50 protein-coding genes and 1 riboswitch (2 of these 51 cut by a window edge) are annotated in these 57,671 nt (G+C 39.8%); of the genes, 41 read left to right on the top strand and 9 right to left on the bottom strand.

The annotated features are described in order from the left end of the window. From A5N88_RS15180 to dltD, 11 genes are all read left to right on the top strand, one after another. Nucleotides 1-699, top strand: partial view of a Cof-type HAD-IIB family hydrolase gene (locus tag A5N88_RS15180; RefSeq protein WP_066267569.1) — the 3' portion only. It extends 84 nt beyond the left edge of the window; the window shows 699 of its 783 coding nt (coding positions 85-783); its start codon lies off the left edge, out of view; it ends in the stop codon at nucleotides 697-699. 439 nt (nucleotides 700-1,138) lie between these two features. After that, complete coding sequence (locus tag A5N88_RS15175) at nucleotides 1,139-2,029, top strand: NAD(P)/FAD-dependent oxidoreductase (RefSeq protein ID WP_066267567.1); 891 nt, start codon at nucleotides 1,139-1,141, stop codon at nucleotides 2,027-2,029. A gap of 426 nt (nucleotides 2,030-2,455) precedes the next feature. Then, the gene (locus A5N88_RS15170) at nucleotides 2,456-3,802 is read left to right on the top strand and encodes a cytochrome ubiquinol oxidase subunit I (protein ID WP_066267562.1); all 1,347 of its coding nucleotides are present in this window, start codon (nucleotides 2,456-2,458) and stop codon (nucleotides 3,800-3,802) included. Nucleotides 3,803-3,815: 13 nt separating this feature from the next. Continuing rightward, the gene (locus A5N88_RS15165) at nucleotides 3,816-4,853 is read left to right on the top strand and encodes a cytochrome d ubiquinol oxidase subunit II (RefSeq protein WP_157090690.1); all 1,038 of its coding nucleotides are present in this window, start codon (nucleotides 3,816-3,818) and stop codon (nucleotides 4,851-4,853) included. Between the two features lie 218 nt (nucleotides 4,854-5,071). Continuing rightward, the gene (locus tag A5N88_RS15160) at nucleotides 5,072-7,342 is read left to right on the top strand and encodes a UvrD-helicase domain-containing protein (protein ID WP_066267560.1); all 2,271 of its coding nucleotides are present in this window, start codon (nucleotides 5,072-5,074) and stop codon (nucleotides 7,340-7,342) included. A 155-nt stretch (nucleotides 7,343-7,497) separates the two neighbouring features. Next, the gene (msrB, locus tag A5N88_RS15155; RefSeq protein WP_066267558.1) at nucleotides 7,498-8,478 is read left to right on the top strand and encodes a peptide-methionine (R)-S-oxide reductase MsrB; all 981 of its coding nucleotides are present in this window, start codon (nucleotides 7,498-7,500) and stop codon (nucleotides 8,476-8,478) included. Nucleotides 8,479-9,050: 572 nt separating this feature from the next. Beyond that, entirely contained in the window at nucleotides 9,051-9,209 is a 159-nt protein-coding gene (locus tag A5N88_RS24435; RefSeq protein ID WP_083953169.1) for a teichoic acid D-Ala incorporation-associated protein DltX, read from the top strand. Nucleotides 9,210-9,230: 21 nt separating this feature from the next. Beyond that, a complete protein-coding gene (gene dltA / locus A5N88_RS15150; protein WP_066267555.1) occupies nucleotides 9,231-10,751 on the top strand; it encodes a D-alanine--poly(phosphoribitol) ligase subunit DltA in 1,521 nt (506 codons plus the stop codon). Further along, nucleotides 10,748-11,920, top strand: a complete 1,173-nt coding sequence (dltB, locus tag A5N88_RS15145; protein ID WP_066267554.1) for a D-alanyl-lipoteichoic acid biosynthesis protein DltB — start codon at nucleotides 10,748-10,750, stop codon at nucleotides 11,918-11,920. Before dltA ends, dltB begins: the two co-directional genes overlap by 4 nt. Before the next feature lie 15 nt (nucleotides 11,921-11,935). Then, on the top strand, nucleotides 11,936-12,169 hold the full coding sequence (gene dltC, locus A5N88_RS15140) for a D-alanine--poly(phosphoribitol) ligase subunit DltC (RefSeq protein WP_066267552.1): 234 nt from the start codon (nucleotides 11,936-11,938) through the stop codon (nucleotides 12,167-12,169). Further along, complete coding sequence (gene dltD / locus A5N88_RS15135; RefSeq protein ID WP_066267550.1) at nucleotides 12,166-13,347, top strand: D-alanyl-lipoteichoic acid biosynthesis protein DltD; 1,182 nt, start codon at nucleotides 12,166-12,168, stop codon at nucleotides 13,345-13,347. The genes dltC and dltD overlap by 4 nt, the downstream gene beginning before the upstream one ends. A 453-nt stretch (nucleotides 13,348-13,800) precedes the next feature. Here the strand turns inward: dltD and A5N88_RS15130 are convergent, their stop codons facing one another. After that, on the bottom strand, nucleotides 13,801-14,670 hold the full coding sequence (locus A5N88_RS15130; protein ID WP_066267548.1) for an NAD(P)-dependent oxidoreductase: 870 nt from the start codon (nucleotides 14,668-14,670) through the stop codon (nucleotides 13,801-13,803). Between the two features lie 344 nt (nucleotides 14,671-15,014). On the opposite strand from A5N88_RS15130, the gene A5N88_RS15125 reads away from it, so the two are divergent. Then, on the top strand, nucleotides 15,015-16,160 hold the full coding sequence (locus tag A5N88_RS15125; RefSeq protein ID WP_066267546.1) for an HAD family hydrolase: 1,146 nt from the start codon (nucleotides 15,015-15,017) through the stop codon (nucleotides 16,158-16,160). 210 nt (nucleotides 16,161-16,370) lie between these two features. On the opposite strand, the gene serA is transcribed toward A5N88_RS15125, so the two are convergent. Both serA and A5N88_RS15115 read right to left on the bottom strand, forming a co-directional pair. Beyond that, nucleotides 16,371-17,993: a phosphoglycerate dehydrogenase gene (serA, locus tag A5N88_RS15120; protein WP_066267544.1), complete on the bottom strand. Its 1,623-nt coding sequence runs from the start codon at nucleotides 17,991-17,993 to the stop codon at nucleotides 16,371-16,373. Continuing rightward, the gene (locus tag A5N88_RS15115) at nucleotides 17,986-19,143 is read right to left on the bottom strand and encodes a pyridoxal-phosphate-dependent aminotransferase family protein (RefSeq protein WP_066267543.1); all 1,158 of its coding nucleotides are present in this window, start codon (nucleotides 19,141-19,143) and stop codon (nucleotides 17,986-17,988) included. The genes serA and A5N88_RS15115 overlap by 8 nt, the downstream gene beginning before the upstream one ends. A gap of 479 nt (nucleotides 19,144-19,622) precedes the next feature. Then, nucleotides 19,623-19,733, top strand: a riboswitch (SAM riboswitch). A 197-nt stretch (nucleotides 19,734-19,930) separates the two neighbouring features. On the opposite strand from A5N88_RS15115, the gene A5N88_RS15110 reads away from it, so the two are divergent. The 11 genes from A5N88_RS15110 to phnE (A5N88_RS15065) all read left to right on the top strand — a co-directional run bounded on the left by A5N88_RS15110 (nucleotide 19,931) and on the right by phnE (A5N88_RS15065) (nucleotide 30,729). Then, the gene (locus A5N88_RS15110) at nucleotides 19,931-20,968 is read left to right on the top strand and encodes an LLM class flavin-dependent oxidoreductase (protein ID WP_066267542.1); all 1,038 of its coding nucleotides are present in this window, start codon (nucleotides 19,931-19,933) and stop codon (nucleotides 20,966-20,968) included. A 31-nt stretch (nucleotides 20,969-20,999) separates the two neighbouring features. Next, nucleotides 21,000-21,950 carry an ATP-grasp domain-containing protein gene (locus A5N88_RS15105; RefSeq protein ID WP_066267541.1) on the top strand — a complete coding sequence of 317 codons (951 nt, stop codon included), beginning with the start codon at nucleotides 21,000-21,002 and terminating at the stop codon, nucleotides 21,948-21,950. Nucleotides 21,951-22,955: 1,005 nt separating this feature from the next. After that, nucleotides 22,956-23,696, top strand: a complete 741-nt coding sequence (locus tag A5N88_RS15100) for a threonine/serine exporter family protein (protein ID WP_066267539.1) — start codon at nucleotides 22,956-22,958, stop codon at nucleotides 23,694-23,696. Nucleotides 23,697-23,957: 261 nt separating this feature from the next. Continuing rightward, the gene (locus A5N88_RS15095) at nucleotides 23,958-24,416 is read left to right on the top strand and encodes a threonine/serine exporter family protein (protein WP_066267537.1); all 459 of its coding nucleotides are present in this window, start codon (nucleotides 23,958-23,960) and stop codon (nucleotides 24,414-24,416) included. Between the two features lie 347 nt (nucleotides 24,417-24,763). Next, nucleotides 24,764-24,961: a hypothetical protein gene (locus A5N88_RS15090; RefSeq protein ID WP_066267535.1), complete on the top strand. Its 198-nt coding sequence runs from the start codon at nucleotides 24,764-24,766 to the stop codon at nucleotides 24,959-24,961. Between the two features lie 183 nt (nucleotides 24,962-25,144). Next, nucleotides 25,145-26,992 (top strand): asparagine synthase (glutamine-hydrolyzing), encoded by a 1,848-nt coding sequence (asnB, locus tag A5N88_RS15085; protein ID WP_066267533.1) that lies wholly within the window; start codon nucleotides 25,145-25,147, stop codon nucleotides 26,990-26,992. Nucleotides 26,993-27,339: 347 nt separating this feature from the next. Then, nucleotides 27,340-27,474 (top strand): protein YpzF, encoded by a 135-nt coding sequence (gene ypzF, locus A5N88_RS26180; RefSeq protein WP_260525562.1) that lies wholly within the window; start codon nucleotides 27,340-27,342, stop codon nucleotides 27,472-27,474. Nucleotides 27,475-27,556: 82 nt separating this feature from the next. Continuing rightward, nucleotides 27,557-28,069, top strand: coding sequence for a CBO0543 family protein (locus A5N88_RS15080; RefSeq protein ID WP_066267531.1), 513 nt, complete (start codon nucleotides 27,557-27,559; stop codon nucleotides 28,067-28,069). A gap of 304 nt (nucleotides 28,070-28,373) precedes the next feature. Further along, complete coding sequence (gene phnC, locus A5N88_RS15075) at nucleotides 28,374-29,144, top strand: phosphonate ABC transporter ATP-binding protein (RefSeq protein WP_066267529.1); 771 nt, start codon at nucleotides 28,374-28,376, stop codon at nucleotides 29,142-29,144. After that, on the top strand, nucleotides 29,141-29,923 hold the full coding sequence (gene phnE, locus A5N88_RS15070) for a phosphonate ABC transporter, permease protein PhnE (protein ID WP_066267527.1): 783 nt from the start codon (nucleotides 29,141-29,143) through the stop codon (nucleotides 29,921-29,923). Before phnC ends, phnE (A5N88_RS15070) begins: the two co-directional genes overlap by 4 nt. Then, nucleotides 29,920-30,729, top strand: coding sequence for a phosphonate ABC transporter, permease protein PhnE (gene phnE / locus A5N88_RS15065; protein WP_066267525.1), 810 nt, complete (start codon nucleotides 29,920-29,922; stop codon nucleotides 30,727-30,729). Before phnE (A5N88_RS15070) ends, phnE (A5N88_RS15065) begins: the two co-directional genes overlap by 4 nt. A gap of 270 nt (nucleotides 30,730-30,999) precedes the next feature. Here the strand turns inward: phnE (A5N88_RS15065) and A5N88_RS15060 are convergent, their stop codons facing one another. Further along, the gene (locus A5N88_RS15060; protein WP_066267523.1) at nucleotides 31,000-31,923 is read right to left on the bottom strand and encodes a phosphate/phosphite/phosphonate ABC transporter substrate-binding protein; all 924 of its coding nucleotides are present in this window, start codon (nucleotides 31,921-31,923) and stop codon (nucleotides 31,000-31,002) included. Between the two features lie 216 nt (nucleotides 31,924-32,139). On the opposite strand from A5N88_RS15060, the gene A5N88_RS15055 reads away from it, so the two are divergent. After that, nucleotides 32,140-33,714: a bifunctional metallophosphatase/5'-nucleotidase gene (locus tag A5N88_RS15055; RefSeq protein WP_066267522.1), complete on the top strand. Its 1,575-nt coding sequence runs from the start codon at nucleotides 32,140-32,142 to the stop codon at nucleotides 33,712-33,714. A 222-nt stretch (nucleotides 33,715-33,936) separates the two neighbouring features. Next, nucleotides 33,937-34,416, top strand: coding sequence for a Cys-tRNA(Pro) deacylase (gene ybaK / locus A5N88_RS15050; protein ID WP_066267520.1), 480 nt, complete (start codon nucleotides 33,937-33,939; stop codon nucleotides 34,414-34,416). A 78-nt stretch (nucleotides 34,417-34,494) separates the two neighbouring features. Here ybaK and scpC read toward each other — a convergent pair whose 3' ends face one another. Together scpC and A5N88_RS15040 are read right to left on the bottom strand one after the other, a co-directional pair. Further along, the gene (gene scpC, locus A5N88_RS15045) at nucleotides 34,495-36,018 is read right to left on the bottom strand and encodes a succinyl-CoA:acetate CoA-transferase ScpC (RefSeq protein ID WP_066267518.1); all 1,524 of its coding nucleotides are present in this window, start codon (nucleotides 36,016-36,018) and stop codon (nucleotides 34,495-34,497) included. A gap of 332 nt (nucleotides 36,019-36,350) precedes the next feature. Further along, on the bottom strand, nucleotides 36,351-37,001 hold the full coding sequence (locus tag A5N88_RS15040) for a LytTR family DNA-binding domain-containing protein (protein ID WP_066267515.1): 651 nt from the start codon (nucleotides 36,999-37,001) through the stop codon (nucleotides 36,351-36,353). 203 nt (nucleotides 37,002-37,204) lie between these two features. On the opposite strand from A5N88_RS15040, the gene A5N88_RS25580 reads away from it, so the two are divergent. From A5N88_RS25580 to A5N88_RS14980, 13 genes are all read left to right on the top strand, one after another. After that, nucleotides 37,205-37,378, top strand: coding sequence for an SE1832 family protein (locus tag A5N88_RS25580; RefSeq protein WP_198160295.1), 174 nt, complete (start codon nucleotides 37,205-37,207; stop codon nucleotides 37,376-37,378). Nucleotides 37,379-37,577: 199 nt separating this feature from the next. Beyond that, the gene (locus A5N88_RS15035) at nucleotides 37,578-38,426 is read left to right on the top strand and encodes a MurR/RpiR family transcriptional regulator (protein ID WP_066267513.1); all 849 of its coding nucleotides are present in this window, start codon (nucleotides 37,578-37,580) and stop codon (nucleotides 38,424-38,426) included. Between the two features lie 191 nt (nucleotides 38,427-38,617). Further along, nucleotides 38,618-39,505, top strand: coding sequence for an N-acetylmuramic acid 6-phosphate etherase (gene murQ / locus A5N88_RS15030; protein ID WP_066267511.1), 888 nt, complete (start codon nucleotides 38,618-38,620; stop codon nucleotides 39,503-39,505). A gap of 41 nt (nucleotides 39,506-39,546) precedes the next feature. Beyond that, entirely contained in the window at nucleotides 39,547-40,929 is a 1,383-nt protein-coding gene (locus A5N88_RS15025) for a PTS transporter subunit EIIC (RefSeq protein WP_066267509.1), read from the top strand. Nucleotides 40,930-41,031: 102 nt separating this feature from the next. Beyond that, nucleotides 41,032-42,120 (top strand): DUF871 domain-containing protein, encoded by a 1,089-nt coding sequence (locus tag A5N88_RS15020; RefSeq protein ID WP_066267505.1) that lies wholly within the window; start codon nucleotides 41,032-41,034, stop codon nucleotides 42,118-42,120. A 34-nt stretch (nucleotides 42,121-42,154) separates the two neighbouring features. Next, nucleotides 42,155-42,583, top strand: coding sequence for a hypothetical protein (locus A5N88_RS15015; protein WP_066267503.1), 429 nt, complete (start codon nucleotides 42,155-42,157; stop codon nucleotides 42,581-42,583). Between the two features lie 150 nt (nucleotides 42,584-42,733). After that, complete coding sequence (locus tag A5N88_RS15010; protein ID WP_066267501.1) at nucleotides 42,734-43,927, top strand: glycine C-acetyltransferase; 1,194 nt, start codon at nucleotides 42,734-42,736, stop codon at nucleotides 43,925-43,927. 154 nt (nucleotides 43,928-44,081) lie between these two features. Next, nucleotides 44,082-45,050, top strand: a complete 969-nt coding sequence (locus A5N88_RS15005) for an L-threonine 3-dehydrogenase (RefSeq protein WP_066267499.1) — start codon at nucleotides 44,082-44,084, stop codon at nucleotides 45,048-45,050. Between the two features lie 232 nt (nucleotides 45,051-45,282). Beyond that, nucleotides 45,283-46,566: an ATP-binding protein gene (locus A5N88_RS15000; protein ID WP_232317583.1), complete on the top strand. Its 1,284-nt coding sequence runs from the start codon at nucleotides 45,283-45,285 to the stop codon at nucleotides 46,564-46,566. Between the two features lie 227 nt (nucleotides 46,567-46,793). Continuing rightward, the gene (recQ, locus tag A5N88_RS14995) at nucleotides 46,794-48,941 is read left to right on the top strand and encodes a DNA helicase RecQ (protein WP_066267498.1); all 2,148 of its coding nucleotides are present in this window, start codon (nucleotides 46,794-46,796) and stop codon (nucleotides 48,939-48,941) included. A gap of 437 nt (nucleotides 48,942-49,378) precedes the next feature. Continuing rightward, nucleotides 49,379-50,251, top strand: coding sequence for an ABC transporter permease subunit (locus tag A5N88_RS14990; protein WP_066267497.1), 873 nt, complete (start codon nucleotides 49,379-49,381; stop codon nucleotides 50,249-50,251). Then, nucleotides 50,248-51,255 (top strand): ABC transporter permease, encoded by a 1,008-nt coding sequence (locus tag A5N88_RS14985; RefSeq protein ID WP_066267496.1) that lies wholly within the window; start codon nucleotides 50,248-50,250, stop codon nucleotides 51,253-51,255. The genes A5N88_RS14990 and A5N88_RS14985 overlap by 4 nt, the downstream gene beginning before the upstream one ends. A gap of 121 nt (nucleotides 51,256-51,376) precedes the next feature. Then, nucleotides 51,377-52,261: a Cof-type HAD-IIB family hydrolase gene (locus A5N88_RS14980; RefSeq protein ID WP_066267494.1), complete on the top strand. Its 885-nt coding sequence runs from the start codon at nucleotides 51,377-51,379 to the stop codon at nucleotides 52,259-52,261. A gap of 119 nt (nucleotides 52,262-52,380) precedes the next feature. On the opposite strand, the gene bshB2 is transcribed toward A5N88_RS14980, so the two are convergent. The 3 genes from bshB2 to pdxK all read right to left on the bottom strand — a co-directional run bounded on the left by bshB2 (nucleotide 52,381) and on the right by pdxK (nucleotide 54,505). Beyond that, the gene (gene bshB2, locus A5N88_RS14975) at nucleotides 52,381-53,064 is read right to left on the bottom strand and encodes a bacillithiol biosynthesis deacetylase BshB2 (RefSeq protein ID WP_066267490.1); all 684 of its coding nucleotides are present in this window, start codon (nucleotides 53,062-53,064) and stop codon (nucleotides 52,381-52,383) included. A 15-nt stretch (nucleotides 53,065-53,079) separates the two neighbouring features. After that, nucleotides 53,080-53,427 carry a YojF family protein gene (locus A5N88_RS14970; RefSeq protein ID WP_066267489.1) on the bottom strand — a complete coding sequence of 116 codons (348 nt, stop codon included), beginning with the start codon at nucleotides 53,425-53,427 and terminating at the stop codon, nucleotides 53,080-53,082. 262 nt (nucleotides 53,428-53,689) lie between these two features. Beyond that, nucleotides 53,690-54,505, bottom strand: a complete 816-nt coding sequence (gene pdxK, locus A5N88_RS14965) for a pyridoxine/pyridoxal/pyridoxamine kinase (protein ID WP_066267487.1) — start codon at nucleotides 54,503-54,505, stop codon at nucleotides 53,690-53,692. 1,007 nt (nucleotides 54,506-55,512) lie between these two features. Between pdxK and rsgA the strand changes: the two genes are divergently transcribed. The 3 genes from rsgA to mobA all read left to right on the top strand — a co-directional run. Then, complete coding sequence (gene rsgA, locus A5N88_RS14960; RefSeq protein WP_198160293.1) at nucleotides 55,513-56,577, top strand: ribosome small subunit-dependent GTPase A; 1,065 nt, start codon at nucleotides 55,513-55,515, stop codon at nucleotides 56,575-56,577. 448 nt (nucleotides 56,578-57,025) lie between these two features. Then, nucleotides 57,026-57,409 (top strand): VOC family protein, encoded by a 384-nt coding sequence (locus tag A5N88_RS14955; RefSeq protein WP_066267486.1) that lies wholly within the window; start codon nucleotides 57,026-57,028, stop codon nucleotides 57,407-57,409. A gap of 56 nt (nucleotides 57,410-57,465) precedes the next feature. Further along, nucleotides 57,466-57,671 carry the 5' portion of a molybdenum cofactor guanylyltransferase gene (gene mobA / locus A5N88_RS14950; RefSeq protein ID WP_083953167.1) on the top strand. Its footprint extends 397 nt past the window's final position, so the window shows 206 of its 603 coding nt (coding positions 1-206); the start codon lies at nucleotides 57,466-57,468; the stop codon falls past the right edge of the window.

The following is a 57,671-nucleotide window of genomic DNA, read 5'->3' as shown; positions in this document are numbered from 1 at the left end:
ATAGAGAAGTTAAAAAATAAAAATATCCATGTAGTTCTTGCAACTGGAAGAGCACCTTACTTTTCAGAGACCGTTATACAGGAGTCAGGGGCTGAATCAATGGTATTCTTTAATGGTTCATTTGTTAGCCATAATGGGGAATTGATTTATCAGAGTCCAATTGAAAAGAAAGTGCTGGAAAAACTTCATTATCTAACTAACCATCATAAACACCCTCTTACATATTTAGGCCCAACAGCATTTAAAGCAACAGATTTAACTCATCCATTTGTTCTAGAAGCGTTCATGCGCGATCCATGGAAACCTGAGCTGGCCCCAGCTTCATACTGGATGGAAGAGGATATTTACCAGGTGTTTTTACATTGTGATGTAAATGAAGAGTCCTTCTATCAATCAGAAGTTCCAGAGTTGGACTTCAGAAGATGGAGTTCCGTTGGTGCTAGAACATGCGACGTTAATCTATCTTCTTCCACAAAAGCAGTGGGTATAACCAAGCTGCTTGAAAAACTGGGAATCGCGCCGGATGAAGCTGTTGCGTTTGGAGACGGGCTAAACGACATTGAGATGCTTTCGCTTGTAGGAATGGGAGTTGCTATGGGATCAGCACGTGATGAAGTAAAGCAGGCTGCTAACATGGTTACATTATCTGCTGAAGAGGATGGTGTTAGAAAAGGGTTAGAAAAACTGTTATTAATTTAGGCTGTTTTCTCAGGGATTATTGCTTTAAGTACAAAAAATAAATCCGTATTTTATCCGTTCTGGCGGCATCTTTTCGTAAGTAATTCACAGGTTTACTACAGAGCCTGTGCCCTGTGAATTTCATCATTTTTTGTTAAATAGCAACTAAGTTTACGAAAAGAGCCTTAATTGAATTTAAGGAATGACATTATAGCTGGTTACCATTTCTTTTTCATTTGAAGTAAATTCTCAAGCTTATTTTAGATTTCATGCAGGGAATGGAATTTAAATGTATCAAAATGAGAACTTACTGGATAGATGCCGAAAGCTTTTCGGTAAAAAAATGGCACCGTTCCTGAATATTCTCTTATGCTAAGTATAAAAGCAATATACGTTTAGTGTTTTGAGTATTATGGTATGTAACGTATATCTGAGTTTTACACGGGAAAGGGGAAGGATTATGCTTTTCGACTGCGTCATAGTTGGGGGAGGAATCGCGGGTCTTCAGGCTGGTATACAATTAGGAAGATACAAGCATAGAATTTTAATAATTGATTCGAATAATGGACGGTCGAGTATTTGCCATGGATATCACAATATATTAGGCTACCCGGATGGAGTGAGCGGAGTAGAATTAAGGGGTGCCGGTAAAAAGCAGTGCGAGGCTTTAGGAGTAGTATTAGTAGAGGATACAGTTGTTTCAGCTAAGAAAATAGAGAATTATTTTATTTTAACAGGGCAGCAAGGTCAAACGTATTCAGGGAAAACGCTGCTCTTTGCAACTGGAGTTATGGACCGTATACCAGACTTTCCTTCATTATATCCCTGCCTTGGGATTAGTGTTTATGTATGTCCAGATTGTGATGGGTACGAAATTAAAAATAAGTCTACCATTGTAATTGGTTCAGGTAATGTGGGGGCCAACATGGCGTTAATTCTTAGTTATTGGACCGATAAGCTCATTTTTGTAAATCACGAGGAAAAGCCGGTTTCAGAAGAGAAGAAAAGACTGTTGGATGAGAAAAAAATCCGGTATTACAGTGGAGAAATAGCAGAAGTATTAGCAGAAGGATCGAACTTTCAAGGAGTCAGGCTTAAAAACGGGAAAATGATTTTGTCCAGCCGTGCCTTTATTGCCATGGGAGGAAATGAGGTGAGATCCGCTGTGGCTGCCCAGTTGGGAGTGGAGCTTCACCAAAACAAACATATATTGGTTGATCCAAGGACTAAGAAAACCAATATAGAAAATGTTTGGGCGGCAGGGGATATAGCTGCTCATTCAGAGCAGGTAACCATTGCAATGGGGGACGGCTCTCAAGCAGGGATTTGGATTCATAAAAGCTTAATGTAAATTGTAATAGTGATGAGAAGGGAGCCTGCCGTTTGGCAGGTTATTTTTGTTGGATAATAAAGTAAAAATTTATTATCCAATTTAGTCTTGTCTAGCTTCAGCGCCTATCGGCTAGTGGATCTACATCTCGTCCCTACGATAAGGAAACATCAGCTCGTGAACTGTCTTGCAGTGTTTCCATTACCTCAGTTGAAGACTTTGGATATGCATGCTGATGAATAAGGTGTTCACACATTTTATGTGTGATAAAGCGTGGCCCTCGGCGCCTTTTGCTTAAATCTACCCTTAAAAAATTAGGTCTATAGATATTGTTAAAAAGATAATTTATTACATCCTTCATTAAAAAAACCTAAATAAGGAATAATTTTCTGTCTCTAAAGCAAAATAAGTTCATAAGATAAAGGCTTACTGATGAAGGGTGGTTTCATGCAGGATTATGTTATTGCACGTTCCTTATTTGGAACAACTATGGGGTTTCACATTATTTTTGCGACTATGGGGGTAGGAATTCCTCTTATGATTTTAGTTGCAGAATTAATGTATCAGAAAACGAAGGATCGAGATTACGCCATTATGGCAAACCGCTGGACAAAGGGGCTTGCTGTAATATTGGGTGTATCGATTCCAACCGGAACCATTGCAGGTGTGCAGCTTTCCCTTTTATGGCCAGGTTTTATGGAAGTGGTAGGCAAAGTAATTGCTTTGCCATTTCAAATTGAAATTTATGCCTTCTTTGTGGAAGCGCTGTTTATGTCTATTTATGTGTATGCTGCTGACAGGATAAAGCCATGGATGAGAATAGTCAGTATTATTTCTGTTGTTATTGGGGCAATGGCATCTGCTGTTCTTATTACAAATGTGCACTCATTTGAGGGGACACCAAGGGGCTTTCAAATGAAAAATGGGGAAATTGTAAATGTACACCCCTGGAAAGCATTTTTCAATCCCGGATTTGGGATTACAGCAACCCATGTTGCCATTTCGGCTTTTATGACAGGTGCTTTTATTATAGCCACCATAGCTGCTTATAAAATGCTGAAAGAAAAATCACAGTCTCAGGTTTATCAATTTCATAAGAAAGCTCTTATGCTTGGGCTTGCGATTGGCGGAATATTTTCATTGGTAACAGCATTAAGCGGCCATGAAGCAGCCCAAATGCTATACAAATATCAGCCTGAAAAACTCGCAGCGGCAGAAGGATTATTTGAAACCCAGTCCCATGCACCACTGGCCGTTGGGGGTTATACAGATGCCAAAACCCAGGAGGTCAAGTGGGCAATCGAAATTCCTTGGGGATTGAGTTTTCTAGCTGGAAACAGTTTTAATACGGTTGTAAAGGGCCTGAACGAATGGCCAAAGGATTTATGGCCGCCATTATTTATCCACACCCTGTTTAATGGAATGGTAGGAGTGGGCATGCTGACTATACTTTTGGCTATTTTAGGCTTTTTCTGGAACAAGGTATTAAAAAAACAGGTATTCCCGAAAGTTCTCATGTGGTTATTTGTATTATCCGGCCCTCTTTCCATTATGGGCACGGAGTTTGGCTGGATTTTTGCATGTACAGGCAGGCAGCCATGGGTTATTTACCATGTTATGAAAACGAAGGATGCTGTAACAGGCTCTCAGCAGCTTGGCATTCTGTTCATTCTCTTTAGTTTGATTTATTGTATCTTAGCGATCTCGGTTGTATTAGTCTTGCGGTACTATTTTAAACGCCATCCTGTAAAAGATGATCTACTTCCAGGAAACAAACAGGATGTAAACGTATAAGAGGGGGATTACCTTGTTTGAAGATGAAGTGATTGCAATCACCCTCATATGGGGGTTTGTCTTTATCTATGCGGTGATGGCTACAATGGACTTTGGAGCAGGGTTTTGGTCGATGATATATATTAATCGAGAGCAAACCAAGGCGACGAATATTGCCAACCGGTACCTTTCACCAACCTGGGAGGTAACTAATGTTTTTATCGTGGCGATTGTGGTAGCAATTGTCAGTCTTTTTCCGAAAGCTACCTATACGCTTGGAACCGTTCTTTTAATCCCGGGCAGCATTATTTTGCTGTTGTTATCACTCCGAAGTGCCTTTCTAGTTTTTTCTCATGTAGCGGATGAATATGTGAAGCTTCTGACATATGTATCGGGTATTTGCGGGATTTTGATCCCAGGCCTTCTCATTAGTGTCCTCCCGATTACCCATGGGAATTTCATTAAAGTGGTCAACGGTGTACAGCAGCTGCAGATGGGAAAATTATTTACAAGCCCTAATGAATACGCCTTTATAGGCTTTGCAATCAGCAGTACGTTGTTTTTGTCATCTTTGCTTTTGGCTGATTTCTCAAAGGTGGCGGAGGAGTGGGAGGCTTATAAGGTATATCGGAAAGGAGCAATCATTACTGGACCGATCCTTTTAATCATGTCCCTATTAATTATGGTTACATTACAGAAAGAGGCTCCGTGGCTTTATAATAATATGCTCTCTCACATACAGTGGCTAATTATTTCGGTTGCTATGTTTGCGCTTGCAGGAGCTGCGCTAGTTTTCCCTAACCGAAATGCACCTATAAGCGGAAAACCAAGATTAGCCGTTATCGCTATCACGATCCAATACTTTTTGGCAAGCTACGTTTATGGGCGTGCCCATTTGCCGTATATTGTTTACCCAAGTGTGACCATTCGATCCGGATTTACAAATCAAAGTAACTTCCATGCTGTTTTTGCTATGTATATTGTAGGCTTTATCATTCTTTTCCCAGGATTCTTTTATTTCTGGAGACTTTTCATGAAGGATAAAAGCTATATCCGGCATAAACGGACATAATAAGTATTCTGGCAGTGGTCTTAAGACTGCTGCTTTTTTGCGTTAAAGCAAGAAAGGGGTCTGACCCCTTTAAAGAAACTAATAGCTTGATTACCACTGATTCTTGTTAAGCGAAAGGATGCTTTCCGGATGATTCTCTTGTCCGCTTTTACTTAAGTCTTTTCCGATATTAGTGTAGAATAGAGGGATATTATGTTTCAGGGTTAAGGGGTTTTACAATGATTAAAAATGAGGAAAAACATTATTTCAGGCTGCCTGCCCAAGCCCAAACACTTGAATTGCCATTTGCGGAAATTGCAGAAACTGTAACGAGTGTGGAGCTAGTAAGGGATGGGGAAGATGATGCTTTTTATTTTCGCAGCTTAGAGGAGCAGGGAATTTTATTAAACCGCGGCCAAATAGATGCAGTTAGGACGATTCAGGGTCCTGTCCTCATTATTGCAGGTGCAGGTTCAGGTAAAACAACTGTTTTGGTAAGCCGGACGGGTTACTTGCTTCAGGTAGCGGGTATTCCTCCGCAAAAAATTTTGCTTATGACCTTTACAAAAAAAGCAGCGGAAGAGATGAAAGAACGGATTGCGGCAATACCCGGGATAAAGCTGAGGGAAGCAAGAAGCGTTGAAACCCGCACCTTTCATTCTTTCTTTTTACAAATTTTAAGACACCAGGGTTACTCACAAGAGATGATTACAAATGAAAAACATAAACAGATTGTATTGAAGAAGAAAATGAAGGAGCTTGGGATGGATGATGCCTATCAGCCGGAAACCATTCTTTCGCTGCTCTCCTTTATAAAGATGGAGGGGAAGGGAGTTGAAGACCTCCCCAGCAAAACAAATGCTGATAAGGAATTAAAACAGCTTTGCAGCTACTATGAAAGCTGGAAGAAAGAAAATCATAAAATGGATTTTGATGACGTCCTCACCGAAGCCTATAGGCTGTTAACCGAGGATGAGGGGTTATTAAAGGTTTTGCAACAGCGTTTTCAATATATCATGGTAGATGAATACCAAGATACAAATATTCTTCAATCAAAGCTCATTAAGCTATTGGCTCTCCCGGAAAATCACTTGTGTGTAGTGGGGGATGACGACCAGACGATTTATGCCTTTCAAGGGGCGAGTCAAGAAATCATTTTACAGTTTGATCAAGAATATAAACAGGCAAAGACCGTCTTTTTAACCGTTAACTATCGGTCTGTATCCCCTATAGTCGGGCTGGGTAACGCGGTCATACAGCATAATGGGAAAAGGAAGCCTAAGGTTCTCCAATCCACTAAAAAAAGCTCGATTACCCCTTTTTATTCAAGGCCGTGGTCCACTGACGATGAAGCAAAATGGATTGTTGAAACCATACAGCAAAAGGTAAAAGAAGGTCTGTATCAGTATCGGGATTTTGCGATTTTACATAGGACAGCTAATAATAGCCGGGCCATATTTGAACAGCTAGCAATGGAAGAGGTTCCTTTCCTCGACACGGGAACAGGAGAAAGCTTTTTTTATGAGCAAAGCATCATACGAACCGTCATAGCTTACTTAAGGCTGTCAAAAGATTCTTTGGATTTATTTTCTCTGGAAGCAATTCTGCCAACGTTATACATTTCAAGAGACCGCGGAATTGAATGGGTTGAAAGGAAGCAGAAACATCAAATAAAAGAGCAGCCCTTTGACCATCTTTTATCCTATCCCGGATTAAAGCCTTTCCAGATTAAATCGATTGAAAGCAGGGGAAAGCTAATAAAAGAGTTGAGCCATTTAAAACCTATGGAGGCCGTTCGTAAAATTAGAGGGTTTTTTGACCAATACCTTGAAATGAATGAACGTCATACTGCAACTACTCAAAAGGAATTTTCCAAGGAGCAGCTGGATGAATTGGAGACATCGGCCAGCCGTTTTGATACAATCGATGATTTTTTCTATTTTATCGGTGTAATGAAAAAAAGGCATGAACAGATGAAAATGATTAAACAAGACCCTGGTGCAAATGTTATAACGCTTATGACCATTCATAAAGCAAAGGGGCTTGAGTTTCCCGTTGTATTCTTTATTGGCGCCTCTGAAGGGATTCTGCCGCATGTAACGGCTATAGAAATGGGCAAATATGAAGATCAAAAGGTTAAAATCGCAGCAGATGAAAGATTAAAGCTTTTAGAAGAGGAGCGAAGGCTTGCTTACGTGGCCATCACCCGTGCTAAAGAAGAGCTTTACATAAGCTCGCCCGCTTTTTACCGTGGAAAGAAAACGGATGTTTCAAGATTTATTCATGAAGCCTTCCAAAGGGTAAAGGAAAAACCGAAAGATAATGGAAGGACTGTGAGAAAGGGAAAATCTACTCCCGCTGAGGTGAAAGGAAAAGTTCCCGCTTGGATTTGCACATCTGAAGATTGTATTGCCTGGCAGCGTATATCTGGAGATAAAAGTTCCCTGGAAACAGAAAAAAAGTGTCCAATATGTGGGGATTTAATGAAAAAGGGAGAAAAGCTGATTTAAGTTAAAGGATTTGTCAGGCTTAATCTTAATATTGATTCAATATTTCAGGGTACGGATAAGCAAGAGAAAAATAGCAAAGGCATGCTGACCATCTGCTAAAAGAGCGAAATAAGCAGTCAACATTAAAAGAACCTTAAAGAAAGGGTGATACATGCATGTCTGAAAAAGGATGGCTTATGGAGAAAGCGGCTTTTGCCGGAGGCTGTTTTTGGTGTATGGTGTCTCCTTTTGATGAAATGGAGGGTGTTATAAGTCTTGTTTCCGGATATTTAGGAGGCGATACTGAATTTCCTTCATATAAGGAGGTTCTTTCAGGGAAAACAGGCCACTATGAAGCGGTTGAAATTACTTTCGATCCTAAGATTATTCCATACAGTCGTCTTCTTGAATTATTCTGGCAGCAGATCGACCCCACCGATGAGGGAGGGCAGTTCCAGGATAGAGGCTCTATGTACCGAACGGCCATATTTTACTATAATGAAAATCAAAGGAGAGAGGCAGAGGCCTCTAAGGAAGCTCTTTCTCAGTCTTCCAAATTTCAAAAGCCGATTGTTACAGAAATAATACCAGCTACTCCTTTTTATCCTGCTGAAGAATATCATCAAAATTTTTATAAGAAAAATGCCTTTCGATATGCCCTTCATCAACAGGGATCTGGCCGGTTGGAATTCCTAAAAAAGCACTGGCCAAAGGATAAATCTCATCTAAGAGAGTCATTAACGAATATGCAATATTTTGTCACGCAGGAGAATGGAACAGAGCCTCCTTTTGATAATCGGTATTGGAATTACGATGAGGAAGGAATTTACGTCGATATTGTTTCAGGCGAGCCTCTCTTTAGTTCAAGGGATAAGTACGACAGCGGCTGCGGCTGGCCGAGTTTTACAAAGCCAATTCTCTCAGGTTATATAACCGAACAGTATGATTTAAGCCACAGAATGACACGTACGGAGGTACGAAGCAAACAAGCCGATTCTCACTTGGGACATGTATTTCAGGATGGCCCGACTGAAAATGGACTAAGGTATTGTATTAATTCTGCTGCGTTGCGTTTTGTTCCTAAAACTGACATGGAAAAAGAAGGATATGGGGATTTTCTATTACTATTTCGAATGCCCAAAAACCATCATTTTTAGAGGGGAAATTATAGTATATTTTTTTAGAATGATGAGTTATATTTAAGCGTGTATGGTTTTTGGGATGATATAAGAGAGTAAAGCTTAGTTGATTTTGGTGCATTGGAGCGGAAATCCATAGGCAAAATGAATAGAACCTTTAAGTGAAAAAAATAGTGGTTAGAAATGGAAAATGGGATCTCTGTTCTTTTAATCCATTTTTAATCTTTTTTTCATGGTATCCTTTGTTTTAACCTCTATCATGGTTTCAGGCTAGGTAATTTATATAGTAATTCATCATTCATATACAATTCTTTGTGTGAATGAATTGCTATAATTTTTTTCCTTTTTTTTGAAAAAACGAAACCATTTTGAAGGGATATCGTATATAATTATACGTATTGTGATTAAAAATGGCTCGTCCATTTAGTTATAAAGTAGTTCTTCTAATTCTTGATGATTTATCAAGAATTTACATGGTCTAATTTTAGTCAAGTAATGAATAATAAAACAAAATACAAAAAATCATTGAACTACTATACACAAAGAACGGTCTATTAATAAAAACTAATTGAGGGAGAGTTAGTAAGTCTATGGTTGAGAATAATTTGTCCACTACAGGCAAAAAGAAAGCTACTGCATCTGGATTTGCACTTCGTACGATATACTATTTAGCAATTCTGATTACGTTAGCGTTAATATACGGCTTACAGGGTATGAACGCAGCTCCATTCATTTACGCCGAGTTTTAAACAGAAGGAGGAAAAGCAAAAGTGAAACTGCTTAAGACGATACAGCAAATTTCTCAAAAATATCCTGAGAGGGATGCTTTTGTAAATGGCGAAGTAGTATTATCATATGGAGACTTATGGGAGAAGTCGAATCGATTGGCTTCATACATTGGAAGTCTGCAATTAGAACCAAAGTCGCCAATAATGGTGTACGGCCATATGGATCCTGAAATGCTAATTTCTTTTCTTGCCAGCGTTAAATCAGGTCATCCTTATATTCCGGTTGATATATCAATTCCTGCAGACAGAGTTTCAAGTATTATGGAACGCTCACAGTCGGGGTTGATGATTTCAACAGTTGAAAAAGTGCCGGAATCACTAAACGAGGGTACGCAGCTTATTCTGAGTGAACATTTGCAGCATATACTTGGCAGCAGTGAACAAACAAATGAAAATGAAGAAGCATGGGTAAGTGAAGAAGATAATTTTTATATCATTTACACTTCAGGAAGCACAGGCAATCCAAAAGGTGTTCAAATCAACGTTAACAATCTTGAGAGCTTTGTAAATTGGATGCTGAAAGACTTCTCTATTCAAGAAAATCGCCGCTTTTTAAACCAGGCGCCGTTTTCTTTTGATTTGTCTGTGATGGATCTTTATCCGTCATTGTGTTCTGGCGGAACTTTAATTGTAGCAACAAAGGATTTAATTGCCCAGCCAAAACGACTATTCGAAGCGCTGGAAAAGGGGAATATTCAGGTTTGGACATCCACTCCTTCATTTGCACAAATGTGCTTAATGGATCCATCCTTCAATGATCAAATGATCCCGGCTATGGAAGTATTTCTTTTTTGCGGAGAAGTGTTATCGACACAGACAGCCCGCCAGTTAAAAGAGCGTTTTCCAAAGGCCAAAGTCTTTAACTCCTATGGACCTACAGAAGCAACAGTAGCAGTAACCGCTCTTGAGGTAACAGATGAGATACTAGAGGCACATCATGCATTGCCGATTGGCTATATTAAAGACGATTGTCAATTACTAGTGGTGGATGAAGAAGGACAGCCTGTTAATGAGGGCGAAAAAGGAGAATTAATTATTGTTGGCCCTAGCGTAAGTAAAGGGTATTTGGGAGAAAAGGCTCTAACAGAAAAATCATTCTTTGTGCATAATGGGCAAAGAGCTTACAAAACAGGTGATGCAGGTTATATTAAAGAAGGTTTAGCTTATTATCAGGGAAGGCTAGATTTTCAGGTTAAAGTGCATGGGTATCGAATGGAGTTAGAGGAAATCGAGTTCCATATCCAAAAATCACAATATGTAGAAGCATGTGTAGTAGTACCATTTTATAAAGACGATAAAGTTGACTATTTATCTGCTTTCATTGTTCCGGCGAGTCATTCTTTTGAGAAAGATTACCAGTTGACAAGTGCAATTAAGAAGGAATTAGGAGATCTTATCCCGGCATATATGGTTCCTAGAAAATTTGTCTATTGCAAGAGCCTGCCAATGACTCCAAATGGGAAAGTGGATAGAAAGCAATTAGTTAACGGAGTATTAGCATGACACCCTATGAAACATTTCTGTTTTTCTTTATTGTCTTAATTCTGTTAGCTCCTACTATAATACTTGGTTTATTCGGTAAGAGCTCTCGAATTTATAACATGCTTATTACCTTGATTTTTCTGGCTATAATCTTTTATCACAAGAACAACTATCTTGAAATTACATCCCTGATTATATTCACTATTTGGCAGGTAACTCTAATTAAAATTTATTGGAATTACAGGCAAAAGGATAACCGGACATCTGTATTTGTTGTTTTTACAGCGGCAACGATTCTCCCGTTATTCCTTGTTAAGCTTTTTCCGGTCTTAGGAATAACAAATCTTTTTGGATTTTTAGGCGTATCCTATGTTTCGTTTAGAGCGATTCAAATGATTATTGAAACAAGAGATGGGTTAATAAAATCCAATATTTCAGTGATTGATCTTTTGTATTTCATGCTGTTTTTCCCGACTATATCCTCGGGACCGATTGACCGTTATCGAAGGTTTGAAAAGGATCACAGGTCCGTACCAACATCGGAAGAATATAAGGAATTACTGTATTTAGCTATAAATAAGATTTTTCTTGGATTTTTGTATAAGTTCATTATTGCTTATTTGATTCACCGCAATATCTTAACATACTACGATACCCATAGCGTCCATCATACCCATCCGATTGAGGCGCGCATTATCTATATGTATGCTTACAGCATGTACCTGTTCTTTGACTTTGCAGGCTACAGTAACTTTGCTATAGCAGTAAGTTACCTTATGGGTATTCGTTCACCGGAAAACTTTAATCTTCCATTTATCAGCCGGAATATTAAAGACTTCTGGAATCGCTGGCACATGACGCTTTCGTTTTGGTTCAGAGATTATATCTACATGCGTTTTGTTTTGTGGATGACGAAAAAGAGATGGATTAAGAACCGGTATACCGTTTCTAATATGGGATATACCCTTCTATTCCTAACGATGGGTTTCTGGCACGGCTTTGCTTTGCAATATATCATTTATGGTTTGTACCATGCAGCGTTAATGTGCGGGTTTGACTACTTTGATCGATTGAATAAAAAGCATAAATTCTGGCCTAAGAACCGAGTAACCCATGTTATATCGATTATTATCACGTTCCATTTTATTTGTTTTGGTTTCTATATCTTTTCAGGACAATTATTTCGCTAAAGGAGAAATGCTACTATGGAAAAACAAGATGTTATTCAACTAATTGCTGAAGTTTGCCAGGACGATGTCGTAAAGGAAGAGCCTAATATAGACTTATTTGATTCTGGCTTATTGGATTCATTTGGAACAATTAATTTGCTTGTTGAGATTGATGATCGCTTCGGGATTAATATTCCTATTACGGAATTTAACCGTGAGGAGTGGAACACACCGAATCATATTGCAGAGAAGCTAGCTGAATTGAAATGAAAAAATATTCGTTTGGCCCGCTTTTACTAGCACTTCTTTTATTTTTAGTGTTTATATTTATGCCGAATAGCTGGATTGGCAGCTTAATTACAGACAAAAAAGTAACAGCTTCTGCAACAGCTTTAAACCCGTTAATGTTCCAAGGAAAGTACCTGCAAGAAAGAGCCATTGAAAGCAACAAGTATTACCCAATCTACGGGTCATCTGAGTTATCAAGGATGGATCCTTTTCATCCTTCTGATTATTTTGCCGTAAACAATAAGGGGTTTACACCTTTTTTGGTCGGCAGAGGAGGCACCCAGTCACTTGTTAATTTTCTAAGCCTTTCACAAAATGCTGATAAATTGAGAGGAAAGAAGATTGTGTTCATTGTATCTCCACAGTGGTTTCATACAAGTGGAACGGATGAGGCACACTTTGCACCCAATTACTCAATCCTTCAAGGTTATGAATTAGCATTTAACAAAAGCTTAAGCTCCGACGTAAAGAAAAGGGCAATGAAAAGGTTGTTGAAATTTAAAGAAGTAAAGAATGACTTTATGCTGTCTACTCTTTACCGTGCACAAGTTAATGGCTCAAATACGGATAAGATGAAGGCTGATTTGGTCAGACCTGCTGCCTATTTGTATAAAGCACTGCTTGAAAAGAAGGATTTATATTATTCGTTATATCCATCAAAGCAGCCTACCCGTGTAATTAGGCCGTCATTAGTGAAAAATAAATCCTGGAAACAATTAGAAAAAGCAGCAGCGAAATATGCTAAGCCAAGAACAGGAAGAAATAACCCTTATTTTATAGATAATAACATCTATAAACATTCGGTAAAGCCTGTATTAAAGAAATATAAGAACATTAATAAGCATTATAGCTATGTAAAGTCTGTGGAATATGGAGACTTTCAATTAGTGCTTGATATGTTGAAGCAGGCAGGGGCAAAACCTATTTTTGTCAGTATTCCGGTGAATGGGCGCTGGTATGATTACACTGGTTTCCCTAGAAAAAACCTGAATGCTTATTATAAAAAAATCAATGCACAGATTAAACGGGAAGGCTTCCCAGTTCTTGATTTAACCAAGCACGCGTATGAACCTTATTTCTTTAAGGACAGCATGCACATCTCCTATAAAGGATGGGTATATGTTGATAAGGCCATGCAGGAGCAGTGGGCTAAGAAATAAGCAGTTATACTTGCAAATTTTAGTTAATTGTATACTATCGTTTGTTTCTTAAAAAAAACTTAAAAGGTTTTAGAAAACAAATATGGATTTAAAAAGAGGGTGACTCAAAAGGCGTTATAAGCGGCCTTTTGAGTCACCTCTTTTTTATTTGAACAGAAAAAGGAAAAGGACTTGTGGTGTCTTTGTTAAAAATTTATTTGAGCAGAAAAGAACATCCAGGAGAAATAGCGTTTTAGCATATCTAGTAAGACCCAAGGCTTGTTTGGATTCAACATTGATTAGAGTAGAAAGAAAAGAATCCTGCAAGTTAAGCAATTTCTTGGGGGTATCCCGAAAAGTATGCTGCGATGTGGTTCCATTACTGCCCACGGCAAGCAAGTATACGGAGTGAAAATCAACAAGCAAAAAAAGTGGCTGTCGCCAAGGTCACTTGATATGATTGCACCATTTGGGTTATTCTGTTTTACTATTTGAAAGAAACGAATAAATGGCTGAAAAGTCTTTTTTGCTTAAACCCTGCTGTTTTGCAAGCGCATATACTTCCTTGGTGACATTGGCAACAGGCATTGCCAAGTTTTTTTCAAATGCAGAAATGGAGACAAGCTGGAGATCTTTTTGGATATGCTCCAAAGGAAATTCAGGATCAAATTGATTGGACAAAATCTTATCCTTTTTCAGCTTTAAGCTGGGTGCTGCTGTTGGACCGTTCAAAATGGTTTCCATTACCATTTCTTTTTCAAGTCCCAGGGCTTCACCTAAAGAAACGGCTTCTGAAAAGACAGCCATGTTTTGAGCGAGCATCAGGTTGATAATGATCTTCATAGAAGAGCCTTTTCCATTTTCACCAAGGTGCTGAATAGATTTTCCCATGGCATTTAAATAAGGCTTTACTTCTTCTAAATCTTCTTCATTTCCCCCCACAAGGAAGACAAGTTCTCCAAGCTCTGCAGGCTTTAATGAACCGGTTACTGGAGCATCTAGGAAGCGGAGGCCGCGTGTGAATGCTTCTTGTGCCATTTTTCTTGAAAAAGACGGGTTAACGGTGCTAGAGTCCACCCAAAGAGCTCCTTCTCTCATACCAGACAGGAACCCTTCTTCTCCTGTCGCCAATTTTTCTACAATCTCCGGATTTGCAAGCATAGTAAAAACAATATCCGCTTTTTGAGCCAGTTCTTTAGGGGAGTCAGCCCACTTTGCCCCTTTTTCCAACAGCTCATTTGCCTTGTCCCTTGTACGATTATAAACGATAAGGTCAAAGCCTTTATCTAATAGATTAGAGGCCATTCTGCTGCCCATAATACCTAAACCAATAAAACCTATCATGCTAATACACCTCATTTGATTATATTTATTAAGATAATTAATATTTATTAAGATAATTACTAGATTACCCCATTTTAATAGAAATTACACTGAAATTGCTTATGGCACAATGTTCTTTTCAATTGACAGCTGTTCTTCATAAAAGGATATCCTGCTTCAGTGCTTTTTGAATGCAGACATGATGCCGCAGAGCCATACAACTCATATGATCCTTATAGCACAGCAATCTATGCCAATATAACCTTATAAAATCGAATTGAAGGGAAATAGGAGGAGATGCGCTGTTTAATAAAGAATACTATTGTAAAGCAGGAAATAATAGATGCAGGCAGGTGATGGAAAGAATGTATGAAACGATTCTTTTTGACGTGGATGGTGTTTTTTTAAGTGAAGATCGATATTTTGATGCTTCTGCTTTAACCATATGGGAGCTGCTTTACAGTGAAAATTATTTAGGGCTTTCACAAGAGGAATTCAATACATCGTATGATGACGAAGCAATCAGAGGGATTAGAGAATGTATTTTTAAGAAAGACCAGATTTTAAAAGAATATAAATCACGTGGACTTAATGCCAATTGGGATATGATCTATATAACTTTTTCCTATCACTTGGTAGAATTAATGGCTCAAATAAAAGATAAAGAGACAAATAAGATAGAAAAATGGCTGGAAAATGAGATTGACTATACTACATTGGAAGAAATGAAACAGGTATTTGCTGTGCATTCCTGTAAACCTAATTATGACGCTGTTTTGCATCGTGTGAAAAACTTAAAGGAAATAGGAAAAGCGCTCATACTGGAGATTAATAAGCAGGCTGAAGAAGAACTTGGAGTAAAAACGTCTATTTTCAAATCTAAAAGTAAGCTCTGGAGTATATGTGAGCATATTTCACAGGAGTGGTATGTCGGAGATGAATGGGTCCTAACTTCTACCGGAAGGCCTGCTGTTCAAACAGGAAAACAAGGATTTTTAAACGATGAGAAGACGTTGGGGTCACCTGAAGACATTCAAAACTTGCTTCGTTTTGTTAGAGAATCGGGTATTAATGTCGGGATTGGAACAGGAAGACCACAATTAGAGACCTTAAAACCGTTTCAGCATCTGAATTGGATTGAATTTTTTGATACAAATCATATTGTGACCGCAGATGAAGTGCTATTTGCTGAAAAAGAATTTCCTGAAAGTCCATCACTATCAAAGCCGCATCCTTTTTCGTATTTATTTGCATGGGCTGGGAAGGATACTGCTTTAGAGAGTATTCTAAAGTGGGGGCTGCCGGTCCAAAATGGAGAAAAAATCTTAGTTGTAGGTGATTCACTTGCCGACCTTTTTGCGGCAAGGAAAATGGGGTGCCGTTTCGCCGCCGTACTGACGGGTTTATCAGGAAAAAGCGCTAGAGCAGAGTTTGAAATGCATCAAGCTGATTATATACTTGACTCAATTCTGGATTTAAAAGAGCTTCTTACTGCAAGGCTCTTTTCGTAAATTAGTGCATTTTTACATAAGCTTTGTTAAAGGACTCTGTTGTTCTTTACTATAAAATGAGCTAAAAACGACCTAAAAGCAAAAAACTGTACCAGGAAGCTTTATACCTGGTACAGTTTTTTATGAGAGGATAAGTGAAAGTATCTAGCTTTTCTAATGTAGTTTTTGTCTAGCTCCAGCGCCTATCGGCTAGCGTATTTGTTAGTAGGATTAAACCTTTACCCAGCTGGGTTTATTAAAGAAGGAGTAGCCCGTAGACAATCCCAATAGCTTTACATCTTTAATGGCCGCAGTTTCTTTTAAGGCAGCTAAAACTCCGTCATCCGCAGCTTTATCAAGTGTAAGAACCATGATGGCTTCACCGCCAATTTCAGATCTTCCCACCTGCATGGTGCCAATATTAATTTGATGATCCCCAATAACAGAACCAACTCTTCCGATTACTCCAGGGATATCATGATGTTTAATATAGAGTAGGTTTTGCTCTGGTCTAACGTCAATCTGGTATTCATTAATCTTTACGATACGTGAACCAATGCCGTCCAATAAGGTACCGCCGATACTTACACTCCGCTGACGGTTGCTTAATTTGAGCTCAATATAGTTAGTAAAGCCAATTTTTGATGCATTTCGCTGAACGGCAAAGCTAAGTCCGTTTTCTTTTAATAAATGATGAGCATTCACTAAATTAACGGTATCGCTTAGATGATAGGAAAGAATACCTTTAATCATTGTCCTGGAGAGAACTTCAGTATCATTATCAGCAATCTCACCGTGATAGAAGACTTCAATTTTTTCAGGAGCTTCTTTAAAAAACTGAATGGCAATTTGCGCAATTTGTTCAGAAAGCTGAAGATAGGGTTTCATCGTTTGCTGATTCTCAAGTGAGATGTCAGGCATATTTATGGCATTGCGAATGGAGTCATATTCAAGTATGTCAATGACCTCCTGGCTGATTTCCTTTGCAACTTTTTCCTGAGCTTCTTTAGTAGAAGCGCCAAGATGAGGAGTGACAATGAGATTGGGATGCTTAAGCTCAGGTCCGGGCGGTTCCTGCACAAAAACATCTAATGCCGCGCCTGCGACAATACCGCTTTCCAGCCCTTCAAGCAGAGCTTCCTCATTTACAATTCCGCCGCGGGCACAATTTATAATCCGCACGCCCCTTTTTACTTTTTCCAGATAACTCCTGTCTATTAAAGAATTCGTCTCCTTGGTTAATGGGGTATGGATGGTAATAAAATCAGAATGAAAGGCAATCTCATCAAGAGTGGCTTTCTTAATACCCAAATTTTTTGCCCGATCTTCTGTTAAAAATGGATCGTATCCCAGAACGGTCATCTGGAAAGCCTTCGCGCGTTTTGCTACTTCTATTCCAATTTTACCCATCCCAATAATTCCAATGGTCTTATCAAACAGCTCCACACCTTGAAACTTGCTGCGCTCCCACCTATTAACCTGCATCGATGAATAGGCCTGGGGAATTTTGCGGGCAAGAGCCAGCATCATCGCAAAGGTATGCTCTGCTGCAGCGATTGTGTTTGCTCCAGGAGAATTGACTACAATAATGCCTTTTCTTGTTGCTGCGGCTACATCAATATTATCAACACCTACTCCAGCTCTTGCAATTAAACGAAGTCGCTGCGTGTTTTCTAAAAGCTCTTCTGTTACGGTAATCCGGCTGCGAATAATGAGAACATCATATTGATTGATGATGTTCTTTAACTCCTCAGGATCAATTTGAGGGATCTTATCTATTAAAAATTGGGGATGCTCTTCGAGGGCTCTTAGGCCCTTATCACTTATTGAATCAGCAACAAGTACTCTATACATGCTGGAACCACTCCTCCTTAGCCTTTGATGTAGCTTTGCCAAACAGATTTTCATTTCGAATTTGGCTGATAACCATCTCAAGTCCGCTTAACACCTTCAGGATATCATCCGGTGTGCAATAACCCATATGGCCGATTCTCAGAATGTGCCCCTTCAGTTTCTTTTGACCGCCTGCAATAATAATCGATTGCTCTTCTTTTAGCTGTTTTTTAATTTGATTTACAATGTCTTGCTCTGGTTTAAACGAAGTAACCGTTGGAGATGCGTGGGCATCTGACACAAAAAGCGGCAGAGAAAGAGCTTTAAGTCCTTTTCTAACCATATTTTTCATAAGAAGATGCCGTTGAATGACTTGATCCATACCCTCTTCTTCAATCATGCTGCAAACTTCCTCCGCCCCGAATAAAAGAGAAACGGGAGGAGTAAAAGGCGTTGTTTTTTGTGTGTCATAGGATGCAAGATAGCGGTTTAAGTCGAGGTAAAAACGACGGGTTTTACAGTTTTTTGCAGCTTCCCTTGCCCGATTATTCAAGGCTATGAATGCAAGTCCGGGAGGAAGCATGAAGGCTTTTTGTGAGCCGGATACCAGAATGTCAATGTGCCAGTCCTTCATATCGGCAGGTACTGCCCCAATACAGCTGACCCCATCCACAATGAATAAAGCATCTGTATGTCTGCTTATGACTTCCCCAAGCTCTTTAATAGGATTTATGACCGCTGTGGATGTTTCACAGTATGTAGCAAAGACTGCTTTAATTTTTCCGTTAACTGTCTGAAGGAATTGTTCCAGCTTTTCGGGCTGGCAAGCCGTTCCCCACTCGATTTGAAGTTTATGAACTCTGGCACCGTATGATTCACAGATGCTAGAAAACCGCTCGCCAAAAGCCCCAGTTTCAATGACTACTACATCATCATGTTCTTGCACAGTATTTACGACTGCACATTCTAAAGCGAGAGTGCCGCTTCCGGAGAGTGTGATAACTGGATTCTCGCTGCCAAAGATGGGGGATAAACGTTTAGAAACAGACTCCAGCAAGAGGCTGAAGGATTCACTCCTATGCGCAATCATTGATTGATTCATGGCTGTTTTCACACGTTCTGGAATAGGGGTTGGCCCGGGAGTAAATAAATATTGACGGTCCATCAGCATAATAAACATCCTTTCAAATAGAATTGTATCAAGCCTTGAAAAGCATAATTTGATACTCTCAGGCAAAGTAGAACAGGACATTCAATGAGGAAGGTGCATAGATGATTTTGTCTGTTTAGAACATTCTAACAACGTGCTTTAGTGATGTAAAGTGTCAAAACGATAGCAACTTCCGCTCAAAAGTAGAAAAAACAGGGATGTAAGCGTGTACTAAATAGAAAAATAAAAATAAATGAAACATTAAAAAATGAGGAAATATAACATTTGACTAATTCATGCTAGTATATTAGGATTAATGTGAAAATAAACATAATTAAATCTCATAAATTGTTGTTTTCGAACAATGGACATTTTTTTATTAAGGCAGTCACCGTGTCACCCTTTCGTCAATATTCAAATTTGCCATACCGAATCTGGTTCTTTATCTATTTTTCAAGCATAAATTGCAACAAAGTTTACGAATTAAGTCTAACTAAATAATCTTATCAAGAGTGGCGGAGGGAATGGCCCTGTGAAGCCCGGCAACCGCAGACATTTGTCTGAAAGGTGCTAAATCCATCAGAACTTAAGAGCGTTCTGGCAGATAAGAATAAGTAGTAAAAAACTTCTTCTTATTTGAAGAGGTTTTTTATTTAGGATTTTTTCGTAAGTCCCAACAGATTTCTAGTATTTACTTACAAAAAATCGCCGTGAAATCGGCCTTTATTTATCAGCTTACAGCACCTGTTATATTCAATCACTGTAATTCTAAATAAGGATAGCTTGTTTATTAGAGGAGGAAAAGGGTATGAAATATGGTTTCTGGCTGCCCATTTTTGGAGGCTGGCTCCGTAATGTAGAGGATGAAAAGATGCCTCCAACGTTCGAATATGCAAAAAAAGTCATTCAGTCGGCTGAAAAGTGGGGTTATGATATCACTTTGATTGCAGAGCTTTATCTTAATGATATAAAAGGGCCAGAGGCGGATTCATTAGAGGCCTGGTCAACAGCCGCTGCACTTGCAGCGGTAACGGATAAAATTGAAATTATGGCTGCTGTAAGGCCAGGCTTTCATAATCCTGCTGTTACAGCAAAAATGGCTGCTAATATTGATCAAATCAGCAATGGTCGTTTCACCTTAAATGTTGTTTCAGCCTGGTGGGAGGAAGAAGCCCGCCAATACGGAGGCGTTTTTACTGCACACGATGAACGCTATGAAAGAACGGAAGAGTTCCTGGATGTATTGAAGGGACTCTGGACGGAAGAAACGTTTTCTTATAACGGGCGCTACTACCAAATAAACAATGCCCATTTGTCGCCAAAACCGGTTCAGCGGCCAAATCCGGTCCTATATGCCGGCGGAGAGAGCGAACGGGGAAAACAAGCGATTGTAAATGCGTGTGATGCATACGTAATGCACGGCGGAACAGTGGATGAAGTACGCACAAAAATTGAAGATATGAAAGAGCGGCGCCAAAGGTCTAATCAAGCCGATTTTCAATCCTTTGGTATGGCAGCCTACGTTATTTGCCGAGATACGGAAGAAGAAGCACAGGCGGAGCTTGAGAGGATAACAGATATAAAGGAATCCAGCGGCTATGCAGGCTATAATGACTTTGTCACCAAGTCACAGCTGGAACAGCAGGTAAAGCTTTATGATTATTCTGTTTCCAACAGGGGTTTGCGGCCAAATCTCGTGGGAACACCTGAACAGCTTGCCAGGAGAATAACCGAGTATGAAGAAGCAGGAGTTGATCTTCTTTTACTGCAATTTTCACCTCAACTCGAAGAAATGGAGAGATTCTCAAGAAAGGTCATGCCATTATTGTCAAAATCACATGTGTGAATATGAAAAAATTCGTTTGGAGGCAGAGTATATGACTAAGATCTACATCATTCATGAAAACTCAGAATGGACCAACCATCTTACAAAGCGTTTAGAGGAGCTTGAGCTTCCATACGAAGAATGGTTTATGGACGAAGGCCTGGTTGATCTTTCATCCACACCTCCAGAAGGAGTGTTTTTTAGCAGGATGAGTGCTTCGTCTCATACCAGGGGGCACCAGTATGCCCCAGAACTTACATCTGCTTTATTTTCCTGGCTTGAAGGAAGCGGTAGGACGGTTTTAAATGGGAGCAGTGCTTTAAAGCTGGAAGTGAGCAAGGTAAATCAATATGCAGAATTAGAGGCACATGGGATTCGTACACCTAAAACCATTGCTGCTGTTGGGAAGGACCAGATTATTGAAGCAGCAAAAAAACTGGAAAAAAGCTCTTTTATCACAAAGCATAACCGGGCTGGAAAGGGACTGGGGGTTCAACTATTCCATTCAATAGATGCATTAAAGGAATATGTGTACAGTGAAAGATTTGAACCTTCAGTTGATGGAATCACTCTGGTACAGGAATATATCCAATCTCCTGAGAAGTATATTACCCGCTGCGAATTTGTGGGAGGAAGATTTGTCTACGCAGTCCAGGTTGATACATCAGAAGGATTTGAGCTATGTCCAGCTGATGCGTGCCAAATTGGCGACTTATTTTGTCCAGTAGGGGAAGAGCCGGTGCAAAGGCCAAAATTTCAAATTCTTGATGATTTTGATCAGGAAATGATTAGAAAATACGAGGATTTGTTAAGGGCTAATAAAATTCAGGTGGCAGGAATTGAATGTATTCGAAATGAAAATGGCGAGACATTTACTTATGATATTAATACCAATACAAACTACAATTCGGATGCAGAGGCACAGGCAGGGAATTATGGAATGCTTGAACTGGCAAAATATTTAGGTGAAAAACTTAAAACCGCCAAAGCTGTAGGGATATAGAAAAGCGGAAGCGCCTTGGTCATCGGCGTACGGATTTCAGAATCTACGACTGAGATAAAGGAAACACAGCGAGGGACGAGCTGATGTTGACTTATCGTAGGGAGGAGACGGAGAAATCGGCTAGCCGATAGGCGGTGGAGCTAGACAGAGAAAAGAGGAAGCACCTTGGTCATCGGCGTACGGATTTCAGAATCTACGACTGAGATAAAGGAAACACAGCGAGGGACGAGCTGATGTTGACTTATCGTAGGGAGGAGACGGAGAAATCGGCTAGCCGATAGGCGGTGGAGCTAGACAGAGAAAAGAGGAAGCACCTTGGTCATCGGCGTACGGATTTCAGAATCTACGACTGAGATAAAGGAAACACAGCGAGGGACGAGCTGATGTTGACTTATCGTAGGGAGGAGACGGAGAAATCGGCTAGCCGATAGGCGGTGGAGCTAGACAGAGAAAAGAGGAAGCACCTTGGTCATCGGCGTACGGATTTCAGAATCTACGACTGAGATAAAGGAAACACAGCGAGGGACGAGCTGATGTTGACTTATCGTAGGGAGGAGACGGAGAAATCGGCTAGCCGATAGGCGGTGGAACTAGACAGAGAAAAGCGGAAGCGCCTTGGTCATCGGCAAGAGAAAATCTATTAAAGCTCCATATTGATTCGATAAAATGATGATAGGTGCGGAAATCATCAGCAGGAATAACAAATCTAATCGTACTAGTGCAGAATAATAATTTAGGACCTCTTCTTCAAAGGAGAGGTTATTTTCTTGGGGGAAATAAGATAAAATAAGAACTAGAAAAAAATCAATTTAAATTATGAGCGCAAGATCTAAACAAATAATGTTCGCCAACAGGCATCGGCATCGCAAAGCGAGCGGGAATGCTTGATCATAAAAAGCAAAACAAGGTGTATCCTTTTGAAACATCAGGGCTTAGGTGGTAAGAATGTTATATAAATATAACGAGATTTATTTATGCAATACAATAAGTATGGGAGAGAGATGAATGGAAAATCAAAGAGCAGTGGAGACCTGCCTTTTAGCGGGTAAAATAATGCTGCAAAGCGGCGGAGAAACCTACAGGGTGGAAGACACCATGACAAGGATGGCCCAAGCTTGCGGTATCCATTATTCCCACAGTTTTGTTACACCGACAGGCATTATCTTTTCCGTAGATGGAGCAGAAACGACCAGGCTCGTACGAATTTCCGACCGTACCACTGATTTAAAGAAGGTTACGATTGTGAATAGTATATCAAGGAAGCTTACGAATGCTGAAATTTCCATTGATGATGCTTACAATGAATTAAAAGGGATAGAAAGAGCCAATTTACTGTATCCTTTATGGGCGCGAATCGCAGCAGCCTTTATTTCCAGCGGATGTTTCCTAATCATGTTCATGGGAAAATGGCATGATTTTTTGCCGGCAGCTATCTGTGGAGGTATGGGATTTACAGGTCTTATTTATTTTCATCGTTTAATTCAGCTGAAATTTTTCGCTGAGTTTCTAGCATCCTTAATGATTGGACTTGTTGCTTTGGCAGAGGTTAAGTTAGGACTTGGTTCGGATATGGATAAAATTATTATTGGCTCTGTTATGCCTTTAGTACCGGGCGTTTTGATTACGAATGCAATAAGAGATTTGATTGCCGGCCACCTTGTTGCGGGCTTATCAAAGGGAGCGGAGGCTTTTTTAACGGCTTTTGCCATTGGGTCTGGAATAGCGATTGTCTTTTCCGCTATTTAATCAGTCTTTTTATTAAGCTCTTTTCGCAACCTTGTTGCTATTTGGCAGAAAAATATCATTGTAAATATATGCTCAGTATTAAAGCTTGTAAATAGCATACGAAAAGATGCCGCGAAGATAGACAACACACGGAATAATCCTTTATATGTAAGGCAACAATCTATGCGAAAACAGCCTATTATTATTCACATGCCTCTGGATAACACCTAATAAAAGGGCGGGTTTTAATAAACTAATGTATAAGAAAAAGGAGATTAACAAATGGGTATGGTGGACCAGTTATTAACCAGCCTGATTGCCACAGGAGCCTTTGGAATCATCTTTAATGTTCCGAGAAAAAAGCTTTTGCAATGCGGGTTTGTCGGAATGGTAGGCTGGATGGCGTATGTTTTGCTCATACATTTTCATTTTGATAACGTAGTAGCTACTCTGGCAGCATCCGTTCTCATTGGGATCATTAGCCAGGGTTTTGCCAAGTTTTATCGTGCACCTATCATAATCTTCAGTGTATCGGGGATGATTCCCCTTGTGCCAGGAGGTATGGCGTATGATGCTATGAGGCATTTTGTACAAAATGATTACAATGGTGCGATTCAGTTAGCTGCCAAAGCTTTTATGCTGGCTGGAGCGATTGCCCTTGGAATTGTTATTTCAGAAGTGCTAAATCAAAGCATAAAAAAATCAAAGAACAGAAGAATGAACATCCGCGGCGGATTATAAACGAAGAGGGTGACTCAAAAGGCGGTTATAAACGGCCTTTTGAGTCACTTTTTTTAATTTTGGACAGAAAAGGAAAAGGGGAGAAGAACACTTAGTGCAAATATAAGCATGGCGTCTCTTTTAAACATTAATTTGAGCAGAAAAGAACTGGCAGGAAGAATGCGCTAAGCATAACTAGTAATATCCAATGCTCGTTTGGTTTCAACGGTGATTAGAGTGGAAGGCAAAAGATTTCTGCAGATTAAGCAAGTTATTGGGAGATCCCTATAAGCATGCAACGATTTAATACCTCTGCACCCACATAAAGCTAGTATTCGGAGTGAAAAGCAACCTGCAGGATGATCAAAATGCTACCTATGTCTATGTACATTCCTAATATGGATTTAATTCAAAGGTTGATTGGAGCGGATACACGAGACTCCTGCGGGATCAGCGTGTTTGGGGAGACCCCGCAGAAAGCGAGTGCCTGCAGCGGAAATCAACCTAGCAGGAAGATCAGAACGCAGCCTATATCTATGTACAATCCTAACTTTGTTTTAATTTAAAGGATGATTGAAGCGAAAAGAAGTGCTTGCAGTGGTAATTTACAAGTAAGTGCCTGAGAATCTGCCTTTACATATGTCCGAAATATTATTCGAAAATATAATCGATGGGACAATTCAATTAATTGGAACTAGGCACATATAATAACATCAGTTTTTCATAATGCCCATGAAAGGTCTGATAATATGTGTGGGATTACAGGTTGGGTTCATTTTCAAAAGGATCTAAGTAAAGAGCGGCATATAGTGGAAAGTATGGCAGAGACCCTTGCAAAGCGCGGGCCGGACGATACAAATTGCTGGTACGACCGCCATGCAGCCTTTGGACATAAGCGGCTGGTTGTAGTTGACCCTTTAGGGGGTATTCAGCCAATGACAAGAAAGAAAGGGGACTATACTTATACGATTTGTTACAATGGAGAGCTTTATAATACAGAGGATATCAGGAAGGAACTTTTAAGCAATGGATATACCTTTAATGGGCATTCCGATACGGAAGTCCTGCTTACTGCATATATAGAATGGGAAGAGAAGTGTGTAGACTATTTCAATGGCATTTTTGCATTTGCTATATGGGATCAGAAGAATTCCCAGCTGTTTATGGGAAGAGATCGAATGGGCGTTAAGCCTCTTTTCTTTAAAGAGCATGAAGGCGGATTTTTATTCGGATCAGAAATTAAAGCCATACTTGCCCATCCAACGGTAAAAGCAGAAATTGGGAGGGAGGGGCTGTCAGAAGTCTTTGGACTTGGTCCTTCTCGGTCACCGGGACATGGTGTTTTTTCAGGAATTAGGGAGCTGAGGCCGGCGCATGCTTTAAAGCTTTCCAAAGAGGGTTTAAAAATCTGGCGCTATTGGGATGTGAAAAGCGAGAAGCATGAGGACTCTGCTGATGAAACAACCGAAAAAATCCGTACATTATTTCTAGATGCGGTTACCCGGCAGCTGGTTTCTGATGTTCCAGTTTGCACATTTTTATCAGGAGGGGTCGATTCAAGTGCAATTACTGCTATTGCCGCGAATCATTTCAAAGAACAAGGGAAAGATCCTCTCCATACTTTCTCTATTGACTATGATGAAAATGATAAATACTTTAAAGCAAACGATTTTCAGCCGAATGCGGATGGCGCTTATATCCGTTTAATGTCTGAACAATTTGGGACAGTTCATCATTCATGCGTTATCAGCCAGGAGCTGCTCGCGCAGCATTTAAGGGAAGCCGTTTATGTGAAAGACCTTCCCGGCATGGCAGATGTAGATTCTTCCCTGCTCTGGTTTTGCAGGCAGATTAAGAAGGATTTTGTAGTAAGCTTGTCAGGAGAATGTGCGGATGAAATTTTTGGAGGATACCCATGGTTCCATAGAAAAGATGACCTTGAACGGGAGGGTTTCCCGTGGATGAGATCGACAAATGAAAGGGCTGGCTTTTTACAGGATCATTGGAGCCGGAGGCTGAACATAAAAGATTATGTTATGTCCCGATATGAAGAAACGATAAAAGAAACCCCTGTATTAGACGGAGAATCTGAATTAGAAGCAAAGCGCCGTCAGTTATTTTATTTGAACCTGCATTGGTTTATGACAACTCTTCTGGACAGAAAAGATCGAATGAGTATGGGGGCGAGCCTTGAAGTAAGGGTACCTTTTGCTGACCACAGACTGGTAGAATATGTATGGAATATTCCGTGGGAAATGAAGATGTACGGTGGAAGAGAAAAGGGTATTTTAAGAAAGTCACTCGAAGGGATTCTTCCTCATGATGTCCTATATAGAAAGAAAAGCCCTTATCCTAAGACACACCATCCTGCATATACGACTGCAGTGAAGAACTGGCTTTCAGATATCCTTACTGATAAAAGCTCGGTTTTATATGAATTTTTGAAGCATGATCAGTTAAAAGAAATTGTTGATTCAGAGGGGAAAGCCTTCCAGGTGCCATGGTTTGGTCAATTAATGACCGGGCCGCAGCTGCTGGCTTATTTAGCTCAGATTCATGTATGGTTTGATCATTATCAAATTAATATTAAAGAGTAGGTCTCTTTTGGTAAACTTTATTGCTATTTGAATAAAATAAATCTAGGATAAACAATGTTCAAGCCTGCAGCAAAATGACTTATAACGAAAAGATTTCACGATGACTTACTTATTACGGGTTTAACGCTTTTTCGAAGAACTACAATCTATACGCAAACCGAAAAGGTTAAAAAATGAGAGAGGCTGAACGTGCCAAGTACATTATGGTGCCGGGATTCAGCCTGTTTGTTTTGTTGTGGAGAATGTTGGTTTTTTCCAGACTTCCTCATGGATAATTATCATGCATAAATTCTACCTGTTTTATAAAAAATAATGGAGGACCAGGAATAGAGAAAGGAGCTTGAAAAATGGGCAGAACCAAACGTGGAAACCAAAATGCTGCAAGGAATAATAATGTAAAAAAAGGAAACGAAATAAGTTCAGAGCTTGTAGAATTTACTACCGGCCAGCAAGAAAAAGCGGGTAAACGCTTAAAGGATTAACAGATAAAAGGCAGGCAAGTGCTTGCCTTTTCTTTTTAACATTGGCTTTTTATGTTCAGCATGATTGCTTGGGGGTCTTGCCATGTACCTTGTTATTGTTGTAGCGGTTTATATCCTTTTTGCTACATGGTTTGTTGATTGGAAACGCTGGAGAGAGTATTACCCAACCATCCAATTTTATATCGTTTTTAACTTTCTTTATAATTTTCTTTTTTTTCGTCATACTTTGTGGGCTTTTCAGGCAAAAACCTTTAATTGGCTAAACCATACGCTTATTGATATCACTTTTTCTTTCTTTATTATCCCCGTTATTATTATGATTTATTTGAGATATCAGCCCTCAGGGGGAAAGCTGATTATTTATACATCCATTTGGATAGTATACTTCTCTTTCTTAGAGTATATATTTTGGAAAAGAGGGCTGTTCATCTACCAAAACGGCTGGGGGCCTATGTGGTCATCCTTTTTTAATATCATTATGTTTACCTTGCTGAGAATACATTACAAACATCCTCTAACCGCTATTCTTATGTGTATCCCAATTATTACAATCCTGCTGTTTTTATTTCACCCGGCACTATCTCAGTTGAAATAGGGAAAAGCTTTCGCATGACAGGAGAAAACGATGCATTCAACCATTCTGTTCTTCACTACTTTGATCTCTGTATATTCTTTAATGGCCTGGTATTTATATAAGCTGAAAAATAAATAACATATTGAAAAGTTAGATGTTTATCCTTCTTACACTTTAAATTTTCTCCAAGACAGAAAAGTGTAATATTTTTTGGCGGATAATTTAGTAAAATTTAAAACTTTCTTGAGTTTCTCCCATTAGATTGGTAAATTGAAAGTAGGAATTGTCGCATTTTTAGAAAAGATTTATCTAAAGGGGAATAGAGATGATCGAATTCAAGAATGTTTCCAAGGTCTATCCTAACGGTACTCAAGGATTGAAAAATGTAAGTATCACTATCAACAAAGGGGATTTTGTAGTCATTGTCGGGCTTTCTGGTGCAGGTAAATCTACTTTTTTGCGCTCTATAAACAGGCTTCACGAAATTACGGATGGGGAAATCCGCATTGATGGAAAGTCCATAACTGCTGCCAAGGGAAAGGATCTCCGTTTTATACGGCGTGATATTGGAATGATATTTCAAAATTTTAATTTGGTAAAGCGATCAACCGTTTTGCGAAATGTCCTATCTGGACGTGTAGCCTATCATTCTACCATTCGCACACTTCTTGGGCTTTTTCCGAAAGAAGATCAGGAATTGGCAATAAATGCGTTGAATCGTGTGAATATTGCGGATAAAGCGTATTCGAGAGCAGACGAGCTTTCAGGGGGGCAGCAGCAGCGTGTCTCTATTGCCCGTGCACTGGCACAGGAAGCAAAAATCATTCTTGCAGACGAACCAGTAGCATCTTTGGATCCTTTTACCACTAAACAGGTAATGGATGACTTGAAGAGAATTAATTTGGAGCTGGGGATCACGACGGTTGTCAATCTGCATTTTGTAGATCTAGCGAGGCAGTATGCGACAAGAATCATTGGAATCCGTGCCGGGGAAGTTGTTTTCGATGGACCTGTTGAAGAGGCGACGGATGAAGTGTTTTCACAAATTTATGGCCGTGAAATTAAGAAAGATGAACTCTTAGGGGAGACGGAATGATGGATGCGGCAAATAAAAAAAGGTTGAAGAGAATCAAAACACTGCTGACGGTTATTTGTATCCTTTTGCTATTAGTAGGTAGTGCACTAGTAACACAGGTTTCATTCACTGATCTTTGGAACGGTCTTCCGAATATGGGAACTCTGCTAGGAGAAATGTTTCCTCCTGACTGGTCATATTTTGGTTATGTAACGCAGCCGATGCTGGAAACCATCCGAATGGCGGTACTTGGTACTACGTTTGGAGGCATCATTGCTATTCCAGTAGCACTTTTATCTTCCAGTAATGTTATTCGAATTCCAGTAATCTATCAAATTTCCAGGTTCATAATGAACTTAATACGGACAATCCCCGAGCTGCTGCTCGCAGCGCTATTTGTACCTATTTTTGGCATAGGAGAAATTCCAGGTATTGCCGCTATTACGGTTTTTTCCTTCGGGATTATTGCAAAGCTTACGTTTGAATCAATAGAAGCCATTGACCCGGGGCCCTTGGAAGCAATGACCGCTGTTGGAGCCAACAAGGTCCAATGGATTTTCTTTGGCGTGATACCGCAAGTAATGGCTCATTATATGTCTTATTTCTTATACAGCTTTGAAATTAATATTCGTGCAGCTGCTATTCTAGGTTATGTTGGCGCTGGCGGTATAGGTCTTGTGCTAAGTAATGCCTTAAGCTTTTTTCAATATAATCAGGTGCTTACCATTATCATTTATACACTTATCGTAGTACTCATTATTGATGCAGTCAGTAATAAAATACGGGAGAAATTGCTATGAATGAAGTATCAGTAGGCAAGCCAATTAAAAAACCTATTAAAAAAAGAATTAGAAACTGGGTTGTATTCGCCATTGTTGTTCTAATCTATGTATGGGCTTTTTGGGGTGCCCCGCATATATCCCTTAAGTCTTCAGCAATAACGGCAATTAAGTTTATCGTCCATGGCATTTTTCATCCAGACTGGAGCTATATCTCTGAACCGGGCGGTGAAGACTTGCTGCATGCTTTGCTTCAGACTTTAGCAATAGCCATTCTTGGAACCTTTATCTCTGCTATCATATGCGTTCCGTTTGCATTCTGGGCTGCCCGGAATATAAGCAAAAATTACTGGGTTTCAGGATTTGGTAAAGCTGTTCTAAGCTGTATCCGGGTATTTCCCGAGCTTATTATGGCACTTTTATTTATTAAAGCAGTTGGACTTGGACCGTTTGCCGGTATCTTAGCATTAGGTTTCCACTCTGTCGGTATGCTGGGGAAATTGTTCGGTGAATCAATAGAAAACACTGAGTTTAATGCAAGGGAAGCGCTCATAGCTTCGGGTGCAAATCGAATCCAGATCCTTAGGTTTGCCATTATTCCCGAGATATTGCCTGCCTTTATGTCCTATACATTGTACCGTTTTGAAATTAGTGTGCGTTCGGCTACCATTTTGGGGATCGTTGGTGCAGGAGGGATTGGTGCCCCGTTAATCTTTGCGTTGCAAGGCCACAGCTGGCCGAGAGTGGGCATTATTTTATGGGGGATTATTGTTATGGTTACGGCTATTGACTTAATATCAAGCACTATTCGCAAGAGGTTGATTTAATGCTTCATTACGCTCAATTAATATAATACTATCGTTTCTTCATGAATACTCATAAGAACTGTTTAAGAAGCATGGCAGGAAGAAAAAGATAAAAAGGCTGAAAACGACGGAAACCATTCCCGTCGTTTTTCTGTTAAGGAGGAACAGGGCAGGAGTATTATTTAGATGGAAGTTGATTTACTGAGTTAAAGCACTAAAGGGGTCTGACCCCTTTAGGACAGTAAAGTAAAACAGCCGCTGACCAATGGCAGCGGCTGGAGGATAAATGGTTTATTTTCCGATGTTTTTAACTTTATCGCTGTAATCTCTTACAACATCGAAGGTAGAATCAGATGCTTTTTGATAGCCTTCATGTGTATAAATGGACTCGATGATTTTTTGTCCTTTTGGATCATTTCCGATTTTTATGAAAGCATTAGCAATTTTATCAGCCCATTTTTTGGAGATGTCTGGACGGATACTGATTGTATCGTTTGGTATTTTAGCTGTTTGATAAATATAATGAGTATCTTTAAAGACATTTGGATATTCGCCCTTCACAATATTACGTGCATCCTCAAATACCGCTGCTGCATCCACATCCTTGTTTAGCACAGCTAGTACAGCTTTATCATGACCTTGGAAAACAACGCTCTTCACGTCTTTCTGTGCGTCGATTCCAGCTTTTTCTTTCATTTCAACCGCTGGCCATACATACCCGGCAGAAGAAGTAGGAGATTGCCAGCCTATCGTTTTTCCTTTTAGGTCATTCAATGATTTAATGCCAGAGTCATTTCTCACTAAAATACCAGCATAATAGTAGGAAACTTTATCAGATGTGTTAGCACCTGTCTTAGGATCAACGCCAAAACGCAAAGCCTGTAAAAGAACATTTGCATATTTCTTTTGATGGGCCAAAACATAATCTGTCGGAGGCAGGAATCCTAGTTCCAGTTGTTTAGAGCCCATGGCTTCTACTACACCATTGTAATCGGTCGTTACTGTTACTTTAACCGGAATTCCCAATTCTTTTTGAAGTAAATCTGCTAAAGGCTTAGCCCGAGCTTCTAGTGTTTCAGCGTTTTGGGACGGAACAAAACCAATTCTTAGTTCTTTTAAGTCGCTCCCGCTGCTGCTTGAACTGGTTCCGCACCCTGCCATCAGGCCAGAGACAATACCAATTGTCAGGAATAAAGCAAAAAATTTTTTTAACATACATTAACCCCCAAATGTAGTAAAATTTTTTTGACTTTCCTTTAATATCATATAACATAATATTTAGAAAAGAAATGAAAAATCTGTATTATATGAAAAGTTTATCAAATATTTACACTTATGGAAGGAATGTCAAAAGAGGATACTTATCTTATATGTTTTGTTAAAAGACAAGCTATTTAAATAGAAAACAAATTTTTTAGAGGAGATTGCAAAATGGAAAACATGGAATTAGTAATCCTTGAAACAAGCGATGTACATGGAAACATCTATCCAATTAATTATGGCACCAACAAGGCCGCAGATGTGGGACTCGCTAAAATTGCCAGTCTTGTCAAGAACGAGAGAACCAGGAATCCCTATTTGTTATTTGTGGATAATGGCGATCTTATTCAGGGAACTCCATTAATGTACCATTTTGCGAGAATAGAGCCTGCTAAGCCAAATCCAATGATTATGCTGGCAAATGAGATGCAATATGATGCAGCTGTTTTTGGAAATCACGAATTTAATTATGGTAAAGAGCTATTATCATCTGCTATACATGAATCTACATTCCCGTGGATATCAGCGAATATTCTTGATTCTAAAACAAAAAAGCCCTATTATGGAAAACCTTATTTGGTTAAGGAATTTTCTAATGGATTAAGAGTAGGTATTTTAGGTCTGACAACACCTTACATTCCAAATTGGGAACAGCCGGAGCATATTGAAGGCTTGGTTTTTGAGGATGCTGTTGCGGCGGCAAAAAAATGGGTGAAGCACCTGAAAGAAAAAGAGCAGGCGGATGTTGTTATCGTTTCCTATCATGGAGGTTTTGAAAGAGACCTTGAATCAGGAGAGCCTACTGAAACCATAACAGGTGAAAACCAGGGCTATCAGATTTGCTATGAAGTTGAAGGCGTTGATGTTCTGCTCACGGGCCACCAGCATCGTTTAATAGGAGATTCGCATGTAAATGGGGTCCCTGTCGTGCAGCCGGGCAGCAATGGAGCAGCCCTTGGAAAGGTGACTTTGTTTTTAGAAAAACAAGAGGGGAAATGGGTGATAAAAGAGTCCATTTCTAAATTGATTTCGGTTAGCGGTGCTGAGGCCGATACAATTTTGCTTGAAAACGTAAAAGAGTATGAGACTTCAACTCAGTCTTGGCTGGACCTGCCAATTGGAAGAATAGAAGGAGATATGGTTGTTCATGATCCTATGTCTATTCGATTACAGGACAACGCATTAATAGAGTTTTTTAACCGCGTTCAGATGGAGGCTGCGGGTGTGGATATCTCCAGCACTGCGTTATTTGATAATCACTCGCCGGGACTCAAGGAAAACGTAACGATGAGGGATGTCGTATCGAATTATATTTATCCTAATACATTAAAGGTCCTTCGTATTACTGGAAAGGATATTAAGGATGCACTAGAACGCTCTGCCTCTTACTTTAAAGAATATAATGGAGAGAAAATTGAAGTGAATCCGGCTTTCTCAGATCCGAAGCCCCAACACTTTAATTATGATATGTGGGAGGGAATAGATTATCTTATTGATATTCGAAAGCCTCATGGAGAGCGTATCGTCAAGCTTGAATATAAAGGAGCTCCAATCGATTTTACCAAAGAATACGAGGTAGTAATGAATAATTACCGTGCAGGTGGCGGCGGGGAATATTTTATGTTTAAGGACAAGCCTGTTGTGAAGGAAATTCAAACGGATGTCTCTGAGCTCATCGCTAATTATATTTTAGAAAGAAAAGCTGTAAAAGCCTCCGTTAATCATAACTGGAAGGTTATCTATTAATAGTATGGCGTTATAAAACAAGGCTCTTTTCGTAAACTTTGTTGCTATTAGTTATAAGTGAATATAGGAAACACAGGGTTCAGGATTGAAAACCAAAAAACTGAAGACGAAAAGATGCCACGATGCCTCACTTATTACGGATTTAACACTTTTGCATAAAGCAACAATCTATTCGAAAACAACCTTAAACAAAAACAATGAATGAGAAATGGAGATTGAATGATGGCTGCAAACAAAACCAATGCAATGCGTCTTTTAGATGCAGAAGGAATTTTCTACGAGACATACACCTATGATGTAAAGGATGGTAAGATTGATGGCATTTCGGTTGCACATAAAATAGGGAAGCCGCCGTCTATTGTTTTTAAAACCCTTGTGGTACAAGGGGCCAGCAAAAAGACGTATGTATTTGTCATTCCGGTTGAGGCAGAACTGGATTTAAAAAAAGCTGCAAGTGCAGCTAGGGAAAAGAAAGTTGAAATGGCGCCAGTAAAGGACATTCAGAAATTGACAGGTTATATTAGGGGAGGCTGCTCTCCCATTGGGATGAAAAAGCTTTACCCTACCTTTATAGATCAAGAAACTCAGTTTCATGATCAAATAATAGTGAGCGGGGGTAAAATTGGAATACAGCTGCTCATAAAAGTGGATGACCTGGCTAAAATGACAAACGCTGCTATTGCAGAGATTAGTCAAAAATAGTAAAAGCGCCTCTTTAAAGGAAGCGCAGTATACAGAATAAGTTTTTCATAAAGGCTTAGATTTCGTTTCACCACTCATTTATTTCGTTTTAGCAAGATTTTGAGATTGGACCATCGTTCCATTTTTTTCATAATGGACATGCCATGAAAGTGCCTTTTCCAATATATGCGGAGTATGCCCGCCATTCATGACTGCTTCATTAAAATAGTCCCTTAATGGTTTTCTGTACATTGGATGGGCACAATTCTCAACAATTAGATGGACACGCTCAATAGGTGAAAGTCCTCTTAAATCAGCATATCCATATTCAGTGACTAAAACATCGACATCATGCTCTGTGTGATCTACGTGAGAAACAAATGGAACAATGCTGGAAACATGGCCATTCTTTGCAATTGATTTTGTTACGAAAATAGCCAGGCGGGCGTTTCTCGCAAAGTCCCCTGAACCGCCAATCCCATTCATCATATGGGTTCCGCGCACATGAGTTGAATTCACATTGCCGTAAATATCTGCTTCAAGGGCAGTATTAATGGCGATTAATCCTAAACGTCGGATGATTTCAGGATGGTTGGATATTTCTTGAGGCCGCAGCACAATGCGGTCTTTGTATAGTTGAAAGCTCGAATAAACCTTTTTCATTTTGGCTTCAGAAAGGGTAATGGAGCAGCCTGAAGCAAAGCGGACCTTTCCCGTATCCAAAAGGTCAAAAACGGCGTCCTGCAAGACCTCTGAATAAATTTCCAGGTCTGTAAACTCTGAATTCATCAGTCCATAAAGAACAGCATTTGCCACTGTCCCAATTCCCGACTGCAATGGTGCCAGTTTCTTTGTCAAACGCCCAGCTGCAACCTCCTGCCTTAAGAAGGATAGGAGGTGATTCGCCATAAGAGCAGTCTCATTATCAGGCGGGGCAATGGTTGAAGGGGAATCCTCTTGGTGTGTAAAGACAATTCCGGCAACCCTGTTAATATCGTAAGGGATACCGGTTTTTCCTATACGGTCTTCCACTCTGGTAAGGAAAATAGGTTTTCTTTCACCATGCTCGCCTGGCTCATAAATATCATGGACTCCTTTAAGCTCTCGAGGCTGGGCAGTATTTAATTCGATAATTATGCGATCCGCCTTTTCTACAAAAATAGAAGAATTCCCAATAGACGTAGTTGGGATGATTAACCCATCATCCGAAATTGAAATCGCTTCCACAATTGCATAGTCAATTTTGTTTAATACATTAGCACGTATGGATTCGGCCATGTGGGATAGATGCTGATCTACGAAAAGCATTTGGCCATCATTAATTTTCTTCCTCATGATGGAATCTGCCTGAAAAGGGATCCGTTTATGCACCATTCCAGCCTCTGCCATTGCCTTATCTACATTTGAACCAAGAGAAGCTCCGGTGTATATATTTACCTTCAACGATTCACTTTTCGCTCTATCCACTAAGGCAAATGGTACGGCTTTGGCATCACCCGCCCTGGTAAAACCGCTTAGACCCAGAGTCATACCATTCTTTATCCACGAAGCTGCTTCTTTAGCGGAAACTACTAAGCTTTTTAAATGAGAATCTCCAATTAAGTCTAACTGATTGCTAGTCATGGCCCATCTCCCTTTTCCCTTAGGCTAATCTCGTATAATTTGTTACGTTATTGTCTTTGTGCCATTTAGCGTTTGTTATTCAACCATGCAGATCCTGTTATTTTCTTTTTTGTCTAATAGCACCAAATTGACGAAAAGAGCCTTTGCTTTTACCTATTTTATCAGCACGTAAAAGAATTTTCTTTCATTTAGGAATGAAAGGGCTTAATTAAGGCATGAAACAGCAAATTACATACACGAGCCATAATGGGAAATATTGGATAATCTGTTTAACAAGGCTCAAAAAGATTGAGTAGCAACGACTGGAAGTGAAAAGAGCTATTACATAAAAGTCAGAAGCAAAGCATCTTTCTGAAATAACTGGAATAGCTTTGGCTGACCGGAATCCTGGTTCCATCTTTCATAATTAGCACAAAAGTGGAATGGGAATCAGGATGAATTTCGGAAATAAAGGTTACGTTAACAATATAAGAGCGGTGGCACCGAATAAATAGATGGTCTGGAAGCTGCCATTCTACTTCTGATAAATTAAGCTTGTGATTCCCTTTGACATTTTCTGCATGAATCATTGTTTTTCGGCTCAGTGCCTCTAAAAACATGATTTGATTCATGGGGACAGGAATCCAGCGGTCCTCTGTTTTAACCGTTAAAAACGAGGGAGGAAGCGGGTTCGGCTTTTTGCGCAGAATGACCGTAACACAGCCTCTTGGCCCCGATGCATCTAAAAGAGGAAAAGACATGCCGAAATAGGAAACACCAAATATTCCTCTATCAACATATGCCTCAACACGATGCTTTAACGAGAGGGCTTTGTGGGAGGCTGTCCCTTCCTTAATCAAGTCGCCAGGCTGAATTTTCAGGTCTATTTGACTGCCCGGCTTATAGCAAATGTATTGTTTTTCATCTGTGATTGCAAGTGAGGCCCCATGGGGCAAAAGCTCATGAACAGCTTCCATAATAGAGCTGAGTGTGTGAGAATCCATATTAAAATTTCACTCTCCTATAATGCTCTTTTTTCCTTTCCTGTAATTAATAGTATAGTCTCTTTTTCAGAAACTTTGTTGTTTTTTCACGCAAAATAACAGGTTTTGTATTAACATGAGATGCACAAAACATCAACAATAAAGGAAAGCAGTATAAAATATGGTAGAGTAAATGGATATAGAAGGATTGGAGGACAAGAGAAATGGAGAAGAAGGATATTGAATATAAAATACACGACTTAAAGGCTGACTATGTCAGGCTTCAGCAGGATCTTGAAAAGCTTGAGTTTGTAAAAGGAAATCTACACCCTTTAGAAAAGCAGCTGAGGGATATTGAGGAAGAATTAAAGGTGCTGTATAAAAAGCTGGAGGAATAGTTTGTCCTGAAAAACAACGGAATTCATGATGGTGAGTTCCGCTTGTTATACCTAATGGCAAATCGAGCTGTTTTGTTACTGTGGCTGAAAGCGTGCTTGTCCAATCTTGTATACTTGCTTTATAACGGCATACGACATTGACCTCATCCTTTGCATTAGCTTATGATAAACATACAATCAGGCGGACGGAGGCAAAATAGTGAGCTTTTTATTGAATCGAATTGAAAAGAACCTAGATAATCTTTCAGAAGCTGAAAGGAAAATTGGGGAGTATGTCTTAGGCCACCCTGAACTGGTTCCCAGTATGACTACAAGGGAATTATCGGTTAAGTCTGGTGTTAGTGAAGCGAGCATCGTCCGATTTTGTAAATCCATTGGTATCCAAAGCTTTAAAACATTTAAATTGGAGCTGGTTAAGGAGATAACCAGGACCGAACCTGATATTACAGATTTTTCTATTTTGCAAAAAAAGGATACTCCATATGACCTTTTTCAAAAAGTGACCTATGTAAACAAGTCAGCAATTAATTCAACTCTGGCTTCTCTGGATAGAAAAGAGCTTGTGGCTGCGATTGATGTATTAAAATATGCCAAGAGGGTCATTTTTCATGGAGTTGGAGGATCTGCGACTGCCGCTTATGACGGGCATTATAAATTCACAAAGCTGGGCTACCATACCGTCATGGCGCATGACTTTCATTACTTATTATCGCTGATCCCGCACCTGACAAAAGAAGATGTATTTATAGCAGTCAGTACTTCTGGAAAAACAAAGGATGTACTTGAACTTGCCCAATTCTCTAAGTCAAAAGGTGCCACGGTGATTGCCATAACGAACATAGATAGCTCCCCTCTTTATAAAGCAGCGAATATACGGCTGTGCACTCCCGTCGTGGAGCAGGATTTCAGAATTGGCAGTATATCTTCACGGATAGCTCAGTTAAACATTATTGATACGCTGTATATAAGCCTGTTTCATATTCTTGGAGAAAATGTATTGCAGCAGTATCATGAAGCCAGAGCTGAGGCCGTGCGATTAAGAAGATAAAATAAAAAAAAGGTCTATAATGGACCTTTTTTTAATAGATTGTAACAAGTCAGATTCTATTTTAGAGGTATGCAAGTGATCTTTTTACCCTTTTTTGAAATTTAATTTCATAAAAAACAAAAAAATTATTGACGCTAAGTTTTGATATTATAAAATAAAATCATGAAATAAAATTTCAAAAGGATGATAGTATGCTTGAAAAGCTGACGACAGAAAAACGTAATAAAAGCACAATGAACCTGGATGAAATGTCCATTCGTGAAGTGCTGGAATCCATGAATAAGGAAGATCAAACGGTTCCGGCCGCTGTTTCCCAGCAACTTGGTAATATTGAAAAGGCGGTTGAATTTGTCACAACTTCTTTTAAATTTGGCGGGAGACTGATTTATCTTGGTGCCGGTACAAGCGGGCGCATAGGAGTATTGGATGCTGTAGAATGTCCTCCGACCTTTGGCTCTGATCCAGAAATGGTACAGGGATTAATAGCGGGAGGAATGAAAGCGTTCACAAAGGCAGTTGAGGGTGCAGAGGATAATGAAAGTATGGGGGTAAAGGATTTAGAAGCCATTTCTCTGACAAACCGGGATACGGTGATAGGAATTGCAGCAAGCGGCAGAACTCCTTATGTAATAGGGGCATTAAAGTATGCAAAAGCACAAGGAGCTAAAACGGTAAGCATCAGCTGTAATGAAGGATCAGAAATCAGCAAATATGCAGAAGTAGCGATTGAAGTGGTTACAGGGCCTGAAGTGCTGACTGGATCGACAAGGCTGAAAGCAGGAACTGCCCAAAAGCTCGTTTTAAACATGATTTCAACTGCATCCATGATAGGAATAGGTAAAGTGTATAAAAACTTAATGGTGGATGTTCAATCAACCAATAAGAAGCTGGTTGAACGTTCAAAGAGAATTATTATGGAGGCTGCAGATGTCAGCTATGAGAGAGCAGAAGAAACATATATAAAAGCTAAACATAATGTCAAAGCTGCAATCCTTATGATTCTTTTGGATTGCAGCTATGAAACAGCGATTGAAAAGTTGGGTACATCAAAGGGGTTTATTGGAAAAGCACTGATTTGAGTGAATAATGACAGAGTAAACAACGACGGAGGGGGAGAAAGATGAAAAAAGAGCAGCAAATAGCAGAAGGTATTTTGCTTCATGTTGGGGGAAAAGAGAACCTTCGAAGAATTGCTCACTGTATGACCAGAATAAGACTGGATTTGAAGGACCATAGTATACCGGATCTAGCAGCTATCAAAGCGGTAGAAGGTGTTATGGGTGTTATTGAAGACGAGACCCTCCAAATTGTGGTTGGACCGGGAACTGTCAATAAGGTTGCAGCTGAAATGAGCAGGATTACCGGTTTGCAGGTGGGGGAAGAAGCAGAACCGGAGCCTGATCAATTAACCCTTGAAGAAAAAGGAGCATTGAAAAAAGAAAATCTTAAAAGGAAAAATAATACTCCTTTTAAGAATTTGTTGAGGAAAATTGGAAATATCTTCATTCCGCTGATTCCAGGTATTGTCGCTTCCGGTATTATTAATGGTGCAGCTAACTTTATGTCGAATGCACATATAGGGGTTGGCACCACTTGGATGCAAATCCTGCTGTTGATAGGAGGAGGAGTGTTTACTTATCTGGGGATTCTAGTGGGATGGAATACAGCGAAAGAATTTGGTGGTACTCCCGTTCTGGGAGCGATTGCCGGGATCCTGCTGTTTAATCCGGGACTTGCCAATATTCATGTTTATGGGCATGCCCTCATACCAGGTCGAGGAGGCTTGTTTGGGGTCATTTTTGCTGCATGGTTAATGACAGTTCTTGAAAAGCAAATAAGAAAGATTATGCCTAACACGGTAGATATTATATTCACCCCGCTGATTACAGTCCTTATTGTTGGTATTTTAAGTATATATGTAGTTCAGCCGGTATTTGGAGTCATTGCGGATGGAATTACGAATGGTGTGAAAGGGATCCTGGATGTTGGAGGCCCTCTTGCAGGCGCATTATTAGCCGGCTTTTTCCTGCCGCTGGTCATGCTTGGTTTGCATCAGGGATTGACGCCGATTCATATGCAGTTCATTAGTACGTATGGGAATACCCCGCTCCTGCCGGTACTTGCTATGGCAGGGGGAGGCCAAGTCGGAGCAGCTCTTGCAATCTTCGTAAAAACAAAAAATAAAAAACTGAAAAACATTATAAAAGGAGGCCTTCCTGCAGGATTGCTGGGGATAGGTGAACCGCTTCTCTATGGTGTGACAGTCCCTCTTGGCCGGCCGTTTATAACTGCATGCATAGGAGCCGCTTTTGGCGGGGCTTTTCAGGCGGCACTGAAAACGGCATCAACAGCAATAGGAGTATCAGGGTTATCTTTGACGCCATTAATAGCGCATAACCAATATGTGGTATATCTTATCGGTTTGGTTATTGCTTATGTCTTTGGCTTCCTATTCACCTACTTCTTTGGCTTTAAAGAAGAGATGGCAGATAATATTCGCTAGTTTCATAGATAAAATTAATTTCTGATAACATTATCAATCTAATCTGGAAAAAGGGCCTGAGCATTATTTTTGGCCCTTTTTAGCTGAAAGGAGCTTTCACCTATGCTCGGCATATCCATCTATTTGTCTGAACCTGTAGAGGAAAAAAAGCCCTATATAGAAAAAATGAAGAATGCCGGATTTACTTCTATTTTCACCTCTCTGCATATCCCGGAAGACAATCCGGAGGTTTACAGAGAAAGATTAATGGAACTTGGAACCTACGCCAAAGAATATGGTCTTGAGCTGATGGCGGATATCTCCTCTAAATCGTTGAGCTATTTGGGATACACATGGGACAAAGCAACAGAGCTTTTACATTGGGGACTGACTGGGCTGAGAATAGATTACGGTATAGAAAATGAAAGCATTGCAGCGCTATCAAAAAAAATGAAAGTGGCCCTGAATGCAAGCACGTTGACACAGGAACTCTTAAAGGAGCTCCTTGAAAGCGGATTGGAAACATCCTCTGTTGAAGCCTGGCATAACTTCTATCCACGCCCCGAGACTGGCTTGGATAGAGAGGGATTTTCAATTTTGAATAAGTGGCTTACAGAGCATAGAATTCAGGTAATGGCTTTTATTCCGGGGGATCAGCGTTTAAGGGCCCCTCTATATATGGGCCTCCCCACTCTCGAGGACCACAGAGGGAGTTCACCTTTTGCGTCCTTTATGGACTTGCATTATAAAGAAGGAATTAGCAAAATCCTTGTAGGCGATCCGGAAATAAGTGAATCTTCCCTTCGTCAATTTACAGCCTTGCAAAAGGGGTTTATATTGCTGAGGGCACGTCCTTTAGTGGACAAACCAGAGCTATTGAACCTGTGCACGATGGTACATACAAATCGCCCAGATGCAGCAAGAGACTGCATACGATCAATGGAATCAAGGGTCAATCAATTGGCAGAGGGTCTTTCACTTCCCCCTGCGGCAGCCGTCACCAGAAAAAAAGGTTCAATTACCATTGACAACCAGTTATATGGACGGTATCAGGGGGAATTGCAAATTACCAAAACCGATCTCTGTGCAGACGAAAAAGTAAATGTGATAGGACATGTTGTTGAGGAGGACATCCCGCTTCTCCCATTTATAAAAGGAGGTCAGGCCTTTAAAGTGGAATGGGTGAAAAGAAAAGCGGAACCCGACGCTTAGCGGCGACCAGCATAAGACGATCCGTAAGAGAGGTTTGGTTTTTAACCTCACTTACGGATTGGATTATGACCTCGAGCCGCTGGAGGGAGGAGCTGGACAGAAAGAAAAGCGGAACCCGACGCTTAGCGGCGACCAGCATAAGACGATCCGTAAGAGAGGTTTGGTTTTCAACTCACTTACGGATTCGATTATGACCTCGAGCGGCTGGAGGGAGGAGCTGGACAGAAAGAAAAGCGGAACCCGACGCTTAGCGGCATTTGGAATGGACAGACTTTCATTTGATAAGGGAAACACGAAAAGCGGTGTTAAATTTAATTTTATTGTATTGTATTGGAAAAAGAGCAATGGACCTGAACATTGGACCAGTGCTCTTTTTTTCGCAGTTAGTGTATTTCTTCTTTGTGCATCTGAATTTTTTGTGAAAAGGCGATTAGCAATGCTAAATCATCAAATTTTACGATAAGAGATACCAATAAATGTCCTTCAGGTATAAACAAATCAAAAGAATTATGGTAAATTATAAGCAAGTGGAACTTTAATGAATAGATGCTGTCCGTATGAGGAGGACATTTGTTTGTAAAGCGCTTACATAAAATGATTAGGAGGTTTTTACATGTCAAGCAATGCTTTAGAAAGCTTCTTAAATGAAAATCTTAATGAATTAAGGGATAAGGGACTGTATAACGAAATAGACATTGTTGAGAGCGCAAACGGACCTGTTATAAAAATAAATGGGAATCAATTGATTAATCTATCATCGAATAATTATTTGGGGCTGGCAACAGACGAACGCTTAAAAGAAGTAGCATTACAAGCAATAAAGGAATATGGAGTGGGGGCAGGAGCGGTTCGAACTATTAACGGTACCCTTGATCTCCATATCAAGCTAGAGGAAAAGCTCGCTGAATTTAAAGGAACAGAAGCAGCGATCGCTTATCAATCAGGATTTAATTGCAATATGGCTGCAATTTCTGCGGTTATGGATAAAAATGATGCCATCTTGTCTGATGAATTGAATCATGCCTCCATTATTGACGGCTGCCGCTTGTCAAAGGCAAAAATTATCCGCTTTAATCACTCAGATATGGATGATTTACGCAAAAAGGCAAAAGAGGCTAAGGAATCAGGATTATATAATAAGATCATGGTGATCACGGATGGCGTATTTTCAATGGATGGTGATATAGCCAATCTGCCGGGGATCATTGATATTGCAGAAGAGTTCGACCTTATTACGTATGTAGATGATGCCCATGGCTCGGGTGTTACAGGAAAAGGTGCAGGCACGGTGAAGCATTTCGGTCTGGCAGACAAGGTTGACTTCCAAATTGGGACTTTATCAAAAGCCATTGGAGTGGTCGGAGGATATGTAGCAGGAAAACAAAACCTTATAGACTGGTTAAAAGTACGTTCACGTCCATTTCTTTTCTCTACTGCCCTGACACCCGCGGATGTAGTGGCAGCAACAAGAGCTGTTGAGTTATTAATGGAAAGCACTGAATTGAATGATCGTTTATGGGAGAATGGAAATTACCTGAAAAAAGGCTTAAAAGAGCTTGGATTCAATATAGGAGAAAGTGAAACACCTATTACTCCATGCATTATCGGTGACGAAAAGAAAACTCAGCTGTTCAGTAAAAGGCTAATTGAAGAGGGCGTTTATGCCAAATCCATTGTATTCCCAACTGTCCCACAAGGAACAGGGCGTGTGAGGAATATGCCAACAGCAGCACATACGAAGGAAATGCTGGATAAGGCCATTGCCGTCTATGAAAAAGTAGGAAAAGAAATGGGGATTTTAGTGTAAGGCCCTGTGAATTTCACTATTGATAACTGCTCGTTTTTTAGCTGTTAGAAGCGGATGTTTCACTTGATAAGCTGAAAAACGACAGTGTCTATTAACAAAGCCTAGTTTAATAGGAATGCTTGGCAAAAAAACAGGCATCTGGGAGGAAACGACAATGAAGAAGGTTCTAGTAACGGGATCTCTTGGACAAATTGGTACAGAGCTTGTATCAAAACTTCGATCTGTCTATGGAGATAGCAATATTATTGCCACTGATATCCGCAGCAACGACAGTGATGTAGTCAAAAGCGGACCATTTGAAATATTGGATGTAACAGACGAACAAAAAATGTTTGACATTGCCAGCAAATACAAGGTTGATACCATCATTCACCTGGCAGCTCTTTTATCTGCAACTGCAGAAAAAAAACCTTTGCTTGCATGGAACCTGAATATGGGCGGACTGGTCAATGCACTTGAAACAGCAAGAGAGTTAAAATGCCAATTTTTCACACCTAGTTCTATTGGTGCATTTGGTCCTTCAACACCAAAGGACCAAACACCTCAGGATACCATTCAGCGTCCTACTACAATGTATGGAGTCAACAAGGTATCCGGCGAGCTTCTTTGCGACTACTATTATCATAAGTTTGGTCTTGATACGAGGGGAGTAAGATTTCCAGGCCTCATTTCATATGAAGCAGAGCCCGGAGGCGGCACTACTGATTATGCAGTAGAAATCTACTACGAAGCAATTCGTAATCGGCAATATACTTCTTATATTGATAAAGGCACTTATATGGATATGATGTATATGCCGGATGCTTTAAATGCTATCCTGGATTTGATGGAAGCTGATGGAAGTAAACTGATTCATCGCAATGCATTTAACATTACAGCCATGAGCTTTGCTCCTGAGGATGTAGCAGCCGAAATTCAAAAGCATATGCCAAGCTTTAAAATGGATTATCAGGTTGACCCAGTCAGACAGGCGATTGCCGACAGCTGGCCTAATTCCATTGATTCTTCTGCTGCCCAAAGAGAATGGGGCTTTAAAACGGAATATAACCTTGAAAAAATGACGGCAGATATGCTGGAGAAGCTTGGAAAAAAACTTCAAAGCGCTGAACGTGCAGTAAATTAAAGATCACGCAAGAGAGCTTATTTCAAAGTGGTATATTCTGATCCGCTGAAATAAAGCTCTTTTTTGCTGCTGTCATTCAGATGGATGTTTGATCATCACCGGCAAAGCTTCCTATGCCTTGTTACAAAACGGCGGGCATCTATTGGATTATTCCAAATAAAGTATATTATGAAGAGCCGCTTTCTGTTAAAATAAGAACAGTAGAACTCGAGAATAGAGGAAAAAACAAAATATGGACTATATAATGAGTGAAAGTCGAAGAAGGTTTTGGTATCTAACCGCCGTTATACTTATACTCCTCTTTTGCACACAAATGATTTTTGTTCTGTTTTTTCAGCGCTCAAGCTGGTTTATTGGAGCCATTGTTTTTATATCGTTACTGGCATTTACCATTATTACTTTCTCAATGTACCGTCTTTCTCTTTTCTTTTCCAAGCTTAAAAAAGTAGAGGAAGAGGAGAAAAGGTGGTCTATTTTAATAGATGCAATGCCGGATTTTGTTTGTTTTAAAGATCATAAAAGCCGCTGGGTTCGCGTAAATGATTTCGGCAGAAAGCTCTATCACTTGGAAAATGTTGATTACATTGGAAAAACAGATATAGAGCTTGGCGAGTTGACTCCATTTTTTAAAGAAGGATTTGACCAGTGCTTTATTTCAGATGAGGAAGCATGGCTAAGCGGAGAGCTGATGCGAGTAGAAGAATCCTTTCAGGTACCTTCAGGGGAGCAAAAAAGTTTTGATGTTCTAAAAATTCCTCTCTTTTACCCGAATGGAGATCGTAAGGGGCTGCTGACAATAGGACGCGATATCTCTCAGCAAAAGGTTGCTGAATCTATGCTGATTAAGCAAGAGAAACTTTCTGTCGTTGGAGAACTGGCTGCTGGAATTGCACATGAAATCCGCAATCCGCTGACCAGTATTAAGGGCCTTACCCAGTTCATGCATGAAACTAAAAATATTACAGATGAATATGTAAATGTCATGATTTCCGAGATTGACCGGATTAACCAAATAGCTGGTGAGCTCCTAGCTCTTTCTAAGCCGCAGAGCAGGTGCTATAGCGAAACATCTCTAAGAGAAATTATTCAGTATGTTCTCCACATCATGCAGCCGGAAGCATTGCTGAAAGATGTACAGCTTATCTTTTGTGATGATAATCATCCAAAAGTGATAAAAGGAGACCGGAATGAGCTGATTCAGATCTTCATCAATTTTTTAAAGAATGCAATGGAAGCTATGCCAAATGGCGGAACGATAAGGATAGATACAGAGTCAAATGCTGAGAAGGTTAAAGTGACAATATCCGATGAAGGAATTGGGATTCCAACGGAGCGTCTTAATAAGATCGGGGAGCCATTCTACACATTAAAAGAAAAAGGAATGGGACTTGGATTAACCATCAGCCAGAAAATCATTCAGCAGCACCATGGTATTTTAGAATTGAAAAGTGAGGAAGGGGTCGGCACGGATGTTTTGGTTATCCTTCCATTAATTAAGCAGGCTGCTGCAGGTTAAGGTTTGCTGATTGCTTTATGTATCTTTTGTCTGGCTCCGGGAAAATCCCGGGCTCATTTTTTATTTTAAGCTCTGTTAACGGTTGAACAACATGGTGAATTGGAGCAGAATTTACAGCAAGGTTAATAGAGTTATATAGAAGGTACGGGGTTATAATAGCTTAAGGATATCTCCATATTGATGGTTATATTAATTCCGCGATGAAAAAAACAATAGGGAGTGATTGAATGAACCAAAAGGCAAAAGAAATACTTCGTACTTACTTTGGATATACGGATTTTAGGCCAGGCCAGGAAAAGTTAATCCATAATATACTGAGCGGGCGTGATTCCCTGGGCATTATGCCAACAGGAGGAGGGAAATCGATTTGCTATCAAGTGCCTTCCTTAATGCTTCCCGGAGTCACACTAGTAGTATCACCGCTCATTTCATTAATGAAGGATCAGGTGGATGCCCTGGTGAGCGCGGGTGTTTCAGCAGCTTTCATTAATAGCTCTCTTTCAAATGATGAGATAAGGGAAACCATTTCTGGAGCTGCATCCGGAAAATACAAACTTCTTTATATTGCCCCTGAACGATTTGAGTCAGCTGCCTTTATGCAATTAATAAAAGAAATTGAAGTGTCATTGATTGCCATTGATGAAGCTCATTGTATTAGTCAATGGGGCCATGATTTTAGACCGAGCTACCTTTTAATAAAGCAATTAATCCAGCAAATTCAGCCAAAGCCCGTCATTGCAGCTTTAACCGCTACCGCTACCCCAAATGTAAAAGAGGATATCCTTCATCTCCTTGATATTTCACATGAAAATGTTATTTTAACCGGTTTTGCAAGGGAAAACCTTCACTTCAACGTTGTAAAAGGCCAGGACCGTGACCGATTTTTATTTGATTATATAAAACAAAACAGCAGTCAGGCGGGTATTATATATGCAGCGACAAGAAAGGAAGTAGACCGTCTTCATGAACAGCTTGTAAATAGCGGTGTGAGGGCAGGAAAGTATCACGCTGGTATGAGTGAGAACCAGAGAAAGGATTTTCAGGAACAATTCCTTTTTGACAATATTTCTGTTATGGTAGCCACTTCTGCATTTGGCATGGGCATCAATAAGTCCAATGTACGGTATGTGCTTCACTATCATATTCCGCGTAACATGGAGGCATATTATCAGGAAGCTGGACGCGCAGGCAGGGATGGAGTTGAAAGTGAATGTATTCTTTTGTTCTCTCCTCAGGATGTGCATATCCAAAAATTCTTATTGGATCAATCCATCATGGAAGAAGAACGCAAGGAAAGTGAATATGGGAAGCTTAGAAAAATGGTCTCTTATTGTCACACAGAAACATGCTTTCAACAATTTATCCTTCAGTACTTTGGAGAAGAAGATGCTGCTCCCTGCGGGAAATGCGGCAACTGTACCGATAAGCGTGAGCAGGTTGATGTGACAAGGGAAGCTCAAATGGTATTTTCCTGTATTAAGAGAATGAATGAGCGATTTGGAAAAACCTTTATTACAAAGGTCCTCAGCGGTTCAAATGACCAAAAGATTAAAAGTATGGGATTTAACTCTTTATCCACATATGGAATTATGAGAGATAAAACACAAAAATATATCAATGAATTTATTGATTTTTTAACGGCTGATGGCTACTTAGTCCCTTCTGATGGCCAATTCCCTGTCCTTTCTTTAACTAATAAGGCCTTTAAGGTATTACTTTCAGAGGAATCAGTTATGCGGAAAGAAATGGTGCGTGCGGCCCAGCTTGTGGAAGATCATGAGCTTTTTGAAAGCTTGAGAGCCTTGCGGAAGGAATTGGCAGAAAATGAAAAGATACCTCCATACATCATTTTCTCAGATCAGACTTTAAGGGAGATTTGCAGCCTTCTGCCAAGCTCCTATTCCGAGTTTTTAAAGGTGAAGGGAGTTGGGGAGAAAAAGCTTGAACAATATGGGCAGATCTTTCTTGAAGCCATTCAATCCTATAAGCAGCAGCACGGGATAGAAGGGAATGCTGCAGTTATAGAACAGATGACCGTGTCTGCCGCACAAAAAAGTAAGCAATCAGATTCAAAAGAAAAAAGTCATCACACTACGTATCAGCTATTAATACAAGGCTTACCGCTTGAAGAGATTGCGCTAAACCGGAACATGTCCATAAGGACCATTGAAGCGCATCTCATTAAATGTGCGGAAGAAGGAATGCCTATTCAATGGGAAGAATTTATTCCGGAAGAATATGAGAAATTAATAGCCGCTGCCTATAAAGAGGCCAATACAGACAGGCTGACTCCTATAAAGGAGCTCTTGCCTGAAGAAGTTACCTTTTTTATGATCAGGGCTTTTATTCAAAAAGAAAAGCTTCAGCCAAACTAAGAGAAACGAGCCAGGTAAAGATAGCCTGGTTCGTTTTTGTTTTTGAAAGATGAGTATAGAGTTTTTTATTAAACAAATCTATGATAAGTCAACATCAGCTCGTAAAAGACCTCGCTGTGCATCCTTTATCTCAGTCAAAGACTACGGAATCCGTACGCCGATGAGCTAGGCACTTCCGCTTTTCTCTGTCCAGCTCCAGCGCCTATCGGCTAGCGAATTTCTCCGTCTACTCCCTACGATAAGTCAACATCAGCTCGTCCCTCGCTGTGTATCCTTTATCTCAGTCGAAGACTCTGAGATTCGTACGCCGATGAACAAGGCACTTCCGCTTTTCTTTAAATATTATATTTTTCTATTTATTGATAAATTTGTAAAAATAAATTATATTTAGAAAGTATCTTATATCCGAAATAAAAATGTTTAAAAGGGGAAGTGCCATGCGAAAGCTGTTTGAATTGATTACTCGATTTATACTTTCGTGCATAGGAATTATTTTGACAGGCGGCCTTCCAGGTCTGCTGGGAGACCTTAACCAAGGGGGATTAAACTGGAAGGGGTATGCAGAAGCTCTTTATGAAATCTTTCACGGTATTCTTCATCCTAAACATCTAATCTACTTTTATATGGGCTTCGAGAAGCCGTTATTTCCCAACTTGTTTGGCCTGATCGGCTATTCTTTAACCATTCTGGTTAGTGCCTTTTTCCTTGCAGCTGCGGCAGCACTCTTACTCACCTTTTTTATCGTAAAACTGCGCCACCGTTTAAAAAGATTCATAAAATTCATCTTTTACATACTGGAGTCTATACCAGATTTATTTATTATTGCCTTGGGAGAATTATTTGTTATTTTTATTTATCAAAAGACTGGAGTTCTTCTCGCAGGACTTGCAGAGATAGGTCCCCAAAAAGTGTACTTATTCCCGATTATCTGCCTTTCAATCCTTCCGGCGATCCAGCTATTCAGGCTGTGTATGATCATATTTGAAGATGAATTAGACAAAGAATATGTTCTGCTCGCAGCATCCATTGGCATAAAAAAATCTGGTATTTTTGTTTTTCATGTTTTTAGGAATGCCATCGTACATGTGTTTTTCCAATCTAAATCAACTGTTTGGTTTATGCTTTCCAACCTTTTTGTCCTTGAAGTGCTCTTTAATATGTCTGGTATTATGACCTTCTTATTGCAAAATCTTAATCCGCAGATTTTCACTATTTCCTTGATCGTTTTTTTCTTGCCCATTTTTCTCTTTTATTCATTGGGAGAGTGGATACTAGAAAAGAAAGTGACTGGGGGTGAAACCAGTTTATGATAAAAGCATTTAAAAACCCTTTATTTTTGATAGGATTTGTATTTATTACTGGACTGGTTATTACAAGCTTTATTTATACCTCCGCAGTACATAACAAGGTGCATCAAGTCATGTTTTTATTTGGAAAAAACGGAAACCTTGAGGCAGCGTCTCCTATTTCGCCAAGGTGGAAATTGCCATTTGGAACAGACAGAGCAGGAAATGATATGTTAAGCAAAATATTGCTGGGGGCAAAATATACCATTCTTGGCGCGTTGTCTATCGCGGTATTTAGAATGGCAATGGCTATCCCAATAGGAATTTTACTTGGACTTTACTTGAAAAGGTATAAAAAATATATAAGCAGTCTAGTGGATTCGTTTCATTTTATCCCTTTGACCGTTATTTCCTTCTATATTCTGACCCCGGTTTTAATGGAGCCTGAAGATGGTTTTCGCATGGGTTTATTTGTTCGAATGTTCCTTGAAGTGATCATTCTTGCTGCATTAACTGTTCCTGTTATTGCCGTTATTATTGGCAATGAGACAGGCAGAATGCTTCGAAATGAATATATCATTTGTGCAAAGACGCTTGGTGCAGGGCAATGGAGGCTTATTATAAAACATATTATTCCGGGAATGAAGGAAAAATTGTTTGTGCTGTTTGGACAGCAAATGATGCAGGCACTCATAGTGCTTTCCCATTTAGGATATTTAAAGCTTTTCTTCGGGGGATCCCATGTGTCTATGGGTGGAGATGATCCGCCGATGAGTATAACGTATGAATGGTCAGGGCTGATAGGGGATACGTTTAATTACTTGCATGCTGCCGTTTGGGTGCCTTTGACACCTATTATTTGCTTTGCTATTACGATGATTGCTGTTTCTTTTATAATAGAAGGATATGTCCAAGCAACCACAGGGCACACACACTATTTCAAGAGGAAAAAACAGAAAAGAAACGTACAAAAAATTAAATCTTATCCAAGAAAAGAAGAATTTCAGCTGGTAAGAAAAACGTCTTAGTGCGAAGAGCAATATAATTTTCCATAAGCATACTTCGGAGTATAGGAATGGCTTGTTTATAGGGTAATATAGTTATTGGTACATTAAACATTATTATGGAAGTACCAGGAAGGTGTTTAAAATGATTCGCTGTATTGCATCAGATATGGATGGAACATTGTTAAATTCAAGACAGGAAATCACTGAAGAAAACCGGCAGGCCATTTTAAAAGCACAGGAACAGGGAATTGAATTTGTCGTGGCAACCGGCCGCTCTTACCAGGAAGCACATATGCTATTAAAGGAAGCTGGGATTAAGTGTGCAGTAATTGGCGTCAATGGAGCTGAAATCAGAGACGAAGAAGGAAATATTGAAGGAACAAATTCCATGCCCGCTTCTCTTTCTGTTAAAGTGGCAGAGATGTTAAATCAAATCGGCATTTATTTTGAACTGTACACAAATCAAGGTACCTATTCGGAAAATTACGATAAGAACGTTGAAATTCTTGTAGATATTTTAAAAACGGCAAATCCGGAACGATCGAAAGAAGCTATTCGGGAAAAGGTTAAAGAACGTGCTTCCAAAAAACTTTTAAAAACAGTTACGAATTACAAAGACATCCTTGAAAATCAGGATCAATCTGTTTATAAAATGATTGCTTTTTCCAATGTTGATGAAATGCTTAAAAAGTGCAGTATAGCACTCCAGGAATTTGAAGAGATAAAAGTAACTTCATCCGGACATGGAAATTTGGAGATTAACTACATTGGAGCACAAAAGGGAATCGCTCTTGAAGATTTTACCTCAAAAAGAGGGATTACTCTAATTGAAACAATGGCTTTAGGAGATAACTTTAATGATCTGCCCATGTTAAAAAAAGTTGGATATCCTGTTGCCATGGGCAATGCAGAGCCTGAGGTAAAAGAATTTTGCCGATATCAAACAGTGCTGAATGACGATAGCGGAGTAGGCAAGGCAATTTTGAAAGCACTTGAAAGCAATCAAAAGCAGCAGCTTGGAAACTAAATTCTAAGCTATACAACAAGTCCTTAAACAAAGCTTAATAAAAAAGGAAAGCAATTAGGAGCCTATGGTCCCGGTTGCTTTCCTTTTTCGCATCATTAAAAACGTTGTGTCTAAATAGGTTATTTTACCTTGTCCTGATTCCATTTGTATGTCCAAAAACGTTCATTTTCAAGCCAAGCCATAGTCTGAGGATCTTTCTGTTTAATCAGATCTTCCCTCTGTGCCATCATCCAGCCTGTTTGAGATATATGTGCTTTCATTGTATTCAGCTTTTGTTCAGTGACAGAACTGACATTATTAATGATATCAGGCTTTCCAATTTCCGCTTCGTGATTGTTGGCAAAAGCAACACAGTGAAGCTTTGGACGTTTATTCTCAGGAAGCTTACGGACTGCACGTACGACTGCTCGACCCGTAGCTTCATGATCAGGATGAACAGAGTAACCAGGATAAAACGTAATAATGAGAGAAGGGTTCAGTTCATCAATCATATCTGAAACCATTTTAGTTAGCTTGTCGTCGTTCTCAAATTCTACTGTTTTATCCCGCAGTCCCATCATTCGAAGATCTTGAATTCCCATGACCTCTGCAGCTTTTTGTAATTCTTCTTTGCGGATTTTCGGAAGGGATTCTCTCGTTGCAAATGGAGGATTGCCTAAATTCCTTCCCATTTGGCCTAATGTTAAGCAAGCATACGTAACAGGAGTTCCATTTTTTACGTGCAAGCTAATCGTTCCGGAAACCCCGAAGGCTTCATCATCTGGATGGGGGAAAATGACCAATACCTGACGTTCTTTTTCCATGGCAGTTAAAACCTCCTATTCAAATGGCGTTTTGCTAATTTCAAGTGCAACCGCCATCTTTCCATCATAGTCATGACCAGCTAAAAGCAGCCGTCCATACTCATCCAGTTCAAAATGAGTAAGTCCTTCTGCATAAATCCAGCCTATCTCCATTTTAAGTCCTGCACGATAGGGACCTTCGCCAACAATTTTTCCATGCTCATAGATTACTTTCGCATTGCGGATATAGGCACCTGCAGAGAAGAAGGCTTCGTTAAAATGAGAAGCATAGGCCCCATTTGTTGTTTCCAAGTGTATATATACTTCCTGTCCAGCAAATTCATCAATGTGTTTCTGGACCTGAGAAATAGAAATAGGTTCCAAAAGAGTGTCCCCCTTAGAGTAAAGAAAATATATACGATAGTATACGTAATTAGTTTACTAAAAATAGAAACAGAATGCGAAAAGTATGATTAGTCCTGAAGAAAAAGAAAAAAGTACTAAAGATAGATCTCAAAAAAACCGGGTGCATGAACCCGGTTTTTTTAAAGGATAAGAAGTTATAAAATTTTTAAAACAGTTTCTGTCTAGCTCCAGCGCTTATCAGCCAGCGGATAGGCGCCGAAGCTTTTCTTAAAAGGCCAATTTATTTGTGTTCTTTAAAGCGTGTATAAGCACCGTGCATAACAGGTCCTACATATTCATTTAAAGCAAATCCGTGTTTGATGGCAGCTGTGACAAAGTCTTTTGCAGTGTGCACAGCATCTTTGACAGAGTTCCCTTTTGCAAGCTCTGCGGTAATGGCTGCTGCAAATGTGCAGCCTGCACCGTGATTATAAGAGGTTTCCAGCTTTTCTTTTTCAAGAAGGGTAAATTCGTTTCCATCAAAGAATAAATCAACGGCTTTCTCATGCTTAAGCTGCTTTCCGCCTTTAATGACAACATTTTTGGCACCCAGTTCATGGATTTTTACAGCAGCTTCTTTCATGTCTTCAATCGTTTTAATGGGACCGGTTTGCGCCAGCTGCCATGCTTCAAATAAATTAGGTGTCACAACCGCAGCACGAGGCAAAAGATATTCGCGCATAGCATCTGTATTTTCAGGCATAAGCACTTCATCTTCCCCCTTGCAGACCATAACAGGATCAATGACCACTTGATCAAGCTTATATTCATCCAGTTTTTGCGCTGCTAATTTAATGATATCAACTGAACCCAGCATACCCGTTTTCATTGCACTAATTCCTACGGATAGAATGGTATCTAATTGCGGTTCTACTGTTTTTACATCAATAGGAAAAACATTGTGATGCCAGTGGTTGTTAGGATCCATTGTGACAATAGAAGTAATGGCGGACATCCCGTAGACACCTAGCTCTTGAAAGGTTTTTAAATCTGCCTGAAGGCCAGCACCGCCGCTTGAATCTGAACCTGCCAGGGTAAACACTTTTGGTATAGTCATTTGCTTTTCCTCCTCTAAAAAACGATAATCCATTTATTCTTTTTTTAGGATAAACCATTCATAAGTGAAAAACAAATAGAATAGTTGCATGGAAATGATTGAATAAATAACTCTGCTAAAGATCAATGCCGATCTTACTTCTAAAGTGTAAGGCGCGAGACTTCTCCCGCCAACGGAAAGCGATTATCATCAGTGGAAAACAACAGGCAAGATTAATAGAGCCAATAAAAAAAGTCCATCCATAGGATGAACTAAAAAGGGGGGATATCATCGTCTATCAAAAGTATGGCCCATTCAAAGGAAAACTATACATCTTCTATTCTTTTTTGTAGGCTGGTTTGTAACTGCTCGTTTTTTAGCTCATTCGTGTGAAACGTTAGTTTCACACGCCTTTCAGCTCAGCTGAAAGGTTACAGTAAAGAAAGGAAACCAAAGCAAACAAGTTTGCTTTGGTTTCCTTTCTTTACTGTAAAATGAGCTAAAAAACAACAGATTTACGTTCAGGGCAACTATTTAATAAGAAAATTTTGTGCTGCTGTGATTGATTTTTATTGAAAAGGCTTTACTTGATAGTAATTTTACGCTAAAATAAGTTTAATTAAAAAATTCTGTCATTTATAAAGGAGGTATGTATTATGTCAATTGTATATGGTATATCACACGTTCAATTTCATAATGCAGCCTATGGGACAGGATTTTAAACAGATCGGTCTGTTCATTTTCTTCACATGTTTAATGTATGAATAAAACCATAGGCTGCTGATATTCGGCTTATGGTTTTTTTGTATGGGAAAAATCCATTTAAAGAGCCGGAAACGGTTCTTTTTTCATTAGGATAGGTTGATAAAAGCTCATTGTTGATTGGAACGGAAGGCGCAGGGTTCCTGTGTTAAAAAGCAGGTGCAAGTGGCGAGGCAGCTCGCGAATCATACGCAAAAAAGCGCACGCCTGAAGCGGAGATCGCATACAGCATTAAGAGACCTTTCAATAAATAATTGGAGGAATACATGTTGAATATAAATGAACTTGGTTGGAACTCTTTTTTTGAAGAGGCATTTCAGGAATATAAACAGAAGGGTTTTTCAGCAGGTCGAATTGCTCTTGAACATAAAAAAATGTATCGTGTCTTGACGGAGGAAGGGGAATTGCTGGCAGAGATATCAGGCAAAATGCGTTTCCATGCTTCCGAAAGAGAAGACTATCCGGCAGTAGGGGACTGGGTGGTATTAACTCCACGGCTCCATGAACAAAAAGCTACTCTTCATGCAGTTTTACCGCGCCAAAGCAAGTTTTCCCGGAAGGCCGCAGGCAATACAACCGATGAACAAATTGTTGCTGCAAATGTGGATACGGTCTTTTTGGTAAATGCCTTGAATGCAGATTTTAATGTCAGGAGAATTGAAAGATATCTTTTATCAGCTTGGGAAAGCGGTGCGAATCCCGTTGTTATTTTGAGTAAGTCTGACCTTTGCAAAGATATTGAAGGGAGAATCAGGGAGCTCGAGGCCAGTACAATGGGCGTGCCCATTCATTATATTAGTGCTGAAACCAATACTGGATTAGAGAAACTCGAGCCTTATCTTCAGCAAGGACATACCATTGCCTTGCTTGGATCTTCTGGCGCGGGTAAGTCAACATTAATTAATACACTTCTTGGGAGAAGGAAGCAAGAGGTGAGTTTTATACGTGAAAGTGATGACCGGGGCCGTCATACAACGACTCACAGGGAACTCATTGTAATGGAAAACGGAGGTATTTTAATAGATACTCCGGGGATGAGAGAATTGCAGCTGTGGGAAGCAAGTGATGGTTTGAATCATAGCTTTTCTGATATTGAGAGCTTTGCAAAAAACTGCCGTTTCCGTGATTGTACTCATCAAAAGGAACCGGGATGTGCTGTCCAGGAAGCGATTCAAAATGGCAGTCTGGAGGAAGAACGTTTGGTTCATTATCTAAAGCTTCAAAAGGAGCTAGCCTTTCTCGAGCGCAAAGAAAACCAAAAAGCGGCGATGGCTGAAAGAGCAAAGTGGAAAAAGCTCTCCAATGATCAGAAGAAGATGAAGAAGCGGTGATGGAAAATGGAAAGCCTGGCAGAATGCCGGGCTTTTTCGATTTAAGCTCTAACGAAAAAAGCAGAGGGTAATATAGGTGTATAGTCCTACTTCGCCCGAAAGATCCTTATTTTCGCCCGAAAAAGTAAGAAACTCGCCCGTAAAATCAGTACGAGTGAAAAAATCCCTTTCCGCGCACCTTGCATTGTCCTTAAATCAGCTTCCAGAATCGGTTTTTAAAGAAAAACGCCAGAAATAAACACGGATAGATTATATATTCATCTAAAATTAACTAAATATCAATAAGCATATCCCTCTGCTGTTGACGAAACACTCAGAATGCCAGGGCATCCTCTAGCAATCTTTTTAAATCAAGGAATGTAAGAATGTCTTCTAATAGGTTTTTTCTGCTTAAACCCATATAATAAAGGTAGATAGAGAAATCGGCTTAATAAGGAGGCGTGCTCCTATGCTCCATCATATAGAGATTAATGTATCAAATTTAGAGAAAACCAAAATGTTCTGGGGATGGTTAATGAAAAGTCTTGGATATGAAACATTCCAGCAATGGGAGTCAGGGATCAGCTGGAAGCAAGAGTCGACTTATCTAGTATTTGTGCAGACAATGTATCAATATTTGCCCTCTGCTTATCATCGATCACATACAGGCTTGAACCATCTGGCCTTTCATGCAAGCTCCAGGCGGCAAGTGGACGATCTGACGTTAGAACTTAAAAGAAAAGGGGTAAAAATTCTTTATGAGGATCGCCATCCTTATGCAGGAGGGCCAAATCATTATGCTGTGTTTTTCGAGGATCCGGATAGAATAAAGGTGGAACTGGTTGCACCATAACAGGAATTTCTACATACAAAGGCAAGTATACGGATATTCGAGCTGGGAGGCATAAAGTGAAGACAATTGTGTTAGCAGGCGGGAAATCCAGAAGGATGGGACAAAATAAAGCATTAATGAAATTGAATGGCTGTGAAATCATTGAGCTCATTGTACATACTCTCTCACCCATCTCTGAGGAAATGCTCATTGTTACAAACAGTCCGGATACCTATCAGCATCTTGGAATCAAGGTAATTAACGATGAGCAGGAGTTTAAAGG

The organism is Heyndrickxia acidicola (genome assembly GCF_001636425.1).
In the GTDB taxonomy this organism is placed as follows: Bacteria; Bacillota; Bacilli; order Bacillales; family Bacillaceae_C; genus Bacillus_AE; species Bacillus_AE acidicola.
The sequence above is the reverse complement of the archived record's forward strand: the minus strand, read 5'-3'. Positions and strand labels throughout refer to the sequence as shown.

What these genes read in the sequence shown, in the direction of transcription:
- A5N88_RS15175 (WP_066267567.1), top strand. Translation starts at nt 1,139, where the DNA reads ATGCTTTTCGACTGCGTCATAGTTGGGGGAGGAATCGCGGGTCTTCAG.
- A5N88_RS15170 (WP_066267562.1), top strand. Translation starts at nt 2,456, where the DNA reads ATGCAGGATTATGTTATTGCACGTTCCTTATTTGGAACAACTATGGGG.
- A5N88_RS15160 (WP_066267560.1), top strand. Translation starts at nt 5,072, where the DNA reads ATGATTAAAAATGAGGAAAAACATTATTTCAGGCTGCCTGCCCAAGCC.
- msrB (WP_066267558.1), top strand. Translation starts at nt 7,498, where the DNA reads ATGTCTGAAAAAGGATGGCTTATGGAGAAAGCGGCTTTTGCCGGAGGC.
- A5N88_RS24435 (WP_083953169.1), top strand. Translation starts at nt 9,051, where the DNA reads ATGGTTGAGAATAATTTGTCCACTACAGGCAAAAAGAAAGCTACTGCA.
- dltB (WP_066267554.1), top strand. Translation starts at nt 10,748, where the DNA reads ATGACACCCTATGAAACATTTCTGTTTTTCTTTATTGTCTTAATTCTG.
- dltC (WP_066267552.1), top strand. Translation starts at nt 11,936, where the DNA reads ATGGAAAAACAAGATGTTATTCAACTAATTGCTGAAGTTTGCCAGGAC.
- dltD (WP_066267550.1), top strand. Translation starts at nt 12,166, where the DNA reads ATGAAAAAATATTCGTTTGGCCCGCTTTTACTAGCACTTCTTTTATTT.
- A5N88_RS15130 (WP_066267548.1), bottom strand. Translation starts at nt 14,670, where the DNA reads ATGATAGGTTTTATTGGTTTAGGTATTATGGGCAGCAGAATGGCCTCT.
- A5N88_RS15125 (WP_066267546.1), top strand. Translation starts at nt 15,015, where the DNA reads ATGTATGAAACGATTCTTTTTGACGTGGATGGTGTTTTTTTAAGTGAA.
- serA (WP_066267544.1), bottom strand. Translation starts at nt 17,993, where the DNA reads ATGTATAGAGTACTTGTTGCTGATTCAATAAGTGATAAGGGCCTAAGA.
- A5N88_RS15115 (WP_066267543.1), bottom strand. Translation starts at nt 19,143, where the DNA reads ATGCTGATGGACCGTCAATATTTATTTACTCCCGGGCCAACCCCTATT.
- A5N88_RS15110 (WP_066267542.1), top strand. Translation starts at nt 19,931, where the DNA reads ATGAAATATGGTTTCTGGCTGCCCATTTTTGGAGGCTGGCTCCGTAAT.
- A5N88_RS15105 (WP_066267541.1), top strand. Translation starts at nt 21,000, where the DNA reads ATGACTAAGATCTACATCATTCATGAAAACTCAGAATGGACCAACCAT.
- A5N88_RS15100 (WP_066267539.1), top strand. Translation starts at nt 22,956, where the DNA reads ATGGAAAATCAAAGAGCAGTGGAGACCTGCCTTTTAGCGGGTAAAATA.
- A5N88_RS15095 (WP_066267537.1), top strand. Translation starts at nt 23,958, where the DNA reads ATGGGTATGGTGGACCAGTTATTAACCAGCCTGATTGCCACAGGAGCC.
- A5N88_RS15090 (WP_066267535.1), top strand. Translation starts at nt 24,764, where the DNA reads ATGCTACCTATGTCTATGTACATTCCTAATATGGATTTAATTCAAAGG.
- asnB (WP_066267533.1), top strand. Translation starts at nt 25,145, where the DNA reads ATGTGTGGGATTACAGGTTGGGTTCATTTTCAAAAGGATCTAAGTAAA.
- ypzF (WP_260525562.1), top strand. Translation starts at nt 27,340, where the DNA reads ATGGGCAGAACCAAACGTGGAAACCAAAATGCTGCAAGGAATAATAAT.
- A5N88_RS15080 (WP_066267531.1), top strand. Translation starts at nt 27,557, where the DNA reads ATGTACCTTGTTATTGTTGTAGCGGTTTATATCCTTTTTGCTACATGG.
- phnC (WP_066267529.1), top strand. Translation starts at nt 28,374, where the DNA reads ATGATCGAATTCAAGAATGTTTCCAAGGTCTATCCTAACGGTACTCAA.
- phnE (WP_066267527.1), top strand. Translation starts at nt 29,141, where the DNA reads ATGATGGATGCGGCAAATAAAAAAAGGTTGAAGAGAATCAAAACACTG.
- phnE (WP_066267525.1), top strand. Translation starts at nt 29,920, where the DNA reads ATGAATGAAGTATCAGTAGGCAAGCCAATTAAAAAACCTATTAAAAAA.
- A5N88_RS15060 (WP_066267523.1), bottom strand. Translation starts at nt 31,923, where the DNA reads ATGTTAAAAAAATTTTTTGCTTTATTCCTGACAATTGGTATTGTCTCT.
- A5N88_RS15055 (WP_066267522.1), top strand. Translation starts at nt 32,140, where the DNA reads ATGGAAAACATGGAATTAGTAATCCTTGAAACAAGCGATGTACATGGA.
- ybaK (WP_066267520.1), top strand. Translation starts at nt 33,937, where the DNA reads ATGGCTGCAAACAAAACCAATGCAATGCGTCTTTTAGATGCAGAAGGA.
- scpC (WP_066267518.1), bottom strand. Translation starts at nt 36,018, where the DNA reads ATGACTAGCAATCAGTTAGACTTAATTGGAGATTCTCATTTAAAAAGC.
- A5N88_RS15040 (WP_066267515.1), bottom strand. Translation starts at nt 37,001, where the DNA reads ATGGATTCTCACACACTCAGCTCTATTATGGAAGCTGTTCATGAGCTT.
- A5N88_RS25580 (WP_198160295.1), top strand. Translation starts at nt 37,205, where the DNA reads ATGGAGAAGAAGGATATTGAATATAAAATACACGACTTAAAGGCTGAC.
- murQ (WP_066267511.1), top strand. Translation starts at nt 38,618, where the DNA reads ATGCTTGAAAAGCTGACGACAGAAAAACGTAATAAAAGCACAATGAAC.
- A5N88_RS15025 (WP_066267509.1), top strand. Translation starts at nt 39,547, where the DNA reads ATGAAAAAAGAGCAGCAAATAGCAGAAGGTATTTTGCTTCATGTTGGG.
- A5N88_RS15020 (WP_066267505.1), top strand. Translation starts at nt 41,032, where the DNA reads ATGCTCGGCATATCCATCTATTTGTCTGAACCTGTAGAGGAAAAAAAG.
- A5N88_RS15010 (WP_066267501.1), top strand. Translation starts at nt 42,734, where the DNA reads ATGTCAAGCAATGCTTTAGAAAGCTTCTTAAATGAAAATCTTAATGAA.
- A5N88_RS15005 (WP_066267499.1), top strand. Translation starts at nt 44,082, where the DNA reads ATGAAGAAGGTTCTAGTAACGGGATCTCTTGGACAAATTGGTACAGAG.
- A5N88_RS15000 (WP_232317583.1), top strand. Translation starts at nt 45,283, where the DNA reads ATGGACTATATAATGAGTGAAAGTCGAAGAAGGTTTTGGTATCTAACC.
- recQ (WP_066267498.1), top strand. Translation starts at nt 46,794, where the DNA reads ATGAACCAAAAGGCAAAAGAAATACTTCGTACTTACTTTGGATATACG.
- A5N88_RS14990 (WP_066267497.1), top strand. Translation starts at nt 49,379, where the DNA reads ATGCGAAAGCTGTTTGAATTGATTACTCGATTTATACTTTCGTGCATA.
- A5N88_RS14985 (WP_066267496.1), top strand. Translation starts at nt 50,248, where the DNA reads ATGATAAAAGCATTTAAAAACCCTTTATTTTTGATAGGATTTGTATTT.
- A5N88_RS14980 (WP_066267494.1), top strand. Translation starts at nt 51,377, where the DNA reads ATGATTCGCTGTATTGCATCAGATATGGATGGAACATTGTTAAATTCA.
- bshB2 (WP_066267490.1), bottom strand. Translation starts at nt 53,064, where the DNA reads ATGGAAAAAGAACGTCAGGTATTGGTCATTTTCCCCCATCCAGATGAT.
- pdxK (WP_066267487.1), bottom strand. Translation starts at nt 54,505, where the DNA reads ATGACTATACCAAAAGTGTTTACCCTGGCAGGTTCAGATTCAAGCGGC.
- rsgA (WP_198160293.1), top strand. Translation starts at nt 55,513, where the DNA reads ATGTTGAATATAAATGAACTTGGTTGGAACTCTTTTTTTGAAGAGGCA.
- A5N88_RS14955 (WP_066267486.1), top strand. Translation starts at nt 57,026, where the DNA reads ATGCTCCATCATATAGAGATTAATGTATCAAATTTAGAGAAAACCAAA.